Genomic DNA, 55679 nt, shown 5'->3' with positions numbered 1-55679 from the left:
ACAGCGTTAGCGCGGCTAACGGAAGTTGGCGAACTCCAGGAAGGAAGGCCCGCCATTCCCGCCATTCCCATCATTTCCGCCAGGACACTGCAGATTCCCACCCCTGACGGCCGGGCCGACGCTTTCGCGGCGTTCCCCGACGACGGCGAGCGGCACCCGGGGGTGCTGATGTACACGGACGCCTTCGGCCTGCGGCCCGAGATGGAGGACAAGGCACGTGAACTGGCCGGGCACGGCTACTACGTGCTCGTCCCCAACCTCCTCCACCGGCACGGTCCGGCACCGGTGGTCGAACTTCCCGAGTACATCGGGGAAGAGGTCCGGCCCGAGGTCATCGACCGGCTGATGCCCCTGCTCCGGGAGCACACCGCCGAACGGTCCCTGCGCGACGCCGACGCCTACCTCGGCTTCCTCTCCGCCCGGCCCGGGACCGACGCCGGACCGGTCGCCGTGGTCGGCTACTGCATGGGCGCCGCCCTGGCGCTGCGCACGGCGGCGGCCCGCCCCGACCGGGTGGCCGCCGTCGCCGGGTTCCATCCCGGCTTCGTCGTCACCGACGGGCCCGACAGCCCGCACCGCCTCGTCCCCGAGCTCACCGCCCGGGTCCACCTCGGCCTCGCCGACGACCTGCCGCCCGAGGCCGTCGGCGAGCTGGGCGAGGCCCTGGATGCCGCGGGCCTCGGCCACACCTGCGAGGTCTACCCCGGCACCGTCCACGGCTTCACCATGTCCGACACCGACGCCTTCAGCGCCTCCGGTCTGAAGCTCCACTGGGACCGCCTGCTCCCCTTCCTGGACGGCGCCCTGCGCCAGGGCTGAGGCTCGCCGGACAGGCCCTAACGCGCTTCCAGGAACACCGGATTGGTGAGCGCCGCAATGGCCCCCGGCAGCCCCGGCACCGTCGCCGGATGCCGGACCTCGGCCCGTACGTAGGCCGCGTAGGACGGAGTCGTACGCCATTCCACCGCCCCCGTGCCCGACCCGGGCAGCCCGGCCGTGAACAGCGTGCCCTGGTCGGTGACGAAGTGCGCGGTGCAGCCGGGCGCCCCGATCACCTCCAGCCGCACGGTGACCGGGGTGTCGTCCCCGTCCACCCGCAGCCGCTCACCGATCCCCGCGTGCTGTCCGCGCCCGCCCGAGACCCCGAAGGAGAGCGTGACGGCGGACGACTCCGCGATGTACGAGTGCCCGGCCCGGATGCCCGCCACGATCGCCTCGCGCGACAGCTCGTCGGCGAGGACGACGGTCTGCGGCAGCCCCACCACGTCCGGCTCCCGGTGCGCGTCGCTGTTGCCCATCGCCGCGACCCACGGCTTCGACCAACGGACTGCGGCGACCAGGGAGTTGTCCCACTCGGCGAGGGCGATCTCGTCGTCCGGGGTGTACGCCCCGTTCCACACCTCCACCGCGTCCGCCTCGCCGAAGCCGAACTTCCAGTGGCAGCCGATGCAGGTGGCGTGTGGATGGGCGGGCACCACCAGACCGCCGGCCCGGCGCACGGCCTTCGCGTAGTGCCCGAACCGGTTGTCGCGGGCCCGGTAGCGCCAGTCCACGAACGTGCCCGGATCGGTGGCCACCGCGAGCACGTGGCCGTTGCGGGTGGTGATCTCCTCGCCGGTGAGGACGAGCAGGTCCTCGCCCCACAGCCCGCCCCACGCCCCGTGCGCGGAGTACGTGTTGTGCTCGCTGCTGTTGATGAAGTCGAGCCCGGCCGCGCGTGCGGCGGCGGCGATCTCGGCGGGGGTGCGCCTGCCGTCCGAGTGCACGGAGTGCAGATGGCAGTCGCCCCGGTACCAGGCCCGCCCGCGCCCCTTCGCCCGCTCCGGCGGGTACACCGGCTCCGGCGTGGACCCGGCGGGTCCGAACCGCAGGGTGACCGTCACCTCGTACGGCAGCCCCCCGGGCGCCACGGTGTAGGGGCCGAGCGCGATGTTCCACGTACCGGCCCGCACCGGCCCCGCGATGTAGCCGGGCGTCGCCTCGTCCGCGCGGATGAAGAAGCTGCCGCGCGCCCCGCCGGACCATCCCCGGAACCCGCGCCCGCCGAGTCCGGTGCCGCGTTCGTCGAAGATGCCGATGTCGAGGGCGTTGCCCTGCGTCCCGGCCGGTACGGGGGGCTTCTCGTACGCGTAGGAGACGGCGATCTCCCGTACCCCGCGAGGTACTTCGACCGGCAGGTACACGAAGTCCGGCGACCCGGTCGACAGGGTGCCGTGCACGGTCCTGGTGTCCTCGTTGCCTGCGTTCGAGGCGGTGGTGGCGTCGGCGAAGCTCACAGTGCCCAACGTTAGAGCGGTGGCGGCCGTACCGACGAGAAGGCCGCGCCTGGCCATCGGGTGGCCGTGAGCGGAGTGCGATCCGGACATGAGAGGGGCTCCCCGGGTGTCGTGGGTGTCGCGGGTGGCGAGGAATGACACGCACCCGAAAGCCTGGCGGCCGGCGGTGAACCACGGAAGAACGCCGGTGGACCACGGAAGAACGCCGGTGGGCCTGACCGGGCCGGGCCACCGACCCCTCGCCCTCCGCCCCTCCCTGAAGCTCGGCTTTCCGCACCGCACGGCATACGTTGGGTTCTCGTCCCTCACCGGATCACGACGGAGGTGTTCTCAGATGCGGATCGGCACAACGATCTTCCTCACCGACGAGACGATCACGCCGCTGCGGCTCGCCCGCGAACTCGAACAGCGCGGCTTCGGCGGGCTCTACCTGCCCGAGCACACCCACATCCCGGTGAGCAGGGACACCCCCTACCCGGCGGGCGGCGAACTCCCGCCCGAGTACGGCCGCACCCTCGACCCCTTCGTCGCCCTCGCCCAGGCCGCCGCCGTCACCGAACGCCTGACCCTGGGCACCGGCATCACGCTCGTCGCCCAGCACGACCCGATCGACCTGGCCAAGCAGATCGCCACCCTCGACCACCTCTCCGGCGGCCGGTTCACCCTGGGCGTCGGCTACGGCTGGAACGTCGAGGAGGCCGCCGACCACGGCGTCGACTGGCCGTCCCGCCGCGACCTGGTCCGCGACCGGATGGCCCAGATGCGCGCCCTGTGGGCGGACGAACCCACCGCGTACAAGGGCGAGTTCGGCTCGGTCCGGGCCAGCCACGCGTACCCGAAGCCGGTCCAGGAGCCGCGCGGTCCGGTGAACGGCCCCCGCACCCTGATCGGCGGCGCGGCGGGCCCGAAGCTGTTCGCCCACATCGCCGAGTACGCCGATGGCTGGCTGCCCATCGGCGGCCGGGGCCTGACCGGGTCCGTCCCGAAGCTCCGCGCGGCCTGGGACGCGGCGGGCCGCGACCCCAAGCACCTCCAGATCGTCCCGTACGCCGTCCTCCCGAACGCGGGCAAGTTGGCGCACTACGCGGACCTGGGCATCGAGGAGATCGTCCTGCAACTGCCCCCGGCGGGCGAGCCGGAAGTGCTGCGGGCGCTCGACGCATACGCCCAGTACCTCTGAAACTCTGCACCCCCGGATGGTTGCGGGCGCAACCATCCACCCGGAATCAGCATCTTTACGAGTTAAGGACCGAATCGCTGGTGAGCACATGAGTACGTGAGCATGTGAGTACGGGAGTGGATCAGGATGAACAGGCCGCTGCGGCGCATAGCCATATTCTGCGGGCTGCTGGTGATGGCGCTGCTGTTGCGGGCGAACTGGCTCCAGTACTTCCAGAGCGAGCCCCTGGCCACTCATGAGAAGAACCGCCGGGTCAAGATCACCCAGTTCGCCACCCCGCGCGGCGACATCATCGTGGGCAGCGACGCGATCACCGGGTCCAAGGCGGTCGACGGAACGGACTTCAAGTACAAGCGGACCTTCAAGCAGGGCCCGATGTACGCCCCCGTCACCGGATACGCCTCCCAGGCGCAGGGCATGTCCCTCCTGGAGAAGACGTACGACAGCATCCTCAGCGGCCAGGACGACCGCTTCGCCTTCCGGCACGCCAAGGACGTCATCACCGGCGAGCCGCGGCGCGGCGGCGATGTGATCACCACGATCGACGCGAAGGCGCAGAAGGCCGGCTACAAGGGGCTGACCGACCTCGGCGCGCGCGGCGCGGTCGTCGCGCTGGAACCGGAGACGGGGAAGGTCCTGGCTCTGGTCTCCACACCCTCGTACGACCCGTCCGTCTTCGCCGGGAACTCGTTCAAGGAGGGGGACAGGTTCCAGGCGCTCGTGAAGGACAAGAGCAAGCCGCTGGCCAACCGCCCGCTGCGGGAGACCTTCCCGCCCGGCTCGACGTTCAAGATCCTCACGGCGGCCGCGGCCCTGGAGAACGGCGTGGTCACCGATGTCGACGCCCGGTCCGACGCGGTCTCCCCGTACCCCCTGCCGCTCTCCAGGAACAAGATCGGCAGCGAGGCGGGCGACGCGGTGTGCAACAAGGCGTCCATGAAGACCGCGATGCAGTACTCCTGCAACAACGTCTTCCTCGACGCGGCGTCCAAGGTCGGCGCCGAGAAGATGCGGGAGACCGCGGAGAAGTTCGGCTTCAACGCCGATGTGTACTCCGACGAGTTCGGCGACATGCTCGCCACCAAGAGCCTGTACCCGAGCGAACTCGACAAGCCCGGGACCGCGCTGACGGGCATGGGGCAGGGCAGCCTCACCAGCACGCCCATGCAGATGGCGATGGTGACGGCAGCCCTCGCCAACGACGGCAAGCTGATGCAGCCGTACATCGTGGACGAGCTGCGCGGCCCCGACCTGTCGGTCCTGGAGAAGAACGAGCCGAAGCTCAAGAGCCAGGCCGTTTCCGAGGAGACGGCGAAGAAGGTCCAGGAAATGATGGAGTTCACCGCCAAGGAGGGCAGCGCCCAGCGCGCCCTGATCGACGGTGTCACGGTCGGCGGCAAGACCGGCACGGCGCAGCGCGGTGTCGATGTGAACGACGAGGTGCCGTACGGCTGGTTCGTCTCGTACGGCAAGTCCGGCGGCAAGTCGGTGGCGGTCGCGGTGTTCATCGACCCGACGGCCATGGACATCTCCCGGTCCGACATCTCCGGTGGCCGGCTGGGTGCGCCGATCGCGAAGAGCGTGATGAAGGCGGTGCTGGGCAAGTAGCCCGCGCCCGGACGTCAGCAGGCGCCACCGGGCATCACCGGGCGTCAGTGGACGTCAGCGGGCGTCACCGGACGTCAGTGGAGCATCAGCGGGATTGGTCATCATGGGGCCGCTGCGATCACCGGCCCACGTGCGCCGACGATCGCAGCGGCGTGGTCGCGAGGAAACTTCATGGCATCCCCCGCCACGAATGCCTCGCTTGCGCGCCGTCCGGAATGTGGCATTCAGAGAGGGCACGTTGAGAGCCAAGATCGCCAAAATCGCCGCGGCCGCATTACTGGCCGTCGGCTCCGCCGCCGTGGTCGTCGCCGCCGCCTCCGCCTCGGAGGACACCGGCACCCTCGTCCCGGCATCGAGCACTTCAGGACAACCGGAACCCGGCTCCACCCTGACCGGGTCGCCCAGTCCCACTCTCGCCCCGGAGCCGAGTGGGACAATGGGGCCCCCGGAGCCGGGCAGCACGACGACGCCGCCCCCCGAGCCGGGCCAGACAACGACGCCGCCCCCGGATCAGGCCAAGGCCACACCCCCGGAGTCGGGTCGGACATCGGGGCCGCCCGCGGAGCCGCCGTCGAACGGCAACCACGGAAGAGCGACGTTCTATCAACCCGGACTGACGGCGTGCGGCATCACCGTCACGGACAGCGACTTCGCTGTTGCGCTCGACGCCAGCATGCTCGAATCCGGATATCCGTCTCCCTCCTGCGGCAAGAAGATTGAGATCACGCACGACGGAAAGTCCATCACCGCGACGGTCGTTGACCAGAGCCGGGGTGCGGGCAGGCATGACCTCGATCTGACGCCCGGCGCATACAAGGCGCTCGCCTCCCCCGACCAGGGTTCGATCGACGTCACCTGGCGTTTCGTGGAGTAGTCGGTTCACTCCCGAGCAGAGACTCTCGGTGAGTCTCGTGCGGCGGGCCCCGGCCGACCGGGTCCCGCCGCACGAATCGCAGGGCGGCCGGAATCCCCCGGCCTTCGCCGCGTCCGGTCGCGCCGCCATGGCCCGGAGCCCTGTGCGTGCCACGCTTTTCGTCGAGCGTCGGTGGCCAACGGGGGGGAAGCCATGCTGCGTATCCACTTCACGGGCAGAGACCTGGAGAACGTCCGCATCGCGCGCCGGCCCGACCCGCTCTGGGAGATCGTGTGCAGCCTGTGCCGCCTCCAGAACCGTGAGGGCACGCTCGCCTTCGACCCGTGGCGGCAGGCGGCCGGCGGACTGCTCCGCAGGGGCGGAGCGGCCCGGGACGCGGCGTCGGCGCTGCGCAGTCTGGTGCCGCGCGCCGCCTACTTCCCGGACTTCCTCACCCCGTCCGCCGAGGACGGCCCCGATGACCTCCGCTCGGGCATCGACCGGGTCCTCGCGACCCCGAAGCACCGCCTCCGCCACGAACTGGCCCTGCTGACGGCGGGCGGTGGACGGCCCTGGGCGGGCACGGAGCTGGCCCGGGGCGACACCACGGCGCTCACCGCCCTGGGCGGCAACCTGCGTACGTACCACCAGGAGTTCATCGCCCCGCTGTGGAACCGCATCGGCGCGGCCACGGCCGCCGACACCGCCCTGCGCACCCGCGCCCTGGTGGACGGCGGGACACGGGCGCTGCTCGGCAGCCTGCGGCCGATGGCGGTCTGGGAGCCGCCCGTGCTGACCGTCAGCTACCCGGTCGAGCGCGATCTGCACCTGGAGGGCAGGGGGCTGCTCCTGGTCCCGTCGTACTTCTGCTGGCGGCAGCCGATCACCCTGGCGGACGACCGGCTGCGGCCGGTGCTCATCCACCCGGTCGACCGCACGACCGCCCAGCCCGACGCCTCCCCGGGCTCGCTGACCCGATTACTGGGCCCGGCCCGCGCCGCGCTGCTGTACGAGACAGCGGTGCGCGCCTGCGCCTCAACCTCCGAGCTGGCCGAGGCGACCGGCTTGTCGCTGCCGAGCGTCAGCCAGCAACTGGCCGTACTGCGCGAGGGCGGACTCGTCGCCAGCCGCCGGGACGGCAAGCGGGTCCGGCACGCGGCGACACCACTGGGCCGCCGCCTGCTCGCCGGCTGCTGACCGTCGATTTGGCTGGGCCCAAAACGACGCGCGCGCCGTTCTCCCGCCGCCACAGACTGCTGGTGAACCGCACGGGAACCGGCCGTCGACTCGGCCGCCAACAGGAGGAGTTCATCCAGATGCGCGTCAAATACTCTGCACTCGGCGCGGCCACCGCACTGGCCTCGGCGATCGCCATGGGCGTCGTTGCCGCCCCCGCCCAGGCCGACACGTCGACGAACAGCATCGCCGCGGTGTCGCCGTCCATCTCGCCGGCCGCGCCGTACAAGTACTACGCCGACGGCACGCCCTCGAACTGCGCGCACGAGAACCTGTGCCTGAGCGTGTGGGACTACACCAAGGGCAAGTGGAAGGTGTACTCCCTCAGGACCTGCAACAAGTACGCCCTGTCCAACTTCGAGGGCGACGGCTTCTTCGACAACAACCAGACCAAGGGCACGGTCGCCACGTTCTACGGAGGCAGCGGGAACGTGCTGCGGAAGAGCATTGCCCGCGAGCAGAGCTCCATCCGCTGGAGCCCCGTCTGGTCGGTCCGCAACTGCTGACGCCCGGCCCGGGTCCGGAACGCTGAGATCCCGGGCAGCGGCATCGGTATGGATATGCGTGGAATGCCTTCTTTGTACCCGACCGGTCCTGCGGTGTCACGCCCTGGGCTTGCCCGAAATGACAGGTATGGGGCCCGTCGGTACGTTCGCCGCAGGTTGGCCGTCCGGCCGACGTCTCTGAGACGGAGAGAAGTGACATGCCTTCGCGTACCTTCGCCGTGGCGGCCGCTGTAGTCGGCGCAGCGGCCCTTGCCACCGGTATCACCTATGCGACTGACGGATCCACACAGGCCGAACCGGCCGCCGCGCGGGCCGAGCAGCCCGTTCACCAGGCCGCCCCGCCCGCCCGGCAGGCCGCCCCCGCACCGGCCCCCCTCGGCAGCGAAAGCGACAGCGGAAGCGGAACGGAGGGCAAGACGGACGAGGGGGGCGGGGCGGACCAGGGAGACCAGGGCTCCGACCGCGGCGGCTCCGACGGCGGTGGGCGCGACGATGAGGGCTCCGGCCGCGGCGGCTACGGCGACGAGGGCGGCGGCCGGGGCGGCTACGGCGACGAGGGCGGCGGCCGGGGCGGGTACGGCGACGAGGGCGGCGGCCGGGGCGGGCGCGACCGCGGCTACGACCGGAAGAGGGAGGAGAAGATCTACTTCAACGAACGGGAGTACTCCGCCTATCCGGGGGGCTGCGTCCCGGCGGCCAGCGGTCTGGGATCGAGCAGCTTCAGCATCTACAACAACAGCCGGCACGCGGTCGAGGTCTTCCGGGGGTTCGCCTGTGACGGCGGTGCCCCGGTTGCCACGGTCGGCCCCTACGGCAGCACCTACGGTGTCGTGACCCCCGACGTCCATGGCGGCGGGTTCATCCGCAACGGCGTCGCGGGCAGCTTCCGGGTGATCGGCCGCGACGAGTGGTGACGGCCTGAAGCCCCGCGAGTCATCAGCTCCCGGACAGCAGCGATGGCAGCTTGCGCATGTCGTCGAAGACCACGGTGTCCGGACCTTCCAGCCAGTGCGCCGGAGTCAGTCCGCCCGCGAAGCCGAATGCCCGCATCCCGGCTGAACGGGCGGCCTGCACCCCGTACTTGCTGTCCTCGACGACCACACAGGCGGTGGGTTCGACACCCATCCGCCGGGCCGCATGCAGAAAGAGATCGGGGGCGGGCTTTCCGCGTTCGACCTCGGTGGCGCTGAAGATGCGTCCCTCGAAGTGCGCGTAGAGCCCGGTGTGGCCCAGGGTGTGGCGCATCTTCTCGTGGCTGCCGCTGGACGCCACGCAAGTGGGGAGCGCGAGGGCGGCCAGCGCTTCGTGGATGCCCTCCACCGCGACGAGTTCGGTCTCGACGGCATCGCGGTGGAGGTCCTCGAAGCGCTCCTGCCAGGCGGCGGAAGCGCCGGGCAGCGTTGCGTCGACCAGCTCGCCGATGGACTTGTTCGACCGCCCCACGAACTTCTCGACGACCTCCTCCGCCGTCAGCGGCCACCCCAGCTCGGCGCCCACCTGGACCTGGATGCGTACGGCGATCCGTTCGCTGTCGACGAGAACACCGTCGCAGTCGAATATGACGAGTTCAGGAGCAGTGATCATCCGCTCAGGATAGGGAACTGGGCGTGCGGATCGTCGGCCCCTTCTTCGCGGCAGTCGCGGCAGTCGCCCGGGGTGGGAGAGCGGAAGGCCCGGTCGCAGCGGTCGCAGTTCTGGAACAGGACCGTGGGGTGATCCGGGGTCGGCGGGGGCGGGACGAGAGCGGTGAGCCGGTACCGGAGCAGCTTGGCGGGGCGCTTGAGGGGCTGGGGCAGGTCGTCCGTGAGGGCGTGCCGGAGAGCGGCGGGCGTGGCACCCCGCTCGAACCAGGTCGCGGCGGCAGGGGCGAGGAGGACGACTTCCTTCTCGGTGAGCGTGATCGCGGCCGCGTGCCGGTGGAGATCGGTGAGCAGCGAGGTGGCGGCGCGGAGGTACTGGGGGAGCGGGTTGCGGGGCTGGGGGAGCGGCGGGGGTGGAGGCGTGGGAGCGGGCGCCGGCGTGGGCTTTGCGGCCACGGGTGCGGGTGCGGGTGCGGGTGGCTGGCGGCGCGGCTTGGGCTTCGGAGCCGGGGCCGGGGCCGGGTGCCGTTGCGGGGCGCCGTTCGGCTGGTTGTAGGAGCAAGTACGCGTGACGACACGGCCGTTGGGCAGCCGCTCGCGGGTACGGCTCAGGTAGCCGTGCGCTTCCAGCTCGCGTAACGCGGCGGCGATACGGGCCTCGCTGTCGGGAAACCGCTCGGAAAGCGTCTTGATGCCGATCCGCGCCCCGGCGGGAAGCGACTGGATGTACGTCGAGAGCCCGATCGCGAGCAGGGAGAGCTCACGATGCTGGGCGAGGTGGTTGCCGATGACGGTGAAGCGGCTGGTGTGCCGGGTGTTGATGTGCATGACACCGGACGTCGGCGTGGCGCTCCTGCGAACAGGAGACGGGGCGCGCGGGGCCGCGCTAACCTGCTGTGTATCCATCGGGAAGCTCCGAACTTCCTTGGTGGTCAGGCCCTCGGCGTGGGATTCGCAGTCCCGTCCGGGGGCCGACGCATGTCTGGGGGTTGTCGCGGCGAGCATATGCCAGCGAACCCCTGCGAAACTCAGCTCAGTTGGCGAACCTCACCCGTGTGAGTGACGGGCCCCTGTGCGTGGCTGGGGGAGGGGTTGGGTTGGGAAAGTTTCTTCTTCCCAAAGCCTTTAAAAGCCTTTTTACGTCGGGGCCCGCCGCGTCGCGGTCCTCCGGGTCGCGGCGCACCGGGTCGCGGCTGTCGCGATCCGGTGCGGGGCGCGGACCTGGGGCGATCAGCCCTGCTGCGCGTACGTGACGAACGCGGACCAGGCGCCGGGGGCGACGTCGAGGTGGGGGCCCTGGGTGTTCTTGGAGTCGCGGATGTGGATGGTGGTGGGGCAGGTAGCGACCTCGACGCAGGTTCCGCCCTCGCCGCCGCTGTAGCTCGACTTGCGCCAGTCGAAGGCGACCTCGACGCAGGCGCCGCCCTCGCCGCTGCTGTAGCTGCTCTTGAACCAGCGGAGCTGCTCGGTGTTCATTGCTCTCCCAGCATCTTCTCAATCAGCGTCAGGGACTCCCTCGGGGTGAGAGCCTGCGCTCGCATGATTCCATAGCGCTCGCTGAACAGACGGACCTCGTTCGGGTCGGTGATGAGTCGGGCATGCCCCTGGATCTCCGTGTACGCAACCTCGCTTCGGCCCCTGGGTGTCAAGAGGGTGAACGGACCGTCCATGGAAGGGTGTTCGTCCCGGTCGGTGGGCATCACCTGAAGCTCTACGGTTCGCATCCTGCTGATCTTGCTCATCCGGAGGAGTTGGCCAGCGTGGACGGCCCTTCCGCCGAGCGGGCGTTGGATGACTGCTTCCTCGACCACGAAGCTAAACGTCGGCTGGGGCCAGCGCTCGAAGATCTGTTGTCGGGCGAGTCGGTCCGAGACGCGTTTCTCCACGGTTTGCTCGTCCAGCAAAGGTCGGCGCTTCGTGAACACTGCCCGCGCATATTCCTCTGTCTGGAGCAGACCAGGAATTGCTTGGTTGCTGTACTCGTGAAGTGCCAGAGAATCGGCCTCCACCCGCGCGAAGCCCCGGAACCAGTCGGGGTGCCGGGTCCGCGCCTTCGTCAGCGCCTCTCGCACCTCGTCGGCGGTGGCTCGCAGCACCCCGTCCGCTCCGAGGAGCGGGTCCACGCGGATCAGGAAGTCGGGCTGGGGCGTACGTACGCCCCGCTCCATCGCCGAGATCAGGTCTTCCCCGCAGTGGGCCGCGAGCCCCAGTTCCTTCTGGCTCATGCCCGCACGTTCGCGCAACACCTTGATCTGTTTGCCCAGCGCCCTGAAGAGGTGCGCCGTTCCATCCGATTCGGCCGGCTGCTCCGGCCGTTCTTCGTTCGCCATCTGCCCCGTACCGCTCTCTGTTCGCCCGGTCACGGCCGACGCCCCGTACAGCCGACCGGGCGTGCCCGTACAGCTACTCGGCGTCGAGGTGTCACTGCTGGTCAGCGTACGAGCAACCGGACACGCTGAGTCACATGAACGCCGAAATCACCCTTGTGGGCGCCGAGTTCGTCCAACGTTTCAGCTCCACCCGTCGGGGCGCGCGGCTCGCCCGTCGGCTTGCTGTGCACCAACTCGACGCGTGGGGCGTCCCGTACGGGAGCGAGCTCTCCGGGGACGTCGCGGTGATCGTGTCCGAACTGGCGGCCAACGCGGTGCTGCACGGGCTCGTGCCGGGGCGGGACTTCGAGCTGAGGCTCGTCGCTCTCGTGGACACGCTCCGTATCGAGGTATCGGATGCGCGGGGGGAACGCGGGCCGGAGGTCAGGCCCTCCGGCCCCGGCGCGGAATCGGGGTTCGGCCTGCACCTGGTCGGGGCGCTGGCGACGTCGTGGGGCGTGAAGGACCGGGTGGTCGGCAAGACGGTGTGGGCCGAACTGGCCGCGCCCCGGTGTCCGGAACGGTCTCGAAGTGCTGGCGGAGCGGGGGCGTACGGCCGAGAATGATCCGGCACGCAGTCAAAAGCGTGTCGTGAAAAGGGAGTTGGCATGCAAGGGGCGCTGATTGGGGGGCGGTACCGGCTGGGTGAGCGGCTCGGTTCCGGAGGCATGGGCACCGTATGGCGGGCCACGGACACCTACCGCCAGCGCCGTGTCGCGGTGAAGACGGTGACGGGTCTGGCCGAGGGCGTGACCTCGGAGCCGGCCGGCCGGTTCCGCCGCGAGATCCAGGTCGCCTCCCTGCTGCGCAACCCGCACATCGTGGAGATGCACGACGCGGGTGAGGCGGTCGTGGACGGGCGCCCGGTGCTCTATCTGGTCATGGAGGAGATCCCCGGAGAGCCGCTGAACCGGGTGCTCGCCGGGCGAAGACCCTCGCTGGCCGAGGTCGCCCGGTGGGGCGGCGAGATCTGCGAGGCGCTCGCGGCCATGCACGGGGCGGGAATCGTGCACCGGGACCTGAAGCCGGCGAATGTGATGATCGGCCCCGATGGGCATGTGACTGTGCTGGACTTCGGCATCGCCCGGCTCGACGCCACCGGCATCGACCTGACGACACTCACCCACACCGGCCACATCCTCGGCACCGTCGCCTTCATGTCCCCGGAGCAGGCGGGCGGTGGGGGCGACGTCGACGCACGCAGCGATCTCTACTCCCTGGGCTGTCTCCTGTATGCCACGCTCACAGGCCGGCCGCCCTTCCCCGACGGGCCCTGGCAGCTCGTTCTGCGGCAGCACATGGACGAGGTGCCCGTCGCGCCGGGCCTGCGCCGGGACGGACTTCCGCCCGCATGGGACACCTTGCTGCTGGAACTCCTCGCCAAGCGGCCGGAGCGCCGGCCGCCGAGCGCGGTGGCGGTGCGGGAGCGGCTCGCGGCCCTTCCGCTGCCGCGGTCCGTCCCGCCCGAGCCCGTTCGGTCCGAGCCGGTTCCGCCCGAGCGCACCATGCCCGGGGGAGCGCCCGTGACGGATCGCGCTCCCGGTGCCCCCGTCGGTCCCGGCGGCGCCACCGTCGTCGGCCCCGACGAGGCGATGACGGAACGAATGACGCCTGACGGGTCCGCGCCGGGCACGGAGGGCGGAACGGAGAAAGGTCCGCCGGGCAGCGTGACCGCTGACGCGGTGACGTCGGACCTGAGGGCCGCGGACACCGTGACTCGTGACGCGACGGTCGGGACCGGCCGCGGTGGGGCGGCGGCCGCGGATCATCCGCCCACCCGGCTCCCGCCCGAAAACCTGGCACCGACCCGTCCGCTGCCGGGAGACGTGATCTCCCGGGGCCTGACCTGGGGGCGCCTCGTCGCCGTCTTCGCTGGTGTGGTGGTGCTGCTCGTCGGGCTGGTGGCGATCGTCCTGATCGCCTCGGGACGCGGAGCCGGCCAGGCTGTGAGCACCTCAGGTCTGATAGTGGTGGGCGGCTTCGGCGCCTTCGTCGTGCTCGGTGCCCTGTCCGGCGTTTACGGCATGTACGTCGAGGTGTGGCGGCCCCGAGGGCTGGAGCGGCGGTTCAGGGTGTGGTCCTGGGCGGACGAGCGGCGGGAAGCGCTCCAGGTCGTCGACCGGGCGATGCGGCGGGGCCGGTGGATCGAGGTCTGCCTCGCGCCCGAGGACGGCGAATACGTCTTCCTGGTCGTCGTCCCGAACCGCTTCGTCGACAGCGGCCTGGTCGGAACGACGCAGTCGGGGGAGGAGTTCCTGCTTTCCTATGCCCAACTGGTGACGGTCAAGGCCGTCCGGGAGACTGCCTGACGGCGCCCCTCCCCCGCCCGGCCGGTCCCGTGGACCGGTGCCTCGGGGCGGGCACGGAGCCGGCAATCCGGTCCAACAGGTCGACCAGTCGCGCCTTGAACCGTTCCGGGTTTGATGGAGATCTCAGATGCTGTGTGTGACCTGGGGTTTCGTGCCACCTGCTTCCGGCCGTGCCTTGGATGGCGCTCAGTATGCCGGTCGGTGATCTGAAGAAGACGGCCCAGGTGCGTTCGTCGCCCGGGAAGAATGCGGGGCATGGAGCTGCGTGGGGACAAGGTCGTGCTGCGGCCGGTGGCCGATGGCGAGGGTGAGATCCTCGAAAGGGTCGTGAGGGAACCGGAAGTCGCGGCGTGGTGGTCACCCCCGGACGGCTACGAACGGATGCTGGCCGTCGTTTTCGAGGGCGAGGTCATCGGCGCCGTCCAGTTCAATGAGGAGAACGATCCCGAGTTCCGCCACGCGGGCATCGACATCTTCCTGACGGCGAGGCACCACGGGAAGGGCCTCGGTACCGACACGGTGCGCACGCTGGCCCGGTGGCTGGTGCGGGAACGCGGCCATCACCGGCTGACCATCGATCCCGCCGCGGCCAACTCCGCGGCGATCCGCTGCTACGGCAAAGTCGGGTTCAAACCCGTGGGAATCATGCGGGCGTACTGGCGGGACCACCGGACGGGGGTCTGGCAGGACGGTCTGCTGATGGACCTGCTCGCGGACGAACTGGTCTGACGCGGCCGACCCGTTCATGATCGGGTCGGCCGCAGCGGCATGCGGGGCGTGGGGTCAGCCCAGGGTGTCGAGGGGGATGTCGATGTAGGACTCGGCGCCCTGGGGGGAGGTCAGTTCGAGGGCGGAGGGGGTGGTGTTGGCGTCGGCGAAGAACGGGTCGTTGGTGTCGATGACGAGCTGGAGCCGGCGGCCCTTGGCCAGGACGTAGTGGGCGGGCTGGAGGGAGAAGGTCACCGTGGTGGCCCGGCCGGCCTGCTCGTTGGTGATCGTGTACGGGGCGTGGGTGATGATGGCGGCCTTGCCGGTGGCCGGGTCGCTGTCCATCAGGTAGGCCACGATCGTGGCGTTCGCCTCCTGCGGCTTCACGGTCACCCGCACCTCCAGGTCGCCCTGGACGCGCATGGCCTGCGCCAGCGGCGCGGTGGTCCAGATCGCCGCGAGGCCGCGGTCGATCTCGGCCGTCTTGTAGACGTGCGGCAGGCCCATGCGCTCGGCCAGCCCGGTCTGGACGAGCTTCGGGGCGACGACGGCCTCGGTGCTCTGACCGGTGGCCTTCACGGAGCGGGTCCAGCCCGGCTGCGGGCTGCCTTCGGACATCTGCCCGTCGCGCTCGCCGGCGGCGGCGTCCGCGAGGTGGAACCGCTTCCGGGGCAGGGCGTAGCTCTCCCAGTCCTCGTGGCGGAGGTCGGAGAGGAGGTTGTGCATGTACTCCGAGCGAATGCCGAACTGCGGCTGCGCTCCGTCGCCGGCGCTGCCACCGAGGTGGTGGTCCATCCACCGGTAGGCCATCTCGGTGGGCTTGGAGATGAGACCGGCCAGGCCGAGGAGTTCGCCGTTGCCGTGGTCGCCTACCTGGACGAGGAGCGACTTGGGCCCCGTCAGCTTGGTGAAGAGGTCGACGACGGCGGGCACCGAGAAGATCGTCTCGTGCCAGGCGGTGGTCAGGAGGATCGGCGTGTTGGCGTTGTTGTACGCGTCCAGGTACTGCTTGGGCGACCGTACCCGGGCGAACTCCCTGACCTCGTCGTCGATGGTGTTGCTGCGGATCTTCTCGATGATGCCGCGGAACTCCTCCGAGCACCGGTCCTCGTCGAACAGCTTCACGAGCGCCTCGAAGGCCGCCAGGTGTCGGGTGCCGTTCTCGTAGAGCGAGGCGAACAGATCTCCCCAGGCGCTGGTGCCGGCCACGGCCTTGACCCGCTGGTCCTTCGCGGCTGCCAGCAGGCTCGTTCCGGCGCCGTAGGAGGAGCCGAAGAAGCCGATCCGGTCCGGGTCGACGCCGTCGATCTGGACCAGTGCGTTGATGACCTCGGCGGCGTCGGCCACGTCCTGCGGTCCGGCGACGTGGATCTCGCCCGTGGACTTGGCCAGGCCGCGCTGGCTGTAGGCCAGGACGGCATAGCCGCCCAGGGCCCAGCGCGGGAACATTCCGAGGTATGCCCGGTGCCCGATGCTGATCAGCGGGGCGGGCAGGACGACCGCCGGGCAGGTCTGTCCGGGGGCGAGGTCGCGCGGGACGCTCAGCGACGCGTCGAGCATCGTCCCGTCCGGCATGGCGATCGAGAGCTCCGTGTACCCGGCGATCTCCGCGTGCACCTCGTAGGTGTCGGCCAGGCCCCACTGGTCCAGGCGGCCGATCCTGCGCGGCGACGGGTCTAACAGCGCCTCGCGGATCGCTTCCAGCTTGGCGAGGTCGTCGGGGCTGATCTCGAAGGGGCTTTCCTGGGTGCTGTCGAACGACATGGCTGTGCCCGCCTTCCGTGGCAGAGGTGGTGACGAAGAGTCGACACATGCTCACCCTGCCGGGATCACCCTGGGGAAACGTTTCGCATTGATCACTCGTACGGGTGGTCGGCTCCGTCCAAACCTCCAGGCAGGCGACAGGCCGGAGCTTGACCGAGAACAGCCGAGAACAGCCGAGAACAGCCGGGAGCAACCGAGGGCACCGGCCAGGAGCCTCCCGCACGCGAGCCCGTTGACCGACGCTTCCGGCCCGCGCCCTACTCCCAGGTCGCGGTGTCGGGGTCGATGCCGTGGGCGCGCGCGTCGGCGTCGACGGCTCGACGGAACCACGTGGCAAGCCCGGTGCGGATGCCGTCGTAGTGGGCGGCGAATGCCGGATCGGCCTCGTACATGCGGCCCAGGCAGACCTGCATCTGCCTGGTGAGGGGAAAGTACGAGGCGAAGACCTCGCGGTGCCGCTCGACGAGCCGATTCGCTTCCGGGCTGCCGGGTGCGACGCCGGCGTCCATCGCATCGCCGAGGGCGCGGTCGAGGGCGGTGACGGAGTCGGCGATGGCCTGCCATTCCTCCGGGCCACGAGAGGCGGAGCGTTCGGCGTACTGCCGCCATTGCGTCGTGTCTCCCCAGCGCTGACGGGCTCGGGCGGGCCCGTCCGGGTCCCACTGGGGGCCGAAGACCGCGGCCTGCTGCTCCGCGGTCAGCAGCAGGCCGCGCTCGTGGGCGTCGATCATCCGGTCCAGTCCGGCGCCGAGCTGCTGGAGGCGGTCGATCCGTTCCGCGACCTGGGTGCGCTGTGCGCGCAGCGCACCGGCTACGTCGGCGGTCGAGTCGTCCAGGACTGCCCGGATCCTGTCCAGGCCGAGACCGATCTCGCGGTAGATGACGATGCGGTGCAGGCGTTCCAGGTCGCCGGCGGTGTAGAGCCGGTATCCGGCAGCCGTGCGCAGCGACGGCCGCGCGAGACCGATCTCGTCCCAGTGGTGCAGCGCGCGGACCGTCACGCCCAGGCGGGTCGAGACCTGACCGACGGGGAGGCCGTCGGCGTCGGTGGCATCAGGCATGCTCCTGATTGTCGCCGCCACCGGCGCCCGGTGGGGTGATGCCGATGGCCTCAAGGTTCCGCGCCTCCTGACTGGCCGGATCGAAGGGCTTCGCCGCAGTGAGAACGATCCGTGCGTTCTCGGGGGTGACCACCTCCACGTCGCGGGTGTTCCAGGGAGTGTCCCGTGGACCGTCGACCGAGTCCGGGCGCAGCGCACGACAGGCCTCCACGAGGGAATCGACCTGGCTGAGCACGCACGAGAAACTGAGGCTCATCGCCGGCGCCTGTTCCGGAACGCTCGCCGCTGAGATCAGGAGTACGTCCTGGAACGCCCAACGGCGCAGGTGCACGAGTGTGCCGGGGATGCTGAACAGCTCGAAGAATCCGAGCCCACGAGTCCAGAAGTCCACCGACGCCGCCAGATCGGTCGTGGGGATCGTCGCGAACGCGGGCATTCCATAGATGCCACGGAACAGCTCCGGCGGAACCGCATCCGGGCCGGGGGTGGGCACGGGACTCATCTCGAACGCGTTGAAGTGGTCGCTCATGCACGCCACCCTCCGGCCTCACGCAACGTGAGGGTCAAGCCGTGGGTGGTGCCGTTCAAACTGGCGTCGGCTCGCTGGGCGGGGTGATCCGCACGGGCCACCCCGCCTGGCTGGGCCGCCACACGGCAGTCGCGACCGGCCAGGCTGGTCGGCGAGGCAGCGTGGGCTGAACCGGACACAGCACCGTGCGCTTCGGCCCGACGTGGCGAGGAATCGGATCGAATCCCGCCTATATAAATTTCTGTATAGTTGCTCCTGTGGAATTACCTTGGCGAATCGAGATCGAGCCCGAGGTTCGGCAGTGGCTGGCGCTGCTTGCTGATGCTCAGTACGACAAGGCTGAACGGGCAGCAGACATGCTCGCGGCGAAGCCCACAACTCTGGGCGAGCCCTACGCCAGGCACCTTGGTGGCAAGGTGCGTGAGTTGCGCTTCATCATGGACGGCAGCGCGGTGCGCATCACCTACTGGCTCGCCCCCGAGAAGCGAATCGTGCTGCTGACGGTGTTCCGGAAGACCAAACAACGAGAGACTGCCGAGGTCGAGCGCGCTCAGCTGGCCCAGAAGGTGTGCGAGGCGGATCATGGTGCGGCCGCGCACACATACGACCGGAGCGAGGAGGCATAGTCGTGGATCACTCCCAGTGGAAGACACGGCAGACCAGAAAGCTTCTGGGGGAGGCAGTCGAGGAGTCGTCCGCCTATGTCGAGGCCGGGTACGCCTTCGCGCTGGGGCAGGCTGTCTATGACCGGCGGACCGAACTCGGGCTGTCGCAGGCCGAGCTTGCCCGTCGCGCAGGGATGACGCAGCCGCAGATTTCCAATATCGAGGGCGGCGACTCCATTCCGACCCTGGCTCTCCTGACGCGCCTGGCCAAGGCTCTGGACGCTTCGCTCACCATTGATCTGGACGGCGACACCTCGGCGTTCTCCTTCACCGCGCACGAAGGCGGCGGACCGGGTGGGATCGGAGTGGGCGGGCGTTCCTCGGCCGCCTGACGCAGTTCACCTCCGGTACGCACATGGCTCGGGTCGGCCGGAGCTGCCCGACCTCCAGGGGAAGGGTTGGGCTTCTTCTTCCTGAAGCCTTTTCACGTCGGGGCCGCGGCGTGATGGTCATCCGGGTCGCGGTGCGATCGCCACGATCGTGGCGATGCGCATCGACGTCGGCCTCAGACACTGAGTCCGTGACGGCCTTCGGGCAGGGGCCCGATCCGCGTCGCGGGTCAGGCCCGCGGCAGTCAGTCCCAGACCAGGTTGAGGGACCGTTCGAAGTTGACGTATCCGGCGCGGGCGAAGGACTTCGCCATGGGGACGTTGCCGAGGTCCGTCGACGCCCTGATCCGGTCGACGCCCTCGGCGGCCAGGACGCGGGTGCCCTCGGCGAGGATCTCGTCGATGTGGCCGTTGCCGCGGAGTGCGGGCAGGACACCGATGTACGCGATGATCGGGTGGTAGCTGTTGCGGGCCGGGATCACGAAGCCCACCGGACCTCCGCCGTCGGGGAGTTCGGCGATGCGCCACCACTCGTGCGGGCTCTTGAACCCGGCGAACTCCCCGTCGTAGTGCCGTTCCGCCGCTTCGCGCGGGCTCAGTCCGGACGCCAGGTCCGCCTGGCCGTGGGCGTCGAGGGTGCCCTCCATGACCGGGGTCATCAGGGCGAGGAGGTCCTCGCGGTCGGCCACCGGGCGGAAGACGAGACGCCCCTTGGACTCCGGGAGCGGGGACGACGGGGTCCACTGCAGCCGCAGGCGCTCGACCAGCAGCCGTGCTCCGGTGCTCTCCAGCACACGGGTGCGGGATTCGACCACCTCGCGGGCCACGGGGTCCTCGTGCCAGTCGGGCGGGACGAAGCGGCCGTACTCCGGCAGCTTCGCGCCCGCCGGGAAGACGGCCGCCGTCGCCGTCTCGAACAGCCGCAGGCCGATCTTGTCGCGGTCGGCCCGGGGCAGCGTGTCGTCGATGTCGAAGAAGTCGAACTGCAGCGGGGCGTCACCGCCCGGGGTCGTCCACCAGGCGAGCCGGGCGAGGAGACGGTCGCCGTCCAGGGCCACCCATGCCCACTCGGGGCGGCGGCAGCCGTTGGCGAAGTCGGCGGTCAGTTCGTGGTCGAGGACGTAGGAGAGCCGGCAGAAGAGGTCGATCTCCTCGGGGCCGGTCAGCGGTCGGCAGGTCACCGATGTCGGTGTCAATTCAACTCCTGTGAAGGGAAGCAGCGTTCCGGGCCCGGTATGTCGCGCGGGGCGGGCAGGCCGGGTGTCCGTGCCGTGGGCGTCGAGGGCCGCATGCCGCTCAGGCCGATTCGAGGACCGGGCGGATTTCGAGCGCCTCCGGGGTGGGGAAGCTGCGGGCCAGCTCGATGGCCTCGGCGTGGTCGGCCACCTCCAGCACGAACCAGCCGCCGAGGGTTTCCTCGCCGCTGTGCACGGGCCCCTCGGTCACCGCCGCGGACCCGTCCGCCGTCTTGCGTACGGTGACGGGGCCCTGGTGCTCGGTCTCCAGGGCGTCGCCGCCCGCCAGCTTGCCCGCTGCCGCGACCTCGCCGATCCAGGTCTCGTACGCCTTTCGGTAGGCGGCGCGGTCGGCCTGGATCAAGGCGCGTGACGCATCCGTCTCGAAGATCACGAGGGCGTATTTCATGGGGTGTTCCTCTGTTCGGTGTTGTTGATGTTCTCGGTGGTGAGGGTGGTGGTTCAGGTGGTGGTCGGGTCGATGCGGGCCAGTGCGCCCGTCTCCAGGGCCGTCCACAGGGCGCCGTCCGGGCCCACCGTGATGCCGTGCGGCTCGGAACCCGGGGTAGGCAGGTCATGGACGGTGACCGTGCCGTCGGAGGTGAGCGAGCCGACCCGGTTCCCGCCCCATTCGGTGAACCAGGCCGTTCCGTCCGCGTCGGTCGTGACGGCGTGCGGCCTGGCGGAGCGGTCGGGCAGCGGGTGCTCGGTGATGCGGCCGTCGGGTGTCAGCCGGCCGATCTGACCGGCCGCGATCTCGGTGAACCAGACGCTTCCGTCCGGGCCCACGGCGATCCCCACCGGTGCGGCCGCCTCGGTGGGCAGCTCGTGGACCGTGATGCGGCCGTCCATGCCGATACGGCCGATGGCGTTGGCCTGGTTCATGGTGAACCACATCGAGTCCCCGGCCGCGGCGATCGCGGAGGGGAACGCGCCGGTACGGGGCAGCGGATACTCGGTGACCGTGCCGTCGGTGGTGAGGCGGCCGACACGGTCGGCGGCGGTCTCGGTGAACCACAGCGCGCCGTCCGGCCCCGCCGCGATACCGAAGGGGCCGCACTCCGCGGTCGGCAGCGCGAACTCCGTCACCTGGCCGGCAGGCGTGATCCGCCCGATCCGGTGCCCCCGGTACTGCGTGAACCACAGCGCACCGTCCGGCCCGTTGCAGATGACCGTCGGACCGCTGTCCGGGGCGAGCCGATGACTGGTCGGCTCCTGCCCCGGTACCAGCCGGCCGATCCTGCCGCTGTGCACCAGGGTGAACCACAGCGCGCCGTCCGGGCCCGTGGTGAGCGCGTACGGGCCGCTCTCGCGGTCGGACACCGCGTACTCCTCGACGGTTCGGGGCGTCACTGCTGCTGCTCCAGACCTTCGGCGGTGGCGATGCGCTCGATGTCCTCGGGGGATCCGGCCATGATGGTCCGGGCGTGCTCGGTCACCAGCTCGACGGGCCAGTCCCACCAGGCGGCCCGGACGAGCCGCTCGACGTCGCCGTCGTGGAAGCGCTGTCTGATCGTCCGGGCCGGACTGCCGCCCACGACGGTGTACGGCGGCACGTCGGCGGTGACCATCGCTCCGGCCGCGATCACCGCACCGTCGCCGATCCGCACCCCCGGCATCACGGTGGCTCCGTATCCGAACCACACGTCGTTGCCGACCACCGTGTCACCCCGGCTGGGCATGCCGGTGACGAGGTCGAGCGTCCGCTCGGTCCACTCCCCGCCGAACATGGTGAAAGGGAAGGTGGACACCCCCATCGACGGGTGGGCGGCGCCCGCCATCAGGAACCGGGTGCCCGTCGCGATCGCGCAGTACTTGCCGATGATCAGGCGTTCCGGACCGTACGCGTACAGCACGTTGCGCCGTACGAAGTCGGTCGCGCCGTCGGGGTCGTCGTAGTAGGTGAAGTCACCCGCCACGACCTTCGTCCCGTCGACCAGCGGCTTGAGGAAGACGACACGTTCGTGGGCGGGCAGGGGATGGACGGTGCTCGGATCAGGTGTCACGCGGCAATCTCTCCGTGAGGGTTCGTACTCGGTGGGCGCAGGACGGGGCGGCGAGGTGTCACGCCCGATGAGGTACGCGCCTTCCGGGCCGTCGGCCGACTTGAGCGGGCAATTCCAGCCGTCTCGCGCCGCCAGAGGGGCCTGGTCCCGAGCATGCGCACCGGGGCGGCCCGGGGTCAACAGCTGATCTTGTTATGGTCGTTAACCCAGGGGTTAACGACCCCGGGACCGGACGGAATCGGGGGCCGCCAGGATGGAACTGCGGGACATGGAGATCTTCCTGACGCTCGCGGAGGAGCTCCATTTCGGCCGCAGCGCCGAGCGCCTGCATGTTTCCCCGGCCCGTGTCAGCCAGGCGATCAAGAAGCAGGAACGCGCCATCGGCGCCCAGCTCTTCGAGCGCACGAGCCGCCAGGTGCGGCTGACCCCCGTCGGAGAGGTGCTGCTCCAGAGACTGAAGCCGGCCTATGCGGGCATCCAGGACGCCCTGGCGGAGGTGATCGACGTCGCCCGCCGATCGGCCGACACACTGAAGCTGGGGGTCATGGGCGCACAGATGCACGACCTGGCCCCGGTCCTGACCCGCTTCCGGTCCCGGCACCCGTCCGTCGAACTCCGTTTCCGGGAAGTGTTCTTCAGCGATCCGTTCGGGGCCCTGCGGGCCGGCGAGGTCGACGCGGTGACCATCTGGCTGCCGGTTCGCGAGCCGGACCTGACCGTCGGGGCGATGCTGCGCGAGGAACCCCTCCATCTGATGACGTCCGTGGACCACCCGCTCGCCCGGCAGGAGTCGGTGAGCATGGAGGTGCTCGGCGATCAGATCGTGCCGCGCCTGGACGGCCCCATACCCGCCTACTGGGAGGCCGCCGTCCTGCCGGCCCGCACTCCGGCCGGACGCCCGGTCCGCCGCGGCCCGGCCGTCACCACCTTCTACGAGATCCTTGCCCTCGTCGCAGCAGGCGACGCGGTCTGCGTCGTCCCCGACGAGGGACGGCGCTACCACGCGCAGACCGACGTCGTGTACCTCCCCATCCACGATGCCCCGCCCGTCCAGTGGGGGCTGATCTGGCGCACGGACCGCGCTACCCCGCTGGTACGTGCACTCGCCCAGGCAGTGACGGACTGAAGCAACGCGATCACGTGTCGGAGATGTGCCGGCGTCGGGCCACGCCCGGTCCGCGATCGGTCCCACCCTCCCCGGTACGCATACGGCTCGGGCCCGCCGGAGCTGCCCGAGCTCCGGCGGGCAGATGCCCTGGTCCGGGGTGCGGGGCTCGCTCGTATGCTCGGTTCATGACCGATCCTCAGCGCGGACGTCCGACGACCAATTCCATGCGGCGTGCCCTCAAGCGGGCCCGTGACGGTGTCGCTCTCGATGTGGCCGAGGCCGCCGTTCTGCTCCAGGCGAGGGGGGAGGATCTGACCGACCTCGCCGCCTCGGCCGCCCGGGTGCGGGACGCCGGGCTGGAAGCAGCAGGGCGGCCCGGGGTGATCACGTACTCGCGCAAGGTCTTCATCCCGCTGACCCGGCTCTGCCGCGACAAGTGCCACTACTGCACCTTCGTCACCGTGCCCGGCAAGCTGCGGCGTGCGGGCCACGGGATGTTCCTCTCGCCCGACGAGGTGCTGGACATCGCCCGCGAGGGCGCGGCCATGGGGTGCAAGGAAGCGCTGTTCACGCTCGGGGACCGGCCGGAGGACCGGTGGCCCGAGGCGCGGGAGTGGCTGGAGGCCGAGGGGTACGACGACACCCTCGCGTACGTACGCGCCATGGCGATCCGGGTGCTCGAGGAGACCGGGCTGCTCCCGCACCTCAACCCGGGCGTGCTGAGCTGGACCGACCTTCAGCGGCTGAAGCCCGTCGCACCGTCCATGGGGATGATGCTGGAGACGACGGCCACCCGCCTGTGGTCCGAGCCCGGCGGCCCGCACCACGGGTCCCCGGACAAGGAGCCGGCCGTGCGGCTGCGGGTGCTGGAGGACGCGGGGCGGTCCAACGTCCCGTTCACCACCGGCATCCTGATCGGCATCGGGGAGTCGTACGAGGAGCGCGCGGACTCCCTCTTCGAGCTGCGCAAGACCGCCCGCGCCTACCACGGCATCCAGGAAGTCATCGTCCAGAACTTCCGCGCCAAGCCGGACACCGCGATGCGCGGCATGCCGGACGCCGAGCTGGAGGAGCTGGCCGCCGCCATCGCCGTGGCCCGGCACATCCTCGGCCCGTCCGCCCGCATCCAGGCGCCGCCGAACCTCGTCGACGCGGAGTACGCGCTGCTCATCGGCGCCGGGATCGACGACTGGGGCGGCGTCTCACCGCTCACCCCCGATCATGTGAACCCCGAGCGCCCTTGGCCGCACATCGACGAACTCGCCGCGAAGACCGCCGAGTCGGGCTTCGCGCTGCGGGAGCGGCTCACCATCTACCCGGAGTTCATCCGGCGCGGCGAGCCGTGGCTCGACCCCCGCCTCCTCCCGCACGTCCGCGCCCTCGCCGACCCGGAGACGGGGCTCGCCCGCGAGGACGCCACCCCCGCCGGGCTGCCCTGGCAGGAGCCCGACGAGGAGTTCGGCGCCACCGGCCGCACCGACCTGCACCGCACCATCGACACCGAGGGCCGCACCGGCGACCGCCGCGAGGACTTCGACGAGGTGTACGGGGACTGGGAGGCGCTGCGCGAGGCCGCCGCGCCCGGCATGGTGCCGTCCCGGATCGACGGCGATGTGCGCGAGGCGCTGAGCCAGGCGGCCGACGACCCGACGAAGCTCACCGACGAGCAGGCGCTCGCCCTGCTCCACGCGGACGGCCCGGCGCTCGACGAGCTCTGCCGGATCGCGGACGCCCTGCGGCGCGACGTGGTCGGCGACGACGTCACGTACATCGTCACCAGGAACATCAACTTCACCAACGTCTGCTACACCGGCTGCCGCTTCTGCGCCTTCGCCCAGCGGCGCACCGACGCCGACGCGTACACCCTCTCCCTGGACCAGGTCGCGGACCGGGCCGCACAGGCGTGGGACGTCGGGGCGGTCGAGGTCTGCATGCAGGGCGGCATCCACCCGGACCTGCCCGGCACCGCGTACTTCGACATCGCGCGGGCGGTACGGGAACGCGTGCCCGGCATGCATGTGCACGCCTTCTCGCCGATGGAGGTCGTCAACGGCGCCACCCGCACCGGAATGTCCATCCGCGACTGGCTGATCGCCGCGAAGGAGGCCGGGCTCGGCTCGATCCCCGGCACGGCGGCCGAGATCCTGGACGACGAGGTCCGCTGGGTCCTCACCAAGGGCAAGCTGCCGACCGCGACCTGGCTCGAAGTCATCAGGACCGCCCACGAGGTGGGCCTGCGCTCGTCCTCCACGATGATGTACGGGCACGTGGACCAGCCCCGCCACTGGCTCGGCCACCTGCGGACGCTGGCCCGACTCCAGCAGGAGACCGGCGGCTTCACGGAGTTCGTCACGCTGCCGTTCATCCACACCAACGCACCGGTCTACCTCGCGGGCATCGCCCGCCCCGGCCCGACCGACCGCGACAACCGGGCCGTCACCGCCATGGCCCGGCTGCTCCTCCACCCGCACATCACCAACATCCAGACCAGCTGGGTCAAGCTCGGCACGGAGGGCGCGGCCGAGATGCTCCGCTCGGGCGCCAACGACCTGGGCGGCACCCTGATGGAGGAGACCATCTCCCGGATGGCCGGGTCGAGCTACGGCTCGTACCGCTCCATCCAGGACCTGATCGCCATCGCGGAGCTCGCGGGACGGCCGGCGAAGCCGCGTACGACGCTGTACGGGGAAGTCCCCGAGGAGCGGGTCGCGGCGGCCACGGCGTCCGACGGGCACCTTCCGGAGCTGCTGCCGGTGCTGCCGGACTGAGACGGTCCAGGAGGCGGGGGCGTCCGGCCCGGGACGGGTTCCCGGGCCGGACCACGACCACACCGCCGCGCTGTCCGCGACGGCCGGCCGGCTGTCTGCTCGCGACTGCTGCCGCCTGCCTCCGCCTACTTCCGCCAGAACAGGTGGTGCGTCACGCCGCTCGCGCTGGGCACGACATCCACGTGGAAGCGGTCGAGCAGCTCGTCGGGCGACTTCCACAGCCGTGACCCGGATCCGATCTCCACCGGCGAGACCGCCACATGCAGGGTGTCGACGAGGTCGGCGTCGAGGAACTCCCGGATGGTGGTGGCCCCGCCGCCGAGCCGGACATCCTTGCCCTGCGCCGCCTCCCGCGCCTGTTCGAGGACCGTGGCCGGGTCGGCGTCGACGAAGTGGAACGTGGTGTCGGAGAGCGTGAACGAAGGACGCACGTGGTGGGTCATCACGAACACCGGGGTGCGGAACGGGGGCTTGTCGCCCCACCAGCCGCGCCAGTCGAGGTTCTCCCAGGGCCCGCGCTGGGGGCCGAACTTGCCCCGGCCCATGATCTCGGCGCCGATGTTGCGGGCGTAGTCCCGCGTGAGGTAGTCGTCCAGGCCGCGGCTGCCGCCGGGGTCGGTGCGCATCGGCCAGCTCGCGGTGGCCCCGGCCCAGGAGAACATCGCCCCGGGATCGGCGTCGCCGAACGGACGCTCCAGGCACTGGTTCTCACCAGCGCCGAATCCATCGCTCGAAACGTTGAAATTCTGGACTCTCAGCAGTTGGGACATGTGTTTCTCCTGTGCTTGTCGGTAAGGGGGAGACTCCCCGGGCCGGGCAAACTCATCGCAGTGGACGCGGCTGTCTGACGGAACGATTTCGTCATCGTCCTCGTCCTGGTTCGGCAACATGCGTGAAAAGAAGGCAAGTTGATGATGGCTCCTGGTGCACGCTCGATCTGCGAACGGTAGTCGGGAACGGCCGCTCGCGGCCGACCACGGGGGGACACCATGAATCTGCACCGGTACCCCCTCGTACGGCTCGGTGCCGATGCCCGCACCACGGTCCCGGTGATCAAGGACAGCGACCCGGACGCGGGGAGACCGGTCACCATCGCTCCGGGAGAGGAGGTATCCGCCGCTCTGCTCGTCAGCGGCGGCGCCAGGGACGAGTACGAGGCGAAGGGCATCGCCCTCGGCCTCCAGGGCGGCAAGTCCGGCAGCGGTGCCGGGAAGCCGGCCGACGTCCCCATGCCCGTGGACACGCTGTACGCGGACGACGGCCGGCTCGTCACCTACTGGACGACCGCTTCCGGCTACGCACTGGACTTCATCATGTCGAAGTGACGGTCAAAAACGACCTGCGGGACGTCCGCCCCCATACCCACGCGTACCCTGTTCCGCTCTCTCTGCCGCCCGTTCCCGTTCCATTACAGTGCTGCGCAGTCGCAGGTCGGCCGGTGTGCCGGCCGACGGGGGAGGGACACGGTGAGCACAGGGACCACGGCTGTGTGGGGCCGTGTCGAGCAGCAGGACTTCCGGAGCCGGGTGCGCGGCGCGCTGCTGGGCGGGGCCATCGGGGACGCGCTCGGGGCAGGGGTCGACGGGCTCACGCTCGAAGAGATCCGGGCGGCGCACGGTGCCGACGCGGTCACCGACCTCGTACCCGCGTTCGGCGGACGCGGCACCGTCACCGCCGCCACCCAGCTCACCCTCTTCACCGTCGACGGGCTGATCCGCGCCCAGGTCCGCCGCGACACCGGGGCCTGGCACCCGCCCACCGATGTGCACCGGGCCCATCTGCGGTGGGCGGCCACCCAGCACGACTGGGGGCCCGACGAGCGCCGCGAGGACAACGGCTGGCTGGCCCGGCAGGAGTGGCTGTACGCCCGTCGCGGCCCGACCCGGGAATGCCTGACGGGGCTCGGCGACACCACCATGGGCACCCTCGACCAGCCCAAGAACCCCCAGGCGCGGGACTCGGCCGCCCTCACCCGGTCCGTACCGTTCGGGCTGCTCGTCGGCTGGGAGCCCCAGCTCGTCCTGCAACTCGCCGTCGAGTGCGCCGCCCAGACCCACGGCCACCCCACCGCACTGCTCTCCGCGGGCGCCCTCGCCGTCATGGTGCACGGCCTGGCCCGGGGCGAGACCCTGGACGGCTCCGTCCAGCACGCGCTGGCCCTGCTCGCGGAGCGCCCGGGGCACGAACCGGTCACCGAGGCGCTGAAGCAGGCCCTCGGCACCGTGCGCCAGGGCATTCCGGGGCCCGCCCTGATCGAGTCGCTTGGCGCCACGGACGCGGCGGAGGAGGTTCTCTCCGTCGCCGTGTACTGCGCGCTGGTCGGCGAGGACATACGCCACGGGCTGCGGCTGGCCGTCAACCACGGCGGGCCTTCCGCCGCCACCGGGGCCCTGTGCGGGGCGCTGCTCGGCGCGCTGCACGGGGAGACCGCGCTGCCGCCCGCCTGGCTCGCCGAACTGGAGGGCAGGCCGACGGTGTTGGAGCTCGCGGACGACTTCGCCATGGAGATGACGCAGGGCCCGGCCCTGCACAGCCCGTCGGCCGCCGCACCGGGCTGGCTGGCCCGCTATCCGCGCGGCTGACACGCGCTGCGGGTGCGGCTGGCAGGCTCTGCCTGGGTGGCTGGCACGCGGTGCGGGTGCGACTGGCAGCCACTGCCCGTGCGGCTGGCACGCTCAGCCCGTATGGCTGGCGCGTGCGGCGCGTGCGGCTGGAGCGCTCTGCCCGTGCGGCTGACACGTGCTGCGCGTCCGGCCGGCCCCCGGAGCACGGGCGGGGGTAGGGGTGCGAAAAGAACGTGACACTCGGACGGCCATCTGTCACGTTCCCTGCGGCCCCGCCACCCACGGGCGAGGACAGGGGCCGGAGAACAACGTGACACTGAACCGGCCATCTGTCACGTTCTTCTCCTACCCCACCCCTCGGAGCGGTGAGCGTCAGTCCTTCACGCCCTCCGTGACCGCCGCGTCCCCCGGACCGGCCTGAGCCGGTACCGTCGCCCCGGCCGCCGCGCCGTCACCGTCCGAGTTGATCTGTTCGATGACCGCGTCGCGCTCGGGGGTGTCCTCCGGCTTGACGAAGCCGATCACGATGTAGAGGACCAGCGAGATGGCCAGCGGCAGGGCCACCTGGTACTGGAGCGCGACACCCGTCTTCACCGAGCCGTCGAAGTCGTAGTTGGTGAAGTAGAACGCCAGCAGCCCCGCCGCCCAGCTGGTCAGCGCCGCCGTCGGGCCGGACCTGCGGAAGCCGCGCAGCAGGCCGAGCATGAACGGAATCGCGATCGGACCCATCAGACCGGCGATCCACTTGATGACGACCGAGATGATGTCCTTGAACGTCGGCGAGTTGATCTGGGTGGCGAGCGCCATCGACAGGGCGAGGAAGCCGAGCGTCGACAGGCGGGCCGCCAGCAGGCCCGCCCGGGTTCCCCAGTCGCGAGCGGACTTGGCCAGGACCGGGGCGATGTCCCTGGTGAAGACCGCCGAGATGGCGTTGGCGTCCGAGGAGCACATGGCCATCGTGTGCGAGAAGAAGCCGACGACGACCAGCCCCAACAGGCCGTGCGGCAACAGCTGTTCGGTCATCAGGGCGTAGCTGTCCGAGGCGTCCGGCTTCTGCGCGTCCACCAGCAGCGGGGCGCACCACATCGGGAAGAACAGGACCGTGGGCCAGACCAGCCACAGCACGGCGGAGAGCCGGGCCGAACGCTTCGCGGCCGCCGCGGACTCCGTGGCCATGTAGCGCTGCGCCTGGTTCCACATGCCGCCGTTGTACTCGAAGGTCTTGATGAACAGATACGCCAGCAGGAAGGTCACGGTGTACGGGCCGGCCGTCGGGTCCGTATGGCCCTCGGGCAGCTTGTCCCAGACCGTCCACAGGGTGCTGACGCCGTCGAGCTCGCTCATGGCGGTGACGAGCATCGCGACGCCGGCGAGAAGCTGGATCACGAACTGGCCCAGCTCGGTGAGCGCGTCCGCCCACAGACCGCCGACCGTGCAGTAGACGGCGGTGATGCAGCCGGTGATGAAGATGCCCTGGGTGATGGAGATGCCGGTGAAGACGGAGAGCAGGGTGGCGATGGCCGCCCACTTGGCGCCGACGTCCACGATCTTCAGCAGCAGCCCGGACCAGGCGAGTGCCTGCTGCGTCTGGATGTTGTAGCGGTTCTTCAGGTATTCGAGCGGCGACGCGACATGCAGCCGCGAGCGCAGCCGGTTGAGCCGGGGAGCGAAGAGCTGGGCACCGATACCGATGCCGATGGCGATCGGCAGCGACCAGGTGACGAAGGACGTGACGCCGTACTGGTACGCGATGCCCGCGTAACCGGTGAACATCACCGCGCTGTAGCCGGACATGTGGTGCGAGATGCCGGACAGCCACCACGGCATCCTGCCGCCCGCGGTGAAGAAGTCACTGACGTTGTCCACGCGCTTGTGGGACCAGAGCCCGATCGCGACCATCACGCCGAAGTAGCCGATGAGCACGACCCAGTCGAGACTGTTCATGTGCCCCCTCCTGGGGTCCGCCTTGTGAACGGGGTGCGCACTTCGCCAGTACGGCCGTTCAGCGGGGCCCCGTGCGGGAGCGGGGACATCGGGGATTGAACCGTCTGCCCGGTGTCCCGGTCAAGGTTGCGACGGTCAGAGATGTGAACGCGGATCAGTAATTCGAACGATTTTGCCCGCTCTTGACTTACGCGGTCGTTGTCGCCGAAGTGATGGCGGCCACACGATGAGCGGGCACTTCGTCAGGCTGTGCAGAGGACAACGAGGAACGCCGCACGGGATGCGGGTCCCGTGCGGCGGAGAAGGGGAGGCTCATCGCATCAGGCCTACCGCATCAGCTCACCAGCGTTGACCAGGAGCGACTGTCCGGTGATCGCCCGCGCCCGGTCCGAGGCCAGGAACGTGACGGCCTCGGCGACATCGCCGTCGGTGGCCGGCTCCGGAAGCGCCATGCGTTCGGTGAGCCTGCCCAGCACCTCGGCCTCGGGCACCCCCTCACTGTGCGCCGTGAACTGCACGTACGCCTGCACCGGCGGCCCCCACATCCAGCCCGGCAGCACCGTGTTCACCCTGATCCGGTGCGGACCCAGCTCCTGTGCCATGGAGTACATGGCCGAGGTGAGCGCCCCCTTCGAGGCCGCGTACGCAGCCTGCTGGACCTGTGTCGGTGCGGCCACCGAGGACTGCGTACCGATGATCACCACCGAGCCGCCGCGCTCCTTGAGGGCGGGCAGGCAGGCGCGGGTCATCCGCAGCGTGCCGAGCAGATTGACGTCGATCACCGACTGCCAGGTGGCGAAGTCGGCATCCTCGATTCCGCCGAAGTAGCTGTCCCAGGCGGCGACATGGACTACCGCGTCGATCCGCCCGAACCGTTCCAGGGCCAGTGCGGCGAGCGCCTCGCACTGCGCCTCGTCGGTGATGTCGGTGGCCAGCTGGGCGGTGTGCCGGCCGTCCGGGTCGATCTCCGTGGCCGACTTGGCGAGATTCGCGGCGGTGCGCGCCCCGAGCACCGCGTTGCCGCCGTCCCGTACGACCGCCGCCGCGACCCGGTGCCCGAGCCCGGTGCCCACCCCGGACACGATGACGGTCTTCCCTGCGAGCAACATCGGCGGCCTCCCGGCTCTGGCAGTTCTCCTGACGGGGCGTCAGAGTAGGACGCCGCTGCGGAGTACGGAAGGGGAACGGTATGAGCGACGAGACGCGGAGCGACACCTACGCCGAACTGGCCGCGCTGGGGCCGTACGGCGTCCATCCCGGCCACGCGCTGATCACCATGGTGGAACCGCACCCGGGCCATGAGTACGCGTACAACCGCTGGTACGAGGACGATCACTACTACGCGGGCGCGATGGCGATGCCCTGGATGTTCGCCGGGCGGCGCTGGGTGGCCACCCGGGAGCTCCAGGAACTGCGCTACCCGGAGGCGTCCGCGGTCGCGCAGCCCGTCACGGCCGGCTGCTACCTGTCGACGTACTGGGTGACGGACGGGCGCTACGACGACCACATGAAGTGGACCGTCGGCATCAACAAGAGGCTCAACCGGGACGGCCGGGTCCACCAGGCCCGGACCCATGTGTTCACCGCGTTCCAGGACCACGAGGCGACGGTCTACCGGGACGGTGCGGCGGGACCACGGGACTTCCACGCCCTGGACCACCCCTACCGGGGCCTCGTCCTCGAAGTGATCGACGCCGAAGGGGCCGAGGCGCGGGGCGAGTTGCTGGAGTGGCTGCGTTCACGGCATCTGCCGAAGCGGCTGGCCGGCTCGCCCGCGGCGATGGTGACCGTCTTCCGGCCCACGCCGCTGCCCGGTGACCGGATGAGCTATGTGAAGCAGGTCGAGGGCGTCGACACCCGGCTGACCCTGCTGTGGTTCCTCCAGGAGGACCCGCGGGAATGCTGGGCCGAGCACTTCATCGGGCTCGACGCGGCAGTCGCGGAATCCGGCCTGGGGCGGGTGGAGCTGGTGGCGCCGTTCATCCCGACGGTGCCGGGGACCGACCTGTATGTGGACCGGTTGCGCTGAACGGTTTCACCGGGATTTCCCGTCGGAAAGCACCGAGCCCCCTCGGCCAGGACGGCGGACCAGTCGAGAGGGCTGACGACAGCACCGGATCCGGCGCCGCGATGCGAACGGGAAATCATCGGTCAGGCGTCGACCGCACCCTTGCCGACATCACGCACGAATGCGTTCCACGCGGCGGGGACGAACGTGATCGAAGGGCCCTCGGGGGCCTTCGAGTCACGTACGGCAATTGCCCGCACGAGAGGGGACTTGACTTCGACGCAGGCGCCGTTGCCCCCGGAATACGAGGACTTCGTCCACTTGTCCGTAGCACCCTGACGAATGGCCATGTTCACTCCGGTTTCAAAGAGTCGCGTGAATGACACCAACAGTGTTCCGGTTGGCGTGATCGACGCTACTCGCCAAGCTCCCGGCGCGAAGGGGGCGTTCACTCGACCGAGTGGTATATACCAGGTAGATCTTCCGCCCGGGGCGGGCGGCGGTGTACCTTGCCGCCGCCCTTCCCGTGGCATCACTTCAATTTCCTCATTCCGGACTTTGTGGGCCGTCCGGCGTCCAGCGCGCGACGTCCACCGTCGGGCGTCCGGTTCCCGGCGTTCAGTCGATGCTGTGGCCGGTGTAGTCCTTCACGATCCCGGTGATGAAGTGCCGGGTCTGTTCCACATTCAGCGCCTGCGCCCGCAGGTGTTCGTACATGACGCTGTACCGCTGCACGTCGTTGGCCTTCTCCAGATAGAGATCGCTGGTGACGCCTTCGATGTAGACGACGCTGGAATCGGCGGCGTCCGGGAATTCCAGAATGGCGTACTGCCCGTTGATTCCGGGGTGCGCGCCCATTTCGAACGGCAGTACCTGCACGGTGACATGCGGCAGATGGGACAGCTCGATCAGCTGCTCCAACTGCTCGATCATCACCTGCTTGCTGCCGACCAGCCGGCGCAGCGCGGACTCGTCGATGACCGCCCACAGCCGCAGCGGATGCTCGCGGTCGGTGATCCGGTCCTGGCGGCGGGCCCGGACGCTGACGCGCTTGTCGATGTCGGACGGCGGAGCCTCCGGCAGTGCTCCGTTGATCAGCGCCTCGGCGTAGCTCCGCGTCTGCAACAGGCCCGGGACCACCTGGGGTTCGTACACCCGCAGGGATTCGGCGTCCGTCTCCAGACCGATGTAGACGCTGTACGGGATGTCCCCGAACGCGTGCCACCAGCCCTGCTGGCGCGAATCCTTGGCCATCTGCATGAGCGAGTCGACGACCCGGAGATCCTCGACCTCGTACACCCCGCAGAGGTCGCGGACATCGCGCTGACTGATGGAACGGCGGCCGTTCTCCAGGCGGCTGATCTTCGACTGCGAGACCAGCAGCCGCTCCGCCACCTCCTCGGCCGTCATGCCTTTGAGTTCGCGCAGGCGGCGCAATTCCTGGCCCAACCGGCGTCGCCTGACGGTGGGATTGACGTTGGACGGCACGGAAACGGCACCTCCGGCTATGTAGCTGTGCGTATCTACTGCTCAGCAGATTGCCACCCCCGGCCCCGGCCGCGCTGGGAAATGGCCACACGCAAGCGCGCGGGACAGCCGGTATTCCGGCTGCCCCGCGCTTGGTGCGGCTCCCGAACCGGGTCTTGGGGACGACGGTGCGGCGGTATTCGGTTGGTGCTCGCCGTGCTGACGTGCTTGCCGCACGACGGTGTTTGCCGCACGACTGTGCTTGCCGTGCGGTTGTGCGGTCGCGCGGCGGTGCGGCTGCGCGGCGGTGCGGTGTGTGCGGCGCAGGGTGCGGCCCGGGGCGTGGTGCGCCTAGTGGGCCGCGGTGTGCGCCATGCTGCCGCGGCGTGACTGCGACTGCACTTGCGGTTGCAACGGAACTCCGGCCGCCTGATTGCGGCGCGGCTGTGCGACCGCCCCGTTCTGGACGTCCATCACGGCATGCGCCACGAGTCCGCCCATGGGGTCGTGCCTGATCAGGTCCCGGAGCCTGGAGCGTGATGAACGCCCCTCGTTCCCGGGATACAGGTGCTTGCCGAGTCCGACCGCGTGGGCCAGCGCGGCGAGCGCCGCGGTCCGCGGGTCCGGCGGTACACCGGTGCGGATCGCACTGTCCAGCCTGGCTCTGATGTCCCGGCTGATTGCCGTGTCCGTCGCCTGGTAGCGAGTCGTCGGCAGCACTCCGCACATCTGGCCCGCCACGGCATGCACCATGCCGCACCGCTCCAGGTGAGCGAGGTAGATCTGACGCAGCCCCAGCCGGGGCCCGCCAATCCAGTGGACCGCCCGAACCGGGCTGCCGCGTCGCCGCAGCAGTTCCAGTGCGGAGTCCAGAGTCGGATCTCCTGTCGGCCGTGGCATCACCACGGCGATACGATCCCCGTCAGGGGCTATCCGTCCTGCCAGAGCCAGCTCCACTAGCTGAGCCCCGGCGAGGCCGAGGTCGAGCGACTGCGGCTGCGCTGTGGTACCCGTGGTCGGGTCCAGAGCGAGCAGCAGAAGCTCCTCCGGAATTGTTCTGCGGCTCCTGCCCATCCATGCCTCCCCGCGTGGATGAATGACAGGGTGACCCCTCTCACATTGGTCTGTCGAGAGCGCCTGGGTGCTTTGTATGGGAACCAGTAGGTATGTCGTTCTCGTCTAGCAGCCGGGCCGGTGGTTCACACGGGACACTGGTAGATGGTTCGGACAGCGCGGGGGTGTCCCCCGTGCCGCATGGAGGAGGCATCGGTGGCGGGCGAGTCCCCCGACAAGTCGGAGCAGCAGAAGTCGTCGGGTACGGCTCGGAGCGAAAGCGATCCGCGGCTTGCCGTCTTCCGTGAACCGTCCGCCGATGGCGCGGCCGCCGATGACGCGGCCGCCGGAAGCGGTGAGACGGATACGGCCACGGCGGTTTTCCGTACGGACGCGGTCGCCGGGGCCGGCGAGGACGCCAAGGAAGCCAAGGACGCCAAGGAAGCCAAGTCGGACACGGCCACGGCCGTCTTCCGCGCGATGCCGTCCGGGGCCGACGAGGATGCCGGGGATGGCGAGAGTGCCGAGGCCGGCGAGGCTGCTGAGGCCGGTGACGGTTCGCGGGCGGAGAGCGCGGATGCGGATGCGGACGGGGACGCGGGCTCCGAGGGCGCTGCGGGCGCTGTGAGCGCCGAGGAGGCCGACGAGGCCGAGCAGAGCGGGAAGCGTGCCGACGGTCCGGAGGAGGAGCCTGAGGCGGCTGAGGCGCCTGAGGACGCGGACGCGGCCGAAGCCGAGGCGGAGGATGCGCCGGAGAGCGCGGGCGCGGCCGAAGCTGAGGTGGAGGATGCGCCGGAGAGCGTGGACGCGGCCGAAGTTGAGGTGGCTGAGGCGCCGGAGGGTCCGGATGCGGCCGCGGGCGCTGACGAGGCCAGTGACGGGGGCGGTGACGGGGACGACGCGGCGAAGGCCGCCGAGGGCTCCGGGGAGGGCGATGCGCGGCTGCGTGCGGCCGTTGCCGCCTGGGTGTCGAAGGACGGCGACGAGGACGCGGAGAGCGCGGAGAGCGACGACGCGAAGGCTGCGGCTTCGGAGGGCGGGGCTGCGGACGAAGCGGCTGCGGACGACGCGGCTGCGGAGGACGTAACTCCGGACGCGGCGACCGCGGCGACCGCGTCGAGCGCCGCCGAGGCCTCGGATGACGCCGAGGACGCGGAGGAGACGTCCGAAGCGGACGACAAGGCTTCCTCCGCCGAGGAGAAGAAGGCCGACGCCGAGGGCCCCGAGGCCGAGGCCGACGACGCCGAAGGTGAAAAGGGCGCCGACGACAAGGGCGGAATCGATCAGCCGACCGCCATCTTCAGGGCACCCACCGCGCCCACCGCACCCCACGTCGACCAGCCGACGACCGCGCTGAAGATCCCCCCGATCGAGCCGAAGCCCGAGTCCGCCGCCGAGCGGACCAGCAAGTTCGTGCCCCTGCGCGGGGACGACGTACGGCCGGCGCCGGCCGCGACGCCCGCGCCCCGTAAGCCGGAGACGCCCGCCGCCTCCGCCGCACCGGCTCCCGCCTCGCTGTCCACCGCCGAGCGGACCACGCAGCAGCCGATGCCGCCGAAGCCGCCGCTCGACCTGCTGGCCGAGCTGACGAACACGCCGCCGCCGCCGGAGACACCGGTCCGCACCGCAGTCCGCAGGGTCAAGATCTGGACCCCGCTGGTGCTGCTCCTGCTGATCGCCTTTGCGATCGTGCAGATGGTGCGCCCGCTCCCGGAGCCCGTGCTCCAGATGTCGGCGAAGGACACGTACACCTTCAAGGGCAGCAAGCCGACCCTGCCGTGGCCCGACGAGGGCCAGGGCTACATGGCCGCGACCGGTCTGGGCCCGGTGGATTCGTTCGGCGAGCAGAAGGCCGTGCCGATCGGCAGCGTGGCCAAGGCGATGACCGCGTACATCGTGCTCAAGGACCACCCGCTGAAGAAGGGCGAGAAGGGCCCGTCCATCGAGATCGACGCCAAGGCGGAGTCCGACGGCAAGCTGGACGCCGAGGGCGAGTCGACCCTCAACACCGTGAAGGCCGGTGACAAGCTCACCGAGCAGGAGGCCCTCTCGGCCATAATGATCCCGTCCGCGAACAACATCGCGCGGCTGCTGGCGCGCTGGGACGCGGGGTCCGAGGAAGCGTTCGTCAAGAAGATGAACGAGACCGCCAAGTCGCTCGGCATGAAGAACACCACGTACACCGACCCGTCCGGACTCAACGCGACCACGGTGAGCTCGGCCGAGGACCAGGTGAAGCTGGGGCAGAAGCTGGTGGAGATCCCGGCCCTGATGGAGATCACCAAGCTGCCGTCGTGGACCGACCCGTCGGGCAAGAACTGGCGGAACTACAACACCCTCGTGCCTTACAACGGTGCGCTCGGCATCAAGACCGGTTCCACCAGCAAGGCCGGCGGGAACCTGCTCTTCGCCGCCCACAAGATGGTCGGCGACACCGACCAGCTGATCGTCGGCGCCGTGCTGGGCCAGCACAAGCCGGCCATCATCGACACCGTGAACGCGGTGAGCAAGGAAGTGATGCTCGCGACGCAGGACCTGCTGGAGGGCGCCAAGGTCGTGAAGAAGGGCGACGTCGTCGGCACCGTCTCGGACGGCTTCGGCAACAGTGTCCCCGTGGTCGCGACCAAGGACGTGTCGGCGGTCGGCTGGCCCGGTCTCACAGTCAGGATCGAGCTGACCGACGACGGGAAGACGATCCCGAACTCGGCGGCGGCCGGCACCCACGTGGGCACGCTCACCGTGGGTGAGGGAACCAGCCAGGTGAAGGTGGCCGTCGCGCTGCAGAGCGACCTGGCCGAACCGGCCTTCGGCGACAAGCTGACCCGGATCAGCTGACCGGCCGACGACGGAAGGGGGTGCCGATCCCGGCGCCCCCTTTTGTACTGCGTACGTGTTAGCGTCCCGAGGCAACTCGATGACGCTGGGACGGCGTCCTCATGGGTGCACGGGGCACGGGGTACGAGGCAGGCGGATTCGGGGAGACGGGGAGAGCCGTAGTGACCACCGCGGAGCCGAGACCCGGCCATGGGGCGGCCGACAGCACAGGCACGAGGGGCAGCGACAACGGGGGCGGGAGCACGCGGACGACGGCCGCACCCGCCCGGGAGAACACGGAAGCCGCGGGCGCCGCCCGGCCACCGCGCACCGACCCGTCGCGCAGGGCCCGCACCCAGCGGCTGCTGCGGCATCCGGTGACGATCACGACGGCCGTCGCCGCCGTCACCCACGTGCTCTGGTTCTTCTTCTTCGCGAACAGCGGCGGCGACATCGCGGCCCAGGACGCCTGGGCCGAGTTCGTCGGCCGGCACCCCGGGACCGCGTACAACCTGGCCTGGTACGGGGGCATGCACCCCGTCTCGTACAGCGTCGTCTCGCCGTATCTGATGTCGGTGCTCGGCGTCCGTACGACGATGATGGTCGTCGGGACCGTGTCGGCGGCGCTGACCGCGCTGATCCTGGTCCGGGTCCGGGCCGTCCGCAACCCGCTGGCCTGCTCGCTCGCCGGGGCGTTCGCGTATCTGTGCAACGCGCTGTCGGGCCGGGTGACGTTCGGGCTCGGCATGATGTTCGCGGTGGGTGCGACGGCCGCGGTGTTCTGCTGGCCGTACCGCTGGCGGTACAAGAGGTGGGCGAAGGCGGCCGTCGCCGCGCCGCTCGCCGCGCTCGCGACGGCGAGCAGCCCCGTGGCCGGGCTGTTCCTCGGAGTGGTCGCCGCCGCGCTGTTCCTGAACAAGCGGCGCCCCGGCGCGTACGCGCTGGGCCTGGCCCCGGTCGCGGTGGTGGCGCTGTCCGCGTGGCTGTTCCCGTTCTCCGGTACGCAGCCGATGTCGATCGCCACGCTCTCGCTGCCGTTCATCTTCTCGGTCCTCGTCTTCGTCCTCGTACCGCGCGACTGGAAGACGGTCCGAACCGCGGCCGCGGTGTACGGCGTCGGGACGCTGCTGACCTATGTGATCGACTCGCAGATCGGCTCGAACATCACGCGGATGGCGATGCTGTTCGCCGGAGTGGTGCTCCTCGCCGCGCTGCCGTACACCACGCCGCGCTCCCGGCGCTGGTACGCACTGGTCGTCGCGTTCGCCGGGCTGAACTTCTGGATCGGCTTCAAGAGCGTCGACGACATCGTCCGCACCGCCCCCACCGCATCCTGGGCGCGCGAGCTGGCGCCGCTGGTCAACGAGCTCCAGGAGGTCGGCGCCGAGCGGGGCAGGGTCGAGGTCGTGCCCGCGAGCAGCCACCGGGAGGCGTCCGCGCTCGCGCCGTACGTCAACCTGGCCCGGGGCTGGAACCGGCAGGCGGACATGAAGCGCAACCCGCTCTTCTACGACGACACCCTGGACAGCGCCAACTACCGCCAGTGGCTCGACCGCTGGGCGGTGCACTACGTGGTGCTGCCCAAGGGGAGGCCGGACGCCAGCGGCGCGGTGCAGGAGGCGCAGCTGGTCGACAAGGGGCTGCCGTATCTGAAGCCGGTGTGGTCGGATGCCAACTGGCGGCTCTTCGAGGTGGACAGCCCGGTGCCGCTGGCCGATCCGCCGGCCACGGTGGACGAGGCCGGCGCGGACGAGCTGACCATCCATGTGAAGACGCCGGGCCGGATCCTGATCCGTATCCCGTACTCGCCCTGGCTCGCCGTGGTCGACAGCGAGGGCCGGAGCGTGGAGCGGCCGCAGGAGACCGAGGAGTCCAAGCAGCGCACGGACGAGAGCACGCCGCGGACCTTCGTCAACACCAACGGCTGTCTGTTCAAGGCCGAGGAGGACGCGGACGGCGACGAGTGGACGGAACTGCTCGCACCGCGGCCGGGTGTGTACCGGCTGGCCGCCCCCTACCAGCTGACGCCCGGCACGCCGTGCCCGGAGGAACTGCGCTGAAACAGTTCGGCGGGTGCCGAAGGGCCACCGGTCTAGCGTCGAGCCATGACGGACACGAACCACGTACTCGCTGTTTCCGACGGCCCAGGCGACCCCAGTACTCCCACCACCGCCCCCGACACCGCCCCTGACGAGACTCCGGCGACGGACGACCGCGACCCCGCGCAGGTCCTGACGGCCATGGTCGGCCGCGTCCTGGCCCTCGCCGAGACCTGGACCGACTGGGACGGCCGCCCCGTCCCCGCGGGTGACCGGCTCTACACCCCGCACAAGGCGATCCGCCGCGTCGCCGACCACATGGTCGACCACCTCGCCGAGATGGAGGCCCGGCTCGCCGGCGAGGAGACGCAGCCCGACCACTGGCACGCCTCGGCGACCACCACCGCGGCCGACCTCGCCCCCTTCACCGGAGCCGACCTCGACGAGGCCCGCAGCCGGCTCACCCGCCTGGCCAGGATCTGGGCAACCCGCCTGGACGCCCTGACGCCCGACGAGCTCGACCGGTCGCCCGGAGCGGGGTGGACCTTCCGCCAGCTCGCTTTCCACGTGGCCGAGTCGGTCTACTACGCGGACTCCGTGGGCGACCAGCGTGTGCGGTCGGGCGCCCGGGGCGGCCGCTGAGTCGGCCTGTGACGCGGCATCGCCCATGGCGAGGATGGCGCGCCGGACCGGGCCGGGAGACGGCCGAGTACTCTCTCGGTCCGGTCAGGCGTCCCAGGTGTCCCAGGCGCGAGGGCGGTTCAGCTCTTCCCATTCGGGACGGAGCAGTGAGAACACGGCGCGGTCGTGGCGGCGGCCGCGATGAAGACAGGCGGCGCGGCTGATGCCTTCGTGCACGAAGCCGGATTTGGCGAGGACGGCGAGGGCGGGGGCGTTGTCGGTGTGAGCCTCTGCCGTGAGGCGGTGCATCGGGAGTTCGCCGAACGCCAGGTCCACCAGGGCGTCGAGGGCGTTGGTCCCGTGGCCGTGCCCGCGGTGCTGAGCAGCCAGCATCAGCTCGATCTGCGCTGTGCCGTCGACGATGTTCTGGCCGCTCAGCGCGATATGGCCGACAGGGGTGCCATCAGGGAGCAGGACGAGGAAGTCGTCGCGATCGTCATCGTCACTGTCGCGCTCGATGCGCTCGCGCATCGCGGTGAGGGAGCGCGGCCAGATGCCGATCTCGTGGGCGATCAACGGGTCGGATCGCCAACCGTGCAAGAGCTCGGCGTCGTCCATGTCGACTGCCGCGAGACCGACGGACTCGGCACGCCAGGAAAGTTCCCTTTCAGCCTCTGAGCCCTGCTCGTTGCCCACGATCCCGGTGTCATCGGTCATGGCCGGATGCTATGGGTGCTTTCGAGCCGGGACCACCGAATTTCCCTGCTCAGCGACCCGGCGCGGCTGTTTCAGGAATGCGGCCCTGGCACACGGTGGCGAGCCCGCCGGCCCACCTGATCAGGCGTCTGTGCGCGGTCTGAAAGGACCCGGGCTCGCCCTGGCAGATCCCGCCAGGGCGAGCAGGGACACATCCGGTCCGCTGACCCACGCGTCAAGGAGAAACGCTCTACTCGTTGACGCAGACGTTGCCCGTCGCCGGGTTGAGTGCTCCGATGACGTTCACGGAGTTGCCGCAGGCATTGACCGGGATTTCCACGGGGGCCTGCACCAGATTGCCGGAGAGCAGACCGGGCGAGCCCGTCGCGGTGCCCACCGCTGCCGCCTTCCTGTTGACGGTCAGGGTCGCGGAGGCCGGGAGATCCAGACCGACCGCGGTGATCGCTTCGGGGCGGTTGACGTAGGTGCCCGGCCTGGCGGCGGTGACGTCCACCGTGACGGTGCAGGACTTCTCGCCGGCGGACAGGTCACCGCCGTTCAGAGCGATGCGCGTGTCCCTTGCCGTCGCGGACACCGTGCCGTTGCCGCAGGTCGTCGACGCGTTCGGGCGCGAAGCCACCCTCACCCCGGCGGGCAGACGGTCGACGAAGTTGAAGTCGTCCTTCGCTGCCAGTTCACTGGTGTTGGTCACCGTCATGGTCAGTGTCGAGGTGCCACGCCGATCGATCGTGGCAGGACTGAACGCCTTGTCCAGCTGCGGAGTCGCATCCAGGATCCGGATGTTGTCGAATGCGTGGTCATTGCCGAACCATTCGCCCTGCCCGTTGAGCATCTTGATGCCCAACTGGCTTTCGTTGAACAGAACGGCCCTGTTGCCGGCGAACGTCCCAGCCCTCAATCCGCTTCCTTCGGGATAGGACTTCGCGTTGGGATCGGTGCAGGGATTGATGGGGGTGGTGAAGGTGGGGATGTCCGCCCCGTTGCCGGTCAGATAGAACTTCAGCTGCGGATTCGCCTGGTCGCAATTCACGGCGGCTGCGTCCACCGCGAAGGTGATGTAGCGGTTCGGCTTCGCGATCGGGATCGGCTGCTCGGTCCGGAACTCCACCCGGTCGGCGCCGGGCGCCACCCAGTTGGTATAGGCCGCGACCACGTGGTTGCTCGGCGGATTCGTTCCGCCAACCTGTCCCAGCGCATTGGCCATGTCCTTCAGAACTGCAGGGCAGTTGGGCGGAATGGCGCCGGTCTGATTGAGGATGATGCCGTTGCACTGCCCGTGGTCGAGCCACGCGGGGTCGGCGGTGTACGTCTCGTCGAGCGGTGGAGCGCCGACGTAGTCCTCCAGGAAGACCGGAGTCTCGCCCGCGTTCTCGAAGCCTTCGGCGAACACCGCGACCGGGGCTTGCGGGACCCCCGGAGCACCGGGTGCCTGGCGGGCGTTGCCTCCCAGCGGCATGGCGAGGGCCTGGGCCTGAGAGGCCAGCGGAGCACTGGCGATCGCAAGTGCTACCAGGGAAATCGATGCGGTGAGCGTGCGCCGGGAAAGCTTAATTGCGGAAATTTCCACCATCTCTTTTCCGATTACCGCGGCGTACAAGCAGCAGCGGACATGGGCGGAAATGGCGCAGCCCAGGCCATTGGCTATGCACTCCGATGGGCAGGTCGCCCCAATTTCAGCACGCGCCCTCAATAAAAGACGGTGAGCGATCGAGGCGGCTGCAGCTTTCACCGCGTTGGCCGAACTGGGAACGGGCACTGCGGGCTTGCATCGAATCGAGGCCGCCGGAAAGGGCCTGGCCGGTCCTGGGCCGAGCATGATCAGGGGCCGCGCCCCGGCCGGCAAGGCGGGCGGGCTCCGTCCCTGCCCGCGAGGAGCGCCGTGCGACCGACGTCAAAGGCCCCGGACCGAGATCGGTCCGAAGCCTTTGGCCTGGTGCCCCCGGCAGGATTCGAACCTGCGACACCCGCTTTAGGAGTTCTACCGGCTGGGTTTCCTGCCTGGGCTACAAGCCCGTGGCCGTGCCTGGCGAGTGTCCCGGGATGCGCCCGAGGCTGATCCAGTGTGCTGACGTTGCCGTCGGAGTCTGCCGTCACGACCTCTTCGTCCCGAACGGGGTAAACCCCGGATCCCCGCCTGCGCGAACGGCGTTTCCCCTGGTCAGACTGGAGCTGGGGCCGGGATGCCGTAGGGGGCTTCGTAAGATCAACGGATGACAGCAGCACCCAAGCCAGCGGCCCGCGTCGAGCAGAAGTGGGGCTTCGGCATGGCTCCGATCAAGTCGAATGTGCAGGCAGAACGCATCCGGGCAGCCCGCACCGTGCTTGCAACCCTGGTGGATGGCCGTACGGCTGCCCTGGGGCGGATCGATGATCTCTCCGTGATCAAGGGCATGTTCACCCGGACCTACAAGAAGGACCAGTGGGACTGGTTCACGGTGTGGAGTCAGCTCGGCTTTCCGCCCCACCGGACGGCCAGCGGCGTCTCCGGCGACCTGCTGGCCCTGCGCAGAGCGATACAGGACTGTGACGCAACAGCCACGTCTAGCCGGATCGCCGCGCTCGGCACTCGTGATCTGGTTGCGACTCTCCAGCGGTTCATCGAAGGCACGCCCCTGCGCAAGCCGGACCACGGCTTCATCTACGTTCTGTCGACACGTGAGATGCCGGGCATCCTCAAGGTGGGCTACACGGACCGGGACGTGGCGACAAGGGCGAGGGAGATCAGCTCCTCGACAGGCGTCCCCATCCCATACGGGGCAAGAGGCGCCTGGATGGTTCCACACGCTCGCCGCGTGGAAGGCGATCTTCACGCGCTACTTGCCGAGTACCGGCTTCGAGGCGATCGCGAGTTCTTCCGTATGGACTACAGGCAGGCGGCCGCGGTCATCGATGCGTACGTCAAGACCCTGTAGCCCCGGCTGTCAGGGTCGGGTGCCGACGCCCCGCGCCGCGTCGAAGCCGGCGCAAGTGAAGTCGTACCCGAACGGCTGGAGTCCGTACGGTCCCGAACCGCACCGGGCTCCGGCGGGGGCGGCGAATTCGGGGGTGCCTGACGTGACAGGTTCAGCGCCCTGCCCGCCCCGTGTCAGGAGGGCGAGCCGACGATCACTGAGGGCATCGCGGCCCGTAAACCATTCAAGGGCTTGACCCGCGATGCGGATCAAGCCCTTGACCTGATGTTTCAGCTGTCGGGGTGGCGGGATTTGAACCCACGACCTCTTCGTCCCGAACGCGATTGAGGGCCCTAGTGGTCTCGATTTCATCCGCTAGCACCTTGGACTCAACTGGCCCTGAGTCCACTTGAGTCCGGAGCAGGGGTTTCGTCGGCAAATCCGTGCTCGGTCGACTGCGCCGGTCGCTGTGCGAGCCACCCCGATACACATGGGCCGCCATTCACGGCGCCGCCTTCCGTGACAGTCCTCACGTGCTGGAAGCCGTGACGCAGGTAGTACTGCTGAAGTCCGCGATTCGTCGTCCATGCGTCCAGCCGGAGCCACGCTGCTCCGGTTCGGTGCGCCCGATCCCCCGCCCAGTCGAGAAGTCGGCCCCCGATGTCCTGGCCGGCGTGCGTGCGAGCCACGGTGAGTTTGTTGATGAACAAGGATGGTTCGCCCAGTTCGTCATCCGTCCACAGGCCGTCTTCTGCCACGGTGGTCAGCGTGATGGTCCCGGCTGTCCCCCCGTGATCCCGGAGCATGAAGACGGTTCCGGCCTCAATGGTGGCCAGCAGCCGATCCGCCGGATATGGGCGGCTCCACTGGTCGGACCCGAGGCCCCTCAACCAAGCTGCCGCCTCCTCTCGGAAGGCGAGCAGCTTGGGGAGGTCGCCCGGCTGAGCGGGGGTGATCTTCACTGGGGCTCGTCCTCGCTTCGGACAACCGGGTGTTGCACGTCCGCCACCAGACCCAGCGCCGCCGGGGCACGCTCTACGACGACGACCCCAAGAGCAGGCGGCGCCGGGTCGTCCCGATGCCAGCCCTGTGCGTCGCGCCGCTGCGCTGGCACCGACTGCGGCAGCGGGAGACGTTCGCGGCCTCGGGCGTCGCGTGGTCCGAGGGTGGATACATCTTCGCGACGAGGAACGGCCGGCCGGTGGAGCCGAGGAACGTCTACCGGTCGTTCACCCGCGTCGCTGCCGATGCCGGTCTGCGGGTGGTGCGACTGCACGATGCCCGGCACGGCTGCGCCACGCTGTTGACGGCGGCCGGCGTCGCGCCGAGGGTCATCATGGAGATCCTCGGCCACAGCCAGATCAGCATCACGATGGACGTCTACACCCACGTCGTCCACGACACCCAGCGGGAGGCGATCAGCCACATGGACCGCCTGCTCAAGCGCCGCTTGCCGGACGCCTGAGACACGACTGCCGTCAAATGGTGCCGTCAGAAAGGCCCGGACCGTGATCGGTCCGGGCCTTTTCCCTGGTGCCCCCGGCAGGATTCGAACCTGCGACACCCGCTTTAGGAGAGCGGTGCTCTATCCCCTGAGCTACGAAGGCGGCGCTGACAGCCTAGCGGATGGGGCTTGCGGAGGTCGCCCCCCATTGGGCCCCGGCCGGGCGGCCGGCCGTTCCGTGGTGAGGGTGGTGGAGGGGGCGGTGGGGAGGTGGGGGTGGGGGAGGGGTTTGCAAGGGGGGTGTTTGCGGGGGGAGTTGGGGGTGGGCGTACCGTTCTGGGCGACCAGCAAGATCCGTTTGTTCAGCATGCGCGGGGTGTTCCCGTATGCCCGCATGCCGTGTCCGCACCGCACTGCGGATTCCGGGTCCTCCCGGGGTGCCGGGTGTCGCCGCATGGGCGGCCGGGGGAAGTGGTGTGGCGTGGCGTGGGCTCGGGGCCCCGGCCCGGACGTCGGGTGGCGCCTGACCGACGCCGCCCCGAAGGACCCCCCATGAAACGCCCGTTTGTTCCCTTTCTGGCCGCCCTTGGCTGCGCCGCCGCTCTCATCGTCGGGATCACGACCGGAGGCAGTCCGGGCACGCCCGCGGGCTACCACCGCGGCAAGGACGGCACGCTGACGATCGACCGTGCGCACCGTCCCGTCGCGCCGGACTTCACCGGGGCGGACGCCGACGGGAAGCCGGTCCAGCTCTCCGACTACGCGGGGAAGACGGTCGTGGTCAACGCGTGGGCCTCCTCGTGCGGGCCCTGCCGCAAGGAGACCCCGGTCCTGGTGCGGTACCACCGGAAGATGGAGGCGCAGGGCGTTGTCGTCCTCGGGCTGAACCGGGACCGGTCCCCCGACGCGGCGCGGGCCTTCGCCCGTGAGTTCAAGATGCCCTACCCCAGCATTCTCGATCCCGGCGGCAAGCAGCTCTTCGCGCTGCCCAAGGGGCTGCTGACCACGCAGGGGCAGCCCGTCACCCTTGTCGTCGACGCGCGTGGGCGGATCGCCTCGACGGCGTCCGAGGCGCTCGACGAGGGCCGGCTGGAGGGTCTCGTGGCCGCCGCTCAGGTGTCTTGACGCGGGGTGGGGGCGGGCATAGCGTCGCGAATGTACTGATTACTGAGCAAGCGCTTAGGCGATGACCATGCTTGGAGGGGTTGTTCGTGCCGCATGTCGATCAGGCCCCCGTCCCCGATCCCGGCTCTGCTGACGCCGGTCGTATCGAAGCCGCGCTGACCGGGCCTGGCGCCCCGTTCGCCGTCGTTCGGGCGGAGGACGGGGTGCACGCCGGGAGGCTCGTGTACGCGGACGGGCCCCGGACGCTCCGGGAGTTCGTGGAGACCACCTGGGCCTTCGGGGACCGGCCGTTCCTGATCTCGGAGGAGCGCAGCTACTCGTACGCCGAGTTCTTCGCCGCGGCGTCCGCGCTGGCCTGCCGGATGACCGAGGTGTACGGGCTCCGCCCGGGGGACCGGGCCGTCGTCGCGATGCGCAATCACCCCGAGTGGCAGATCGCCTTCTGGGCGGCCCAGCTGGCCGGTCTGGTCGCCGTACCGCTCAACGCCTGGTGGACCGAGGACGAGTTCACCTACGCGCTGGACGACTCCGGGCCCCGGGTGCTCCTGGTGGACGGTGAGCGGCTGCCCAGGGTCGCCGGGTGGGCGGCGGAGAACGGGGCGCGTGTGGTCGTCTTCCACGGGGAGAAGACGGTCCCGGAGGGTGTCGAGCGGTACGAGGAGCTGCCCGCGCCCGATCCGCTCGCCGCGCCCCCCGAGGTCGAGATCCGGCCCGAGGACGACGCGACGATCATCTACACCTCCGGCACCACCGGCCGGCCCAAGGGGGCGGTCGCCACCCATCTCGCCCAGGTGGGGGCGGTGCTCAATCCGCGGTACCACGCGGCCGCCTCCGCGCTCGGGCGCGGGATCATCCCGGGGCAGGGGCCCGCCCCGGTGTCGCTGCTGACGTTCCCGTTCTTCCACGTCGCCGCGTTCACCGGCTTCTACGCCGCGATGGCGGCGGGCGGTGCCATCGTGCTGATGCGGAAGTGGGACGCCGAGGAGGCGCTGCGGCTGATCCGCGAGCACGGCGTCACCCACTACGCCGGTGTTCCGGCGACCGCGCTCCAACTGCTCGCCGCGGCCGAGCAGGCGGGCGACGGCATGGAGAGTCTGCAGATGCTGAACACCGGCGGGGCCGCCGCACCGCCCGATCTGGTCGCCCGGCTGACCGCCCGGCACGGCGACCGCATCGAACCCCGCAACGGCTACGGCCTGACCGAGACCAGCGGCGGCGTCCTGGCGAATTTCGGTGCCGAGTACCGGCTCCACCCGGGCAGCGTCGGCCGTCCCACCCCCACCACCGAGGTGCGGATCGCCGGGCCGGCGGGCGAGGCACTGCCCGAGGGCGAGGCACTGCCCGAGGGCGAGGTCGGGGAGCTGTGGCTGCGCGGTCAGTCGCTGGTCCGCGGCTACTGGCGCGACGAGGCGGCGACCGCCCGGGCGTTCACCGACGGGTGGTTCAGGACCGGTGATCTCGCCGTGGTGCGGGAGGGGCGGGTCGATGTCGTCGACCGGATCAAGGACATGGTGATCCGCGGCGGGGAGAACGTGTACTGCGTCGAGGTCGAGGCCGTGCTGCACGACCACCCGGACGTCGAGGACGCGGCGGTGCTGGGGGTGGCGCACCCGGTCCTGGGCGAGGAGGTCGCCGCGGTCGTGCGGTTGCGGGCCGGTGCCACCGTCACCGCCGAGGAGCTGAGGGCGCACGTCGGGCGCAGCCTGGCCGCGTTCAAGGTCCCGGCCCATGTGCTCGTGCGGGAGGAGCCGCTGCCCCGGAACCCGACCGGGAAGATCCTCAAGCGCGAGCTGCGCGGGCCCGTCGAAGCGGAGGTCCGGGGCGACGGGTGAGTGGCGCGGGCGCGAGGTGCGTCGTGGGCGGGGTGCAGTGAGTCGTCAGGGGCGGGTTATTCGGACTCGGTAGTTTCCCTTCTCGTCCTTGTCGAGCACGGATATGTGTATCCCGCGGGCCCGGTCGGTGAAGGTCTCGCCGGGCTGGAAGGGGGCGTCGGACAGTTCTGCGTGCACATTGGGCAGTCGGGTGCAGCCGGTGCTGCCCTTGGTGCTGTCCGCGACGGATACCGGGCCCTGTCCGGTGTCGACGTCCGAGCTCACCTTGTAGATCAGTACGCCCGGCCGGCAGATGGCCTGGTCGTTGCCGGCCTGGGTCCGTACCTCCACCGCGTAGCCGGACTGGCCGCTCAGCGGTACGAATGCCAGCTTGGTGCCGCCCTTGGTGGCCAGCGGGCCGAGCACGTGGTCGCTGGTGCCGGAGCGGGCGGCGCAGCTGATCTGGCTGTTGTCCAGCCAGCCGAGCTTCCACTTGTGCCAGCCCAGCAGGTCGTTGTTGGCCCCCCAGTCCTCGGACATGATGTCCCAGTGCCCGACCGCGCCGCCGCCCTCCATCGTGTAGAGGTCGGGGAGGCCGAAGACATGGCCGTTCTCGTGCGGCAGGACCCGGAATCCGGTCTGTTTGAACGACCCCGAGCCGTCGTCCTGGTGGCTGTAGATGAAGGACGTGTTGCCGAGCGGGACGCCGTCCGCCCTCGGGGCGTCGTCGTTGCCGGAGAACGTCACGGACAGGACGGTGTCCAGTGCGGAGGGCCCGGCGTTCGGGGTGACCAGGATGTTGACCAGGTCGTACGTGGCGAAGTCCACCTTCGGGTCGGCGGTGGTGATGATGTCCTCGAGGAGGTGGCGGTAGCCCGGTTCGTACGGTGAGCCGCGGTCCACCCCGTACTCCGAGAACGGCAGTGGCATCCGCAGCCAGGACTTCAGCGGGGTTTCGGGGATGTACGTGAGCCGTCCGTACGATCCGGTCCGGAACCAGTTGGTGGTCTGCGGGAAGAATTCGGCGTACCGGTCCATCGCCTTGCCGGCGCCCGGTGCGTCCGGGAAGTCGATCATCAGGTTGAGGGCGTGGACCTTGCCCGTGGAGCGGGCGTAGCCCTCCGGTGTCGGCATGCCCTCCGACATCTGTACGCCCATGGTCGCCGGTATCCGGCATGCGGCTATGCCCGCGGAACGGGCGGTGGCTATCGGGCCGGCCGAGGCCCGGCCGGCTATCGGAAGAGCGCTGCTGGCTGTGGCCATCGTGGCTATGACCAGGGATGTTGCGGAGGCGAGAGCGATCGGGTGGCGATGGTTGCGTATCCGGTGGCGGGACTTTTGCATACAGGCGCCTCGGGGTCCGCGGCAGTCGGCCGGCCCTGACTGCGCTCTGCGGTTCAGCCTGTTGCGGGTGGTGCGGTGCCGCTCGCTGGGTGCGCCGTTCGGCTGGTTTCCCCGTCGGCGGATGTGGCTCAGGTCACATTGCGGTGCGGAAATAAGTGGGGAGCTGTTCCCCGTTTGAATCGGTGTCCCCCGCGAAACGGGGAGATGGTCCCCGGTTACGGGGAGGCGCTCCGTGAGGAGCGGGGCCGACCGGCCGTCACCGCGGGAGTGGTGGGAGAGTCAGAAGGAGAAGGAGGTCGTCGACGTGGAGACCGTCAGCCGCGCTGCAACCGGAGCGACGCAGTCCCGGACGCCCCGTCCGCGGGCCGACGCGTTGCGCAACCGGGAGCGGATCGTGACGGCCGCGCGCGAGATGTTCGTCGAGTTCGGGCCCGATGTGCCGCTCGACGAGGTCGCCAGGCGCGCCGGCGTCGGCAATGCCACCCTCTACCGGAACTTCCCCGACCGGGCCGCGCTGGTGCACGAGGTCGTGCTCGCGGTCACCTCCCGCACCACCGACCGCGCGGAAGAGGCGGCGGCCGAGGAGGCCGACGCCTTCGCCGCGCTCAGCCGTTTCGTGCACGCGGCGGCCGACGAGCGGATTGGGGCGCTGTGCCCGATGCTGTCCGGCGGCTTCGACCGGGACCATCCCGAACTGCTCGCCGAGCGTCGGCGCCTCGAGGAGGCCGTCGAGGGGCTCGTGTCGCGCGCCATGTCCGCGGGGCGGCTGCGTACCGACATCGCCGTCGGTGACGTGATCGTCGCCCTCTCCCAGCTCACCCGTCCGCTGCCCGGCATCGGCTGCCTGGACATCGACCGGTTCACCCATCGTCATCTACAGCTGTTCCTGGACGGACTGCGGGCCCCGGCCCGGTCCGAACTGCCCGGAACGGCAGCGACCTTGGAGGATCTGCGGCGTCGGCCATGAGATCCGCACCGGGCTGCTGAGCCGGCGGCCAGGTGGGGTGCCCGCCACGCCTTGAGCATTCCTTTTCGCCGTCCGCCCTTCGTCACCCGTTCGTCGTCCGCCCGTTCATCGTCTGTCCTTCAGCAGGCGTTTCATCACGGTTCATGAGTCTTCGCGTGCATGTGTGCGCGTGCACGTCCTTAGGTGGGTACCCCCATGTCAAAAACAGCCGATATCCGACTTCCGGACCCCAGTCGCTGGAAAGCGCTGGCGTTCATCGCCCTCGCGCAGTTGATGGTCGTGCTCGACGCCACGATCGTGAACATCGCGCTGCCGCACGCCCAGACGGCCCTGGGCATATCCGATGCCAACAAGCAGTGGGTCATCACCGCGTACGCGCTCGCCTTCGGCGGGCTGCTCCTCTTCGGAGGCCGGATCGCCGATCTCTGGGGCCGTAAGCGGACCTTCGTCGTCGGCCTGGTCGGCTTCGCGCTGGCCTCCGCGCTCGGCGGCGCGGCCCAGAACCAGGGCATGCTCTTCGGCTCCCGCGCGCTCCAGGGCGTCTTCGGCGCGCTGCTCGCGCCGGCGGCCCTGTCGCTGCTCGCCGTGATGTTCACCGATGCCAAGGAGCGCGCCAAGGCGTTCGGCATCTACGGTGCGATCGCCGGTGGCGGCGGCGCCGTCGGGCTGATCCTCGGCGGCTTCCTGACCCAGGCGCTGAACTGGCGCTGGACGTTCTTCGTCAACATCCCGTTTGCCGTCATCGCGGCCGCGGGCGCGTACTTCGTGATCCGTGAGCCGGCCGGCAGTCGCAACCGCTCCTCGCTCGACATCCCGGGCGTCGTCCTGTCCGCGCTGGGTCTGGTCTCGCTGGTGTACGGGTTCACCCGCGCCGAGTCCGCGGGCTGGTCGGACGGGCTGACCATCGGCATGTTCGTCGCGTCCGCCGTGCTGCTGCTCTCCTTCGTCCTGACCGAGTCCAGGGTCAAGTCGCCGCTGCTGCCGCTGCGCGTCCTGCTGGACCGCAACCGCGGTGGTGTCTACCTCTCGCTGGGTCTGGCCGTCATCGCGATGTTCGGGCTGTTCCTCTTCCTGACGTACTACCTCCAGGTCGTGAAGGGCTACTCGCCGATCAGGACCGGCTTCGCCTTCCTCCCGATGATCGCGGGCATGATCACCGGCTCGACGCAGATCGGTGCCCGGCTGATGATCCGGGTCCCGGCGCGCAAGCTCATGGGTCCCGGCTTCCTGACCGCCGCCGTCGGCATGCTGCTGCTGACGCAGCTGGAGATCGGCTCCTCGTACGTCGGTCTCATCCTGCCCGCGCAGCTGCTGCTGGGCCTCGGCATGGGTACGGCGTTCATGCCGGCGATGTCGCTGGCCACGCACGGGGTCGAGCCCAGGGACTCGGGCGTCGCGTCCGCGATGGTCAACACCTCGCAGCAGGTGGGCGGCGCGATCGGCACGGCGCTGCTGAACACCATCGCCGCCTCGGCCGCGACGGCGTACGCCACCTCGCACGCCGCACTCGGCGCCACCGACCCGGAGCTGCTGAAGCTCCAGTCGATGGTGCACGGCTTCACCGGTGCCATCTGGTGGGCCGTCGGCATCCTGGTGGTGGCCTCCGCGATCGCGCTGACCTTCATCAACGCCGGCCGGCCTTCGGCGGGCCCGGCGGCCGGAAGCTCCGGTTCGGGTGACGCCGACGGCGTCGAGGACGAGTTCAGGGTCCCGGTCGTCGCGCACTGAACGTCGGCGCGTGACGCGCGACGTGACACCGTTACGCGCGACGTGACACATGGGGTGCGATGTGACACGAAGGTGAAGTGAACGCGGCTGTGCCCCGGTCCTGTCCAAGTCTCGGACGGGACCGGGGCACAGCCGTGTCGGTACGTGCAGGGCTCAGCGCAGCCAGGGCAGGTCCGCGTCCGTGCCCTCCGGCTGCAGTCCGGCGGCGACGACCTGCATGATCTCGCCCAGCGAGCGCACCTGCTCGGGCGTGAGCCGGTCGAACATCGCCTGGCGTACGGCGTCGACATGGCCCGGTGCGGACCGGCGCAGCATCTCGAAGCCGTCGTCGGTGAGGACCGCGTTCTGGCCGCGCTTGTCGGACGGGCAGTCCTCGCGGCGCACCCACCCGCTCTTCTCCAGCCGCGCGACGGCGTGCGAGAGCCGTGAGCGAGTGATCTTGGCGTCCTTGGCCAGTTCCGTCATCCGCTTCCGGCGGCGGGGGGCCTGGGAGAGCTGGACGAGCAGGCCGTAATAGATGTGCGGCATGCCGGCATCGCGCTGCAACTGGCGGTCGAGGTGGTCCTCCATGAGCGTGGTGGCGTGGAGGTACGCGCGCCAGACGCTCTGCTCTTCTTCGGAGAGCCAGCGCGGCTCGCCGGTGGATGCCGTGGTCATGTACTCCACTGTACGACCTTTTCTTGAAAGTTGAACTAGATAGAGCTAAGGTCTCCGGAGGAAGGAAGCTTGAAGATTAAAGAATCCTTCCTGCTCAAGAAGGTGCCTGTAGAAGGCCCGGTAGAAGACTTACCCGGATCAGAAGCGGATGGGGAGTGCCATGACAGTCACCGCGGAGCGCATGCCCGCCCTCTACCTTTCCCACGGCGCCCCGCCGCTGGCCGACGACCCGGTCTGGCCCGGCGAACTGGCCGCCTGGTCCGCCGGGCTGCCCCGTCCCCGCGCGATCCTGATGGTCTCCGCGCACTGGGAAGAGGCCCCGCTGGCCCTCGGGGCCACGGAGACGGTCCCGCTCGTCTACGACTTCTGGGGCTTCCCCGAGCACTACTACCAGGTGCAGTACGCCGCCCCGGGCGCCCCGGAGCTGGCCGAGAACGTACGCAAGCTGCTGCGCGGCGCCGGTACGCCGGTCCAGGACATCCCGGACCGCGGGCTCGACCACGGGGCGTACGTCCCGCTCGTGGAGATGTTCCCGGGCGCCGACATCCCCGTACTCCAGATCTCCATGCCGACGCTGGACCCGCAGAAGCTCATGGACATCGGGCGCAAGCTCGCGCCGCTGCGCGACGAGGGCGTGCTGATCGTCGGCAGCGGCTTCTTCACCCACAACCTGGCCGCCCTGCGTCATGCGGGCGGCGGCGTCCCCGGCTGGTCGGCGGAGTTCGACGACTGGGGGAGCCGGGCGCTCCAGGCGCAGGACATCGACGCGCTGCTGGACTTCGAGCACAAGTCCCCGGCCGGGCGGCTGGCCCACCCGCGCACCGAGCACTTCGCACCGCTCTTCGTGACGCTCGGCGCCTCGGAGGGCGAGCTGGACCGGGGCCGCAGTGTCATCGACGGGTTCTGGATGGGGCTCGCGAAGCGGTCGGTGCAGTTCGGCTGAGCCCGGTCCCCGCCGACCCGCCGGTCCCGGTCCGCGTCCTGGTCACAGGGCCGGCGGGTTCAGTTCGATCGAGCGGAGCGCTGCGGCGAGGGCCGTCGCGTCGCCGACGTCCAGCGCGGTGTCGGTGAACTTGATGGTGTGGTCGTCGCCGTGGGCCGCCGCCCGTGCGAACAGCTCGTCGGCGGACGCGGTCGCCGGTGCGTACGGAGCGGGCCCGGCCGGGCTGTACGCGGCGGTGACCGCGGCGCTCGCCGCCCAGGCGGCCCCCAGGCTCGGCACCCACAGCGCGCGCGGGAGCGCGGGCAGGGTGCGCAGTACGGCGTTGGGCGCGGTTGCGGCGTGCACCAGCATGATCGGTTCGCCGTGCCCGTGCGTGGCGAACCGGTGGGTCGCGGCCCGCACCAGCTCCACCAGCCGGGCCCGCGCCTCGTCCGGGTCGTCGGTGAACCGCTGCGGCCACACCGGGAACGCGGTGAGCTGCGCCAGCCGGTCCCGGATGCCGCCTTCCTGCTCGGGCACCGGCGGTACGGCGTCCAGCGCGGCCGCCGCGGTCGGCGCGGGCGCGAGCGGGGCCAGGGCGGGCAGTGGCTGGTGGCGGGCGGCCCAGTAGCCGAGGCCGTGGGCGAGCTCGGTGATCCGGGGCGCGGTCGCCTCGCCGGCGAGCAGGGTGCGTACGGAGTGGCCGACCCGGATCACGGGGTGGGTGGCGCCCGCCGCGATGCCGGGGAGCAGTCGCGGCCACCACTCGGTGAGCACGTCCCGCCAGGGGCGCTCGGCCGTCTCCCGCTCGAAGTACGCCGTCCAGTCCGCGATCCGGCGCGGGTCGCCGAGGGCCTCGCGCCAGTTTTCTGCCGTCACCCGGGTCGCGGGGTCCGGCATGTCCTCCAGCTTGTGGCTGTAGTGGTCGAGCCAGCGGTGCACGGCCGGTGCCTGGCCGTGCCGGACCAGCGCCTCGACGGCCATGGGGCCGTGGTTGCTCAGCCAGCCGTTGCGTTCGGGGCCCGAGGAGTGGAGGCGCTCCAGCGCCTCGTCGAGCGTGCCGGTGGTGTCGTCCGCGGTGTTCCTCGTGTCGTCCATACGGGAGCACGCTAGGCGCGGGGTCCGCGCGGCGTAACGGACCGGGGACCCGGATCGGCACCGGCCCCGGGCCTAGGGCTGTGGCCCCAGTCGCCTCTCGTACCAGGCCACGTCCCAGTACGCGCCGAACTTCCGGCCCACCTCGGCGTACGTGCCGACATGGCGGAAACCGAAGCGCTCGTGCAGCCGGACGGAGGCGTCGTTCGGCTGGGCCACGCCGGCGTACGCGCGGTGCAGGTCCTCACCGGCGAGCGCCTCGAACAGGGCCGTGTAGAGGAGTGTGCCGATGCCGCGGCCGGTGGCCCACGGGGCGCAGTACACGCTCACCTCGACCGAGGTCGCGTACGCCGCCTTGGGGCGGAAAGCGCTGCTGGT

51 protein-coding genes, 1 tRNA gene and 1 pseudogene (1 of these 53 running past the window's edge) are annotated in these 55679 nt (G+C 70.2%); 27 read left to right on the top strand and 26 right to left on the bottom strand.

Annotation, left to right across the window (positions count from 1 at the left end; translation table 11 throughout):
* The first annotated feature begins 72 nt into the window (after positions 1–72).
* The gene (locus ACFYY7_RS19970; protein ID WP_388663239.1) at positions 73–819 is read left to right on the top strand and encodes a dienelactone hydrolase family protein; all 747 of its coding nucleotides are present in this window, start codon (positions 73–75) and stop codon (positions 817–819) included.
* Between the two features lie 17 nt (positions 820–836).
* Here the strand turns inward: ACFYY7_RS19970 and ACFYY7_RS19965 are convergent, their stop codons facing one another.
* The gene (locus ACFYY7_RS19965) at positions 837–2366 is read right to left on the bottom strand and encodes a CehA/McbA family metallohydrolase (protein WP_388663058.1); all 1530 of its coding nucleotides are present in this window, start codon (positions 2364–2366) and stop codon (positions 837–839) included.
* 244 nt (positions 2367–2610) lie between these two features.
* Here ACFYY7_RS19965 and ACFYY7_RS19960 point away from each other — a divergent pair, with 244 nt between their 5' ends.
* The 6 genes from ACFYY7_RS19960 to ACFYY7_RS19935 all read left to right on the top strand — a co-directional run bounded on the left by ACFYY7_RS19960 (position 2611) and on the right by ACFYY7_RS19935 (position 8573).
* Positions 2611–3456, top strand: a complete 846-nt coding sequence (locus ACFYY7_RS19960; RefSeq protein ID WP_388663056.1) for an LLM class F420-dependent oxidoreductase — start codon at positions 2611–2613, stop codon at positions 3454–3456.
* 126 nt (positions 3457–3582) lie between these two features.
* Complete coding sequence (locus ACFYY7_RS19955) at positions 3583–5064, top strand: peptidoglycan D,D-transpeptidase FtsI family protein (protein ID WP_388663054.1); 1482 nt, start codon at positions 3583–3585, stop codon at positions 5062–5064.
* Between the two features lie 238 nt (positions 5065–5302).
* On the top strand, positions 5303–5938 hold the full coding sequence (locus ACFYY7_RS19950) for an RlpA-like double-psi beta-barrel domain-containing protein (RefSeq protein WP_388663052.1): 636 nt from the start codon (positions 5303–5305) through the stop codon (positions 5936–5938).
* A gap of 192 nt (positions 5939–6130) precedes the next feature.
* Positions 6131–7114, top strand: a complete 984-nt coding sequence (locus ACFYY7_RS19945) for a helix-turn-helix domain-containing protein (protein ID WP_388663050.1) — start codon at positions 6131–6133, stop codon at positions 7112–7114.
* Between the two features lie 119 nt (positions 7115–7233).
* Positions 7234–7659, top strand: a complete 426-nt coding sequence (locus tag ACFYY7_RS19940) for a hypothetical protein (protein ID WP_388663048.1) — start codon at positions 7234–7236, stop codon at positions 7657–7659.
* Between the two features lie 197 nt (positions 7660–7856).
* Positions 7857–8573, top strand: a complete 717-nt coding sequence (locus ACFYY7_RS19935) for a hypothetical protein (protein WP_388663046.1) — start codon at positions 7857–7859, stop codon at positions 8571–8573.
* 22 nt (positions 8574–8595) lie between these two features.
* Here the strand turns inward: ACFYY7_RS19935 and ACFYY7_RS19930 are convergent, their stop codons facing one another.
* The 4 genes from ACFYY7_RS19930 to ACFYY7_RS19915 all read right to left on the bottom strand — a co-directional run bounded on the left by ACFYY7_RS19930 (position 8596) and on the right by ACFYY7_RS19915 (position 11569).
* Positions 8596–9243, bottom strand: coding sequence for an HAD family hydrolase (locus ACFYY7_RS19930; protein WP_388663044.1), 648 nt, complete (start codon positions 9241–9243; stop codon positions 8596–8598).
* On the bottom strand, positions 9240–10145 hold the full coding sequence (locus ACFYY7_RS19925) for a helix-turn-helix domain-containing protein (RefSeq protein WP_388663042.1): 906 nt from the start codon (positions 10143–10145) through the stop codon (positions 9240–9242). The genes ACFYY7_RS19930 and ACFYY7_RS19925 overlap by 4 nt, the downstream gene beginning before the upstream one ends.
* Before the next feature lie 324 nt (positions 10146–10469).
* Positions 10470–10715, bottom strand: a complete 246-nt coding sequence (locus tag ACFYY7_RS19920; RefSeq protein ID WP_388663040.1) for a DUF397 domain-containing protein — start codon at positions 10713–10715, stop codon at positions 10470–10472.
* Positions 10712–11569, bottom strand: a complete 858-nt coding sequence (locus ACFYY7_RS19915; protein ID WP_388663038.1) for a Scr1 family TA system antitoxin-like transcriptional regulator — start codon at positions 11567–11569, stop codon at positions 10712–10714. The genes ACFYY7_RS19920 and ACFYY7_RS19915 overlap by 4 nt, the downstream gene beginning before the upstream one ends.
* A 134-nt stretch (positions 11570–11703) precedes the next feature.
* Here ACFYY7_RS19915 and ACFYY7_RS19910 point away from each other — a divergent pair, with 134 nt between their 5' ends.
* The 3 genes from ACFYY7_RS19910 (at position 11704) to aac(6') (ending at position 14646) form a co-directional block, all read left to right on the top strand.
* Positions 11704–12174: an ATP-binding protein gene (locus ACFYY7_RS19910; protein WP_388663036.1), complete on the top strand. Its 471-nt coding sequence runs from the start codon at positions 11704–11706 to the stop codon at positions 12172–12174.
* 42 nt (positions 12175–12216) lie between these two features.
* Positions 12217–13917 (top strand): protein kinase, encoded by a 1701-nt coding sequence (locus ACFYY7_RS19905; RefSeq protein ID WP_388663034.1) that lies wholly within the window; start codon positions 12217–12219, stop codon positions 13915–13917.
* A gap of 255 nt (positions 13918–14172) precedes the next feature.
* A complete protein-coding gene (aac(6'), locus tag ACFYY7_RS19900; RefSeq protein ID WP_388663032.1) occupies positions 14173–14646 on the top strand; it encodes an aminoglycoside 6'-N-acetyltransferase in 474 nt (157 codons plus the stop codon).
* A gap of 54 nt (positions 14647–14700) precedes the next feature.
* Here aac(6') and ACFYY7_RS19895 read toward each other — a convergent pair whose 3' ends face one another.
* The 3 genes from ACFYY7_RS19895 to ACFYY7_RS19885 form a co-directional block, all read right to left on the bottom strand.
* A complete protein-coding gene (locus tag ACFYY7_RS19895; RefSeq protein WP_388663030.1) occupies positions 14701–16389 on the bottom strand; it encodes an alpha/beta fold hydrolase in 1689 nt (562 codons plus the stop codon).
* A 257-nt stretch (positions 16390–16646) separates the two neighbouring features.
* Positions 16647–17450 carry a MerR family transcriptional regulator gene (locus ACFYY7_RS19890; RefSeq protein WP_388663028.1) on the bottom strand — a complete coding sequence of 268 codons (804 nt, stop codon included), beginning with the start codon at positions 17448–17450 and terminating at the stop codon, positions 16647–16649.
* Entirely contained in the window at positions 17443–17979 is a 537-nt protein-coding gene (locus tag ACFYY7_RS19885; RefSeq protein WP_388663027.1) for a VOC family protein, read from the bottom strand. The genes ACFYY7_RS19890 and ACFYY7_RS19885 overlap by 8 nt, the downstream gene beginning before the upstream one ends.
* Positions 17980–18236: 257 nt before the next feature.
* On the opposite strand from ACFYY7_RS19885, the gene ACFYY7_RS19880 reads away from it, so the two are divergent.
* Positions 18237–18605 (top strand): type II toxin-antitoxin system RelE/ParE family toxin, encoded by a 369-nt coding sequence (locus ACFYY7_RS19880; RefSeq protein ID WP_351252963.1) that lies wholly within the window; start codon positions 18237–18239, stop codon positions 18603–18605.
* Between the two features lie 2 nt (positions 18606–18607).
* Positions 18608–18976 (top strand): helix-turn-helix domain-containing protein, encoded by a 369-nt coding sequence (locus ACFYY7_RS19875; protein WP_388663025.1) that lies wholly within the window; start codon positions 18608–18610, stop codon positions 18974–18976.
* A 242-nt stretch (positions 18977–19218) separates the two neighbouring features.
* Here the strand turns inward: ACFYY7_RS19875 and ACFYY7_RS19870 are convergent, their stop codons facing one another.
* The 4 genes from ACFYY7_RS19870 to ACFYY7_RS19855 form a co-directional block, all read right to left on the bottom strand.
* On the bottom strand, positions 19219–20169 hold the full coding sequence (locus tag ACFYY7_RS19870) for a GNAT family N-acetyltransferase (protein WP_388663023.1): 951 nt from the start codon (positions 20167–20169) through the stop codon (positions 19219–19221).
* A 100-nt stretch (positions 20170–20269) separates the two neighbouring features.
* Positions 20270–20617 carry a YciI family protein gene (locus tag ACFYY7_RS19865; protein WP_388663021.1) on the bottom strand — a complete coding sequence of 116 codons (348 nt, stop codon included), beginning with the start codon at positions 20615–20617 and terminating at the stop codon, positions 20270–20272.
* Positions 20618–20670: 53 nt separating this feature from the next.
* A complete protein-coding gene (locus tag ACFYY7_RS19860; RefSeq protein WP_388663019.1) occupies positions 20671–21561 on the bottom strand; it encodes a virginiamycin B lyase in 891 nt (296 codons plus the stop codon).
* Positions 21558–22214, bottom strand: a complete 657-nt coding sequence (locus ACFYY7_RS19855; protein ID WP_388663017.1) for a CatB-related O-acetyltransferase — start codon at positions 22212–22214, stop codon at positions 21558–21560. Before ACFYY7_RS19855 ends, ACFYY7_RS19860 begins: the two co-directional genes overlap by 4 nt.
* A gap of 268 nt (positions 22215–22482) precedes the next feature.
* Between ACFYY7_RS19855 and ACFYY7_RS19850 the strand changes: the two genes are divergently transcribed.
* Together ACFYY7_RS19850 and ACFYY7_RS19845 are read left to right on the top strand one after the other, a co-directional pair.
* Positions 22483–23340 carry a LysR family transcriptional regulator gene (locus ACFYY7_RS19850; protein WP_388663015.1) on the top strand — a complete coding sequence of 286 codons (858 nt, stop codon included), beginning with the start codon at positions 22483–22485 and terminating at the stop codon, positions 23338–23340.
* Between the two features lie 167 nt (positions 23341–23507).
* Positions 23508–26090 (top strand): bifunctional FO biosynthesis protein CofGH, encoded by a 2583-nt coding sequence (locus ACFYY7_RS19845; protein WP_388663013.1) that lies wholly within the window; start codon positions 23508–23510, stop codon positions 26088–26090.
* Positions 26091–26215: 125 nt separating this feature from the next.
* Here ACFYY7_RS19845 and ACFYY7_RS19840 read toward each other — a convergent pair whose 3' ends face one another.
* Positions 26216–26860 carry a dihydrofolate reductase family protein gene (locus ACFYY7_RS19840; protein ID WP_376307233.1) on the bottom strand — a complete coding sequence of 215 codons (645 nt, stop codon included), beginning with the start codon at positions 26858–26860 and terminating at the stop codon, positions 26216–26218.
* Between the two features lie 219 nt (positions 26861–27079).
* On the opposite strand from ACFYY7_RS19840, the gene ACFYY7_RS19835 reads away from it, so the two are divergent.
* On the top strand, positions 27080–27415 hold the full coding sequence (locus ACFYY7_RS19835; protein WP_388663011.1) for a DUF4232 domain-containing protein: 336 nt from the start codon (positions 27080–27082) through the stop codon (positions 27413–27415).
* 141 nt (positions 27416–27556) lie between these two features.
* Positions 27557–28672, top strand: coding sequence for an ADP-ribosylglycohydrolase family protein (locus tag ACFYY7_RS19830; RefSeq protein ID WP_388663009.1), 1116 nt, complete (start codon positions 27557–27559; stop codon positions 28670–28672).
* Positions 28673–29026: 354 nt separating this feature from the next.
* Here ACFYY7_RS19830 and ACFYY7_RS19825 read toward each other — a convergent pair whose 3' ends face one another.
* Positions 29027–30598 carry a sodium:solute symporter family protein gene (locus ACFYY7_RS19825; RefSeq protein WP_388663007.1) on the bottom strand — a complete coding sequence of 524 codons (1572 nt, stop codon included), beginning with the start codon at positions 30596–30598 and terminating at the stop codon, positions 29027–29029.
* A gap of 326 nt (positions 30599–30924) precedes the next feature.
* Positions 30925–31707 carry an SDR family oxidoreductase gene (locus tag ACFYY7_RS19820; RefSeq protein ID WP_388663005.1) on the bottom strand — a complete coding sequence of 261 codons (783 nt, stop codon included), beginning with the start codon at positions 31705–31707 and terminating at the stop codon, positions 30925–30927.
* Between the two features lie 80 nt (positions 31708–31787).
* Between ACFYY7_RS19820 and ACFYY7_RS19815 the strand changes: the two genes are divergently transcribed.
* A complete protein-coding gene (locus ACFYY7_RS19815) occupies positions 31788–32627 on the top strand; it encodes a hypothetical protein (RefSeq protein ID WP_388663003.1) in 840 nt (279 codons plus the stop codon).
* Positions 32628–32749: 122 nt separating this feature from the next.
* Here ACFYY7_RS19815 and ACFYY7_RS19810 read toward each other — a convergent pair whose 3' ends face one another.
* The 3 genes from ACFYY7_RS19810 to ACFYY7_RS19800 form a co-directional block, all read right to left on the bottom strand.
* Positions 32750–32956, bottom strand: a complete 207-nt coding sequence (locus ACFYY7_RS19810) for a DUF397 domain-containing protein (RefSeq protein ID WP_266732146.1) — start codon at positions 32954–32956, stop codon at positions 32750–32752.
* 268 nt (positions 32957–33224) lie between these two features.
* Entirely contained in the window at positions 33225–34094 is an 870-nt protein-coding gene (locus tag ACFYY7_RS19805; protein WP_388663001.1) for a helix-turn-helix domain-containing protein, read from the bottom strand.
* 330 nt (positions 34095–34424) lie between these two features.
* Complete coding sequence (locus ACFYY7_RS19800) at positions 34425–35147, bottom strand: GPP34 family phosphoprotein (protein ID WP_148836626.1); 723 nt, start codon at positions 35145–35147, stop codon at positions 34425–34427.
* A gap of 180 nt (positions 35148–35327) precedes the next feature.
* Between ACFYY7_RS19800 and ACFYY7_RS19795 the strand changes: the two genes are divergently transcribed.
* The 3 genes from ACFYY7_RS19795 (at position 35328) to ACFYY7_RS19785 (ending at position 40621) form a co-directional block, all read left to right on the top strand.
* Positions 35328–37961 (top strand): hypothetical protein, encoded by a 2634-nt coding sequence (locus ACFYY7_RS19795; protein WP_388662999.1) that lies wholly within the window; start codon positions 35328–35330, stop codon positions 37959–37961.
* Between the two features lie 161 nt (positions 37962–38122).
* On the top strand, positions 38123–40000 hold the full coding sequence (locus ACFYY7_RS19790) for an MFS transporter (protein WP_388662997.1): 1878 nt from the start codon (positions 38123–38125) through the stop codon (positions 39998–40000).
* A gap of 180 nt (positions 40001–40180) precedes the next feature.
* Positions 40181–40621 (top strand): hypothetical protein, encoded by a 441-nt coding sequence (locus ACFYY7_RS19785; RefSeq protein WP_388663237.1) that lies wholly within the window; start codon positions 40181–40183, stop codon positions 40619–40621.
* Positions 40622–40705: 84 nt separating this feature from the next.
* On the opposite strand, the gene ACFYY7_RS19780 is transcribed toward ACFYY7_RS19785, so the two are convergent.
* Positions 40706–41317 carry a GNAT family N-acetyltransferase gene (locus ACFYY7_RS19780; RefSeq protein ID WP_388662995.1) on the bottom strand — a complete coding sequence of 204 codons (612 nt, stop codon included), beginning with the start codon at positions 41315–41317 and terminating at the stop codon, positions 40706–40708.
* A 229-nt stretch (positions 41318–41546) separates the two neighbouring features.
* Positions 41547–42887 (bottom strand): chaplin, encoded by a 1341-nt coding sequence (locus tag ACFYY7_RS19775; RefSeq protein ID WP_388662993.1) that lies wholly within the window; start codon positions 42885–42887, stop codon positions 41547–41549.
* 640 nt (positions 42888–43527) lie between these two features.
* Here ACFYY7_RS19775 and ACFYY7_RS19770 point away from each other — a divergent pair.
* Complete coding sequence (locus tag ACFYY7_RS19770; RefSeq protein WP_361651131.1) at positions 43528–44229, top strand: GIY-YIG nuclease family protein; 702 nt, start codon at positions 43528–43530, stop codon at positions 44227–44229.
* 368 nt (positions 44230–44597) lie between these two features.
* On the opposite strand, the gene ACFYY7_RS19765 is transcribed toward ACFYY7_RS19770, so the two are convergent.
* On the bottom strand, positions 44598–45170 hold the full coding sequence (locus ACFYY7_RS19765) for a GNAT family N-acetyltransferase (RefSeq protein ID WP_388662991.1): 573 nt from the start codon (positions 45168–45170) through the stop codon (positions 44598–44600).
* Between the two features lie 20 nt (positions 45171–45190).
* Between ACFYY7_RS19765 and ACFYY7_RS19760 the strand changes: the two are divergent.
* Positions 45191–45673 (top strand): annotated as a pseudogene (locus ACFYY7_RS19760) (tyrosine-type recombinase/integrase); the annotation flags it as partial.
* Positions 45674–45739: 66 nt separating this feature from the next.
* On the opposite strand, the gene ACFYY7_RS19755 reads toward ACFYY7_RS19760, so the two are convergent.
* Positions 45740–45815: transfer RNA gene (locus ACFYY7_RS19755), tRNA-Arg, on the bottom strand.
* Between the two features lie 389 nt (positions 45816–46204).
* On the opposite strand from ACFYY7_RS19755, the gene ACFYY7_RS19750 reads away from it, so the two are divergent.
* On the top strand, positions 46205–46777 hold the full coding sequence (locus ACFYY7_RS19750) for a TlpA family protein disulfide reductase (protein ID WP_388662989.1): 573 nt from the start codon (positions 46205–46207) through the stop codon (positions 46775–46777).
* A gap of 86 nt (positions 46778–46863) precedes the next feature.
* Positions 46864–48609, top strand: coding sequence for a class I adenylate-forming enzyme family protein (locus ACFYY7_RS19745; protein WP_388662987.1), 1746 nt, complete (start codon positions 46864–46866; stop codon positions 48607–48609).
* Positions 48610–48654: 45 nt separating this feature from the next.
* On the opposite strand, the gene ACFYY7_RS19740 is transcribed toward ACFYY7_RS19745, so the two are convergent.
* Complete coding sequence (locus ACFYY7_RS19740) at positions 48655–49932, bottom strand: M6 family metalloprotease domain-containing protein (protein WP_388662985.1); 1278 nt, start codon at positions 49930–49932, stop codon at positions 48655–48657.
* A gap of 304 nt (positions 49933–50236) precedes the next feature.
* Between ACFYY7_RS19740 and ACFYY7_RS19735 the strand changes: the two genes are divergently transcribed.
* Positions 50237–50899, top strand: a complete 663-nt coding sequence (locus tag ACFYY7_RS19735) for a TetR/AcrR family transcriptional regulator (protein ID WP_388663235.1) — start codon at positions 50237–50239, stop codon at positions 50897–50899.
* A gap of 195 nt (positions 50900–51094) precedes the next feature.
* Positions 51095–52627 carry an MFS transporter gene (locus tag ACFYY7_RS19730; protein WP_388662983.1) on the top strand — a complete coding sequence of 511 codons (1533 nt, stop codon included), beginning with the start codon at positions 51095–51097 and terminating at the stop codon, positions 52625–52627.
* 153 nt (positions 52628–52780) lie between these two features.
* On the opposite strand, the gene ACFYY7_RS19725 is transcribed toward ACFYY7_RS19730, so the two are convergent.
* On the bottom strand, positions 52781–53293 hold the full coding sequence (locus ACFYY7_RS19725; RefSeq protein WP_266732173.1) for a MarR family winged helix-turn-helix transcriptional regulator: 513 nt from the start codon (positions 53291–53293) through the stop codon (positions 52781–52783).
* A 151-nt stretch (positions 53294–53444) separates the two neighbouring features.
* On the opposite strand from ACFYY7_RS19725, the gene ACFYY7_RS19720 reads away from it, so the two are divergent.
* The gene (locus ACFYY7_RS19720) at positions 53445–54227 is read left to right on the top strand and encodes a dioxygenase (protein ID WP_388662981.1); all 783 of its coding nucleotides are present in this window, start codon (positions 53445–53447) and stop codon (positions 54225–54227) included.
* A 42-nt stretch (positions 54228–54269) separates the two neighbouring features.
* Here ACFYY7_RS19720 and ACFYY7_RS19715 read toward each other — a convergent pair whose 3' ends face one another.
* Together ACFYY7_RS19715 and ACFYY7_RS19710 are read right to left on the bottom strand one after the other, a co-directional pair.
* Positions 54270–55304, bottom strand: coding sequence for a questin oxidase family protein (locus ACFYY7_RS19715; protein WP_388662979.1), 1035 nt, complete (start codon positions 55302–55304; stop codon positions 54270–54272).
* 72 nt (positions 55305–55376) lie between these two features.
* Positions 55377–55679: the 3' portion of a GNAT family N-acetyltransferase gene (locus ACFYY7_RS19710; protein ID WP_388662977.1), read on the bottom strand. The gene runs 237 nt beyond the window's last position; 303 of the gene's 540 nt are visible here — the last part of the coding sequence; its start codon lies beyond the right edge, outside the window; its stop codon occupies positions 55377–55379.

It is taken from the genome of Streptomyces sp. NPDC001933 (assembly GCF_042890955.1).
Lineage (GTDB): Bacteria > Actinomycetota > Actinomycetes > Streptomycetales > Streptomycetaceae > Streptomyces.
The sequence above is the reverse complement of the archived record's forward strand: the minus strand, read 5'-3'. Positions and strand labels throughout refer to the sequence as shown.

Bases quoted from the DNA above. Each gene is read 5' to 3' on its own strand.
- ACFYY7_RS19965 (WP_388663058.1), bottom strand. From the start codon at position 2,366: ATGTCCGGATCGCACTCCGCTCACGGCCACCCGATGGCCAGGCGCGGC.
- ACFYY7_RS19960 (WP_388663056.1), top strand. From the start codon at position 2,611: ATGCGGATCGGCACAACGATCTTCCTCACCGACGAGACGATCACGCCG.
- ACFYY7_RS19955 (WP_388663054.1), top strand. From the start codon at position 3,583: ATGAACAGGCCGCTGCGGCGCATAGCCATATTCTGCGGGCTGCTGGTG.
- ACFYY7_RS19945 (WP_388663050.1), top strand. From the start codon at position 6,131: ATGCTGCGTATCCACTTCACGGGCAGAGACCTGGAGAACGTCCGCATC.
- ACFYY7_RS19940 (WP_388663048.1), top strand. From the start codon at position 7,234: ATGCGCGTCAAATACTCTGCACTCGGCGCGGCCACCGCACTGGCCTCG.
- ACFYY7_RS19935 (WP_388663046.1), top strand. From the start codon at position 7,857: ATGCCTTCGCGTACCTTCGCCGTGGCGGCCGCTGTAGTCGGCGCAGCG.
- ACFYY7_RS19930 (WP_388663044.1), bottom strand. From the start codon at position 9,243: ATGATCACTGCTCCTGAACTCGTCATATTCGACTGCGACGGTGTTCTC.
- ACFYY7_RS19925 (WP_388663042.1), bottom strand. From the start codon at position 10,145: ATGGATACACAGCAGGTTAGCGCGGCCCCGCGCGCCCCGTCTCCTGTT.
- ACFYY7_RS19920 (WP_388663040.1), bottom strand. From the start codon at position 10,715: ATGAACACCGAGCAGCTCCGCTGGTTCAAGAGCAGCTACAGCAGCGGC.
- ACFYY7_RS19915 (WP_388663038.1), bottom strand. From the start codon at position 11,569: ATGGCGAACGAAGAACGGCCGGAGCAGCCGGCCGAATCGGATGGAACG.
- ACFYY7_RS19910 (WP_388663036.1), top strand. From the start codon at position 11,704: ATGAACGCCGAAATCACCCTTGTGGGCGCCGAGTTCGTCCAACGTTTC.
- ACFYY7_RS19905 (WP_388663034.1), top strand. From the start codon at position 12,217: ATGCAAGGGGCGCTGATTGGGGGGCGGTACCGGCTGGGTGAGCGGCTC.
- ACFYY7_RS19895 (WP_388663030.1), bottom strand. From the start codon at position 16,389: ATGTCGTTCGACAGCACCCAGGAAAGCCCCTTCGAGATCAGCCCCGAC.
- ACFYY7_RS19890 (WP_388663028.1), bottom strand. From the start codon at position 17,450: ATGCCTGATGCCACCGACGCCGACGGCCTCCCCGTCGGTCAGGTCTCG.
- ACFYY7_RS19885 (WP_388663027.1), bottom strand. From the start codon at position 17,979: ATGAGCGACCACTTCAACGCGTTCGAGATGAGTCCCGTGCCCACCCCC.
- ACFYY7_RS19865 (WP_388663021.1), bottom strand. From the start codon at position 20,617: ATGAAATACGCCCTCGTGATCTTCGAGACGGATGCGTCACGCGCCTTG.
- ACFYY7_RS19850 (WP_388663015.1), top strand. From the start codon at position 22,483: ATGGAGATCTTCCTGACGCTCGCGGAGGAGCTCCATTTCGGCCGCAGC.
- ACFYY7_RS19845 (WP_388663013.1), top strand. From the start codon at position 23,508: ATGACCGATCCTCAGCGCGGACGTCCGACGACCAATTCCATGCGGCGT.
- ACFYY7_RS19840 (WP_376307233.1), bottom strand. From the start codon at position 26,860: ATGTCCCAACTGCTGAGAGTCCAGAATTTCAACGTTTCGAGCGATGGA.
- ACFYY7_RS19835 (WP_388663011.1), top strand. From the start codon at position 27,080: ATGAATCTGCACCGGTACCCCCTCGTACGGCTCGGTGCCGATGCCCGC.
- ACFYY7_RS19825 (WP_388663007.1), bottom strand. From the start codon at position 30,598: ATGAACAGTCTCGACTGGGTCGTGCTCATCGGCTACTTCGGCGTGATG.
- ACFYY7_RS19820 (WP_388663005.1), bottom strand. From the start codon at position 31,707: ATGTTGCTCGCAGGGAAGACCGTCATCGTGTCCGGGGTGGGCACCGGG.
- ACFYY7_RS19815 (WP_388663003.1), top strand. From the start codon at position 31,788: ATGAGCGACGAGACGCGGAGCGACACCTACGCCGAACTGGCCGCGCTG.
- ACFYY7_RS19810 (WP_266732146.1), bottom strand. From the start codon at position 32,956: ATGGCCATTCGTCAGGGTGCTACGGACAAGTGGACGAAGTCCTCGTAT.
- ACFYY7_RS19800 (WP_148836626.1), bottom strand. From the start codon at position 35,147: ATGGGCAGGAGCCGCAGAACAATTCCGGAGGAGCTTCTGCTGCTCGCT.
- ACFYY7_RS19795 (WP_388662999.1), top strand. From the start codon at position 35,328: ATGGAGGAGGCATCGGTGGCGGGCGAGTCCCCCGACAAGTCGGAGCAG.
- ACFYY7_RS19785 (WP_388663237.1), top strand. From the start codon at position 40,181: ATGGTCGGCCGCGTCCTGGCCCTCGCCGAGACCTGGACCGACTGGGAC.
- ACFYY7_RS19780 (WP_388662995.1), bottom strand. From the start codon at position 41,317: ATGACCGATGACACCGGGATCGTGGGCAACGAGCAGGGCTCAGAGGCT.
- ACFYY7_RS19775 (WP_388662993.1), bottom strand. From the start codon at position 42,887: ATGGTGGAAATTTCCGCAATTAAGCTTTCCCGGCGCACGCTCACCGCA.
- ACFYY7_RS19770 (WP_361651131.1), top strand. From the start codon at position 43,528: ATGACAGCAGCACCCAAGCCAGCGGCCCGCGTCGAGCAGAAGTGGGGC.
- ACFYY7_RS19750 (WP_388662989.1), top strand. From the start codon at position 46,205: ATGAAACGCCCGTTTGTTCCCTTTCTGGCCGCCCTTGGCTGCGCCGCC.
- ACFYY7_RS19740 (WP_388662985.1), bottom strand. From the start codon at position 49,932: ATGCAAAAGTCCCGCCACCGGATACGCAACCATCGCCACCCGATCGCT.
- ACFYY7_RS19730 (WP_388662983.1), top strand. From the start codon at position 51,095: ATGTCAAAAACAGCCGATATCCGACTTCCGGACCCCAGTCGCTGGAAA.
- ACFYY7_RS19720 (WP_388662981.1), top strand. From the start codon at position 53,445: ATGACAGTCACCGCGGAGCGCATGCCCGCCCTCTACCTTTCCCACGGC.
- ACFYY7_RS19715 (WP_388662979.1), bottom strand. From the start codon at position 55,304: ATGGACGACACGAGGAACACCGCGGACGACACCACCGGCACGCTCGAC.